Origin of the sequence: Neobacillus sp. GCM10023253, from assembly GCF_042653105.1 — a bacterium.
Taxonomy (GTDB): domain Bacteria; phylum Bacillota; class Bacilli; order Bacillales; family Cytobacillaceae; genus Neobacillus; species Neobacillus citreus.
This window is the reverse complement of sequence record NZ_JBHSHV010000012.1, coordinates 1-54,365: the sequence shown is the minus strand read 5'-3', so window position 1 is coordinate 54,365 and position 54,365 is coordinate 1. Positions and strand designations below refer to the sequence as shown.

Here is a 54,365-nt window from a genome sequence, read left to right as displayed (position 1 = left end):
CCGGCCAAGAATTAATCCGCTATGATTTGGGCGAAGATTTCTCTATCGAAACAGCGATTGTTGTTGGAGAATTGTATCGTCATAGCGGCGAGTGGAAATTCAGTGCCATCGGCAGCGGCTACCAAGGCGGGTTAGCAGCACTGGCAACTGATTTTGGCCTGCAGGTTGGTTAATTCATTAGAGAAAACAGAGACCCGGCGCTCGCTGGGTCTTTTTAACAAAAAATAGCGAACATCCAGGGGGAATTTTTTTAATGGCAGTATTGCAAGGAATTATAGACACGTATGCCCAATTCTTTAATTGGGAAATGTGGGGAGAAGTTTTAACAGACCCGGTAGCATGGGGACTTATTGGTACATTAGTGATTCTTGAAGGTCTGCTTTCAGCAGATAATGCCCTTGTTTTAGCTGTAATGGTAAAGCATCTTCCGCCTGAAAAACGCAAAAAAGCTCTTTTCTACGGTTTGCTTGGAGCTTACGCATTTCGATTCATTGCGATTGGAATTGGCGTTTACCTCATCAAATTCTGGTGGGTAAAAGTGTTTGGTGCGGGGTATCTTGCCTGGCTCTCGATAAAATACTTCATGGATAAGAGAAGAGCCTCTGAAGCAGAGGAAGAAGAGGCAAAAGGCATGAACCAAAGCGGACTCCTCATTCGTCTTTTCGGAACCTTCTGGGGAACCGTTGTTGCAGTTGAGTTAATGGACATTGCCTTCTCTGTTGACAGTGTTCTTGCCGCTTTCGGCGTCAGCGGTGAAGTATGGGTTCTTTTATTGGGAGGAATTCTCGGGGTGTTAATGATGCGAGGTGTTGCCGGTGTATTCCTATCATTAATTGACCGAATTCCTGAGCTTGAAACCACAGCGTATATTTTAATTCTATTAATTTCTATTAAAATGCTTCTATCAGTCTTTCATATCGATGTAGGACATGTCACCTTCTTTATCATCTTGCTAGTAACGTTTGCCGCTACATTTGTGGTTCATTTTATGAACAAAAAGAAGGAAAATAGCACAGAAAATCATTAATAAAAAATTTCGCATGAAAGAAAGGGAGCTGACGTGAGTTGTCTCCCTTATTTTTTACGATAAAGAGGAGTAAAAAAATGCGTTTTTTTACATATTTTTACGAAGATGAATTGATGCGGTATTTCTACAAAAGGCCTGAGGAATTTAATAAATATTCGGGTCGTGAGCTATTGTCCTATGGTCTGGGAGCAACCTTGTACATGCCTGCGGACCGCCCGGATTTTCATCAGGAAATCCTGTCAAAAAAGCTTTCCGGTCTAACATCTGTGGTTATTGATCTCGAAGATGCTGTAGGTGATAGCCGGGTTTTTGGTGCGGAGAGTTTGCTGATTGATGAACTGCAAAAATTATTCCGGGCACTGAACGAAGGGTTTATAAGCATCGAGGATCTTCCATTGATGTTTGTGCGAGTTCGAAATCTAAAACAGCTGCAAACGGTTAAAGAGCGGCTGGAAGATGCTGTACAACTATTAACTGGTGTTGTTCTTCCGAAATTTTCTTCGGAGAATGGGGCAGAGCTGTTACATGAGGTCCTGAAAATCCATACTAACGAACATCCTTTTTATGCGATGCCGATTCTCGAAACGGGCAGGGTTTTACATAAGGAAACAAGAATGGAAGAGTTGGTAAGGATTAAACAAATAGTTGATCGATACAAGGAAATTGTTTTAAATATCCGTATCGGCGCAACTGACTTCTGTGGGCTGTACGGGATTCGCCGCAGTCCGGATACAACGGTTTACGATATTGCGATTTTAAGAGATTGCATATCAGATATCATTAATATTTTCGGGCGCATTGACAGTCCGTATGTTGTTTCCGGTCCAGTCTGGGAGTATTTTTCCGCTAAAAACAGAATGCTAAAGCCGCAGCTAAGGCAAACTCCATTCCGTGAGCGGTTTGGGGATGAGGGGCTTCATTGGCGAAGGCGGTTAATCGAAGAAAATCTCGATGGACTGATGAGAGAAACCCTAATGGACATTGCCAACGGAATATCCGGAAAAACGGTGATTCATCCGTCACACATAAAAATTGTTCAATCCCTAAATGTTGTCCCTTATGAGGAATATGTTGATGCATCAAATATAATCAAAGCGGCCACAGGGGAAATAGGTGTCATGAAAAGCGATTTTGCCAATAAAATGAATGAAATAAAGCCCCATCTCTACTGGGCAGAAAAAATAATGTTAAAATCACGGCTTTACGGGGTGTTACATGAAGAATTCACAAACATTGACCTTATCAAAAAAGAGGTATACATTTCCCATTCTTAATGCGATTGAGGTTACTATAAACATTACTGAAAATCCCTATGAGCTGCCGCCCGAAGAGCTCTTTACAATGGCAGCACGAATAAATAAGAAGCGGTCGTTTTTGTTTGTCAGCAAGGTACTAGGCAAGCATATTCCCGTTAAACCAAAAAGAAGTTTATTAACTGCAGCCCTGTTAGGCAGCCAGTTCATGGAGGTTGTGAAGGGATTAGACTGTGTGGAAAAGGAGCAAATGCTAAGAGCTTTTCTTCAGAATGAGGATTATATTCCCGCCCCATTTATCTCTGAAGCTATCAATCCTGTCATAATCGGTTTTGCCGAAACAGCGACTGCCCTTGGGCACGCTTTCTTTGATTGTTTTAAGGAAGCGGATTTCTTTCATACCACCAGGGAGAATATCGATGGTCTGAATCCAGACATCACTTTTGAAGAAGAGCATTCCCATGCCACCTCGCATCGATGCTATGTTCCTCGTGAAATGATGGAAAATTACCGGGAAATTATCTTGGTCGATGATGAAATAACAACAGGGAAAACGGCACTTAATATAATTCGCTCCATACATGCCCGCTTTCCAAGGAAACTGTATACCGTGGTTTCTATCCTGGATTGGCGCTCGCCCGAAAACCGTCGGGATTTTGCCCGCCTAGAAAAGGAACTTGGTATTACTATTCATGTGATAAGTCTGTTAACTGGAGAGGTGTCGGTAACGCAATTCAAGGAGATTACACAAGGGACCAACGATGGGATGGATTCGAAGTATGAAGAGATGTCTGTTGAAAAATTAACTCTATCTGCTCATTTTTGCAAAACTCCTTATCTTACAAGTAATGCATTCTATTTGAAGGAAACGGGCCGTTTTGGCTTAGCGGCGGAAGAAAATCGCTTGCTTCAGCAAAAAGCAGAAGAAGCAGCGGGGATTTTAAAGGAATTAAGAACCGGAGAGAAAACCCTTTGCCTTGGAACAGGGGAATTTATGTATGTGCCGATGCGAATTTCCGCTTTAATGGGAAGCGGTATTTCCTATCAGTCAACAACAAGAAGCCCCGTACATATTGAAAATCAGGATGGTTACGGAGCAAAATTCGGAGTCGCTTTTCCTAACCCGGAGGATCATGATATTCCTTATTTTGTGTATAATATCCCACCTGGCCATTACGATGAATTATTTGTTTTTTTTGAAAGAGAAATAGACTCTGAGAGTCTTCTTCCATTTCTAAAGGAATTGCAAAAGACGCAAATTCCTTCGCTAAAGCTTGTCTTTTTCTCTGATGCAGGAGGTGATGGTCATGTATCAAGCAAAAAATAAACCTGCCATGATAGGTACTTACAGTCCGGATGATTGTTTATTTCTGTTAAAGGATTTAAGCAAGATTAAGCTTGAGGACTCTACAGAAAACAGGGAGTTGAAAATTCAAACAGGGGGCCATTACAGTGAATCTCTGCCGATTGAGTACCAGCCGCCTAAAGACTATGTAGAGCTGTTTTGGAATACATTACACGAATATAAACATAAGGTAGCCTTATGCATCGGTGTTGCTGCTGAGCAGATTTTTTCATTAAAAGGAAAAAATACAGTGCTGGTTTCTTTGGCAAGGGCGGGAACACCTGTCGGCATATTAATAAAAAGATATATCCAAAAACGCTATAATGTGTCACTGCCGCATTACAGTATTTCTATCATTCGCGACCGGGGCATTGATGAAAATGCGATTGCCTATATTTTGGGTGAACATCCCGAAGGAAGGATTCAATTTGTCGACGGCTGGACAGGAAAGGGAGCTATTTCGTTGGAGTTGACAAAGGCATGCCGTCAATTTGAAGAAAAATATGGAATCCAGCTTGATGATACGCTTGCCGTCCTTGCTGATCCCGGCTATTGTACGAGCGTTTTTGGGACGAGGGAAGATTTTCTTATCCCCAGCGCTTGTTTAAATTCGACTGTATCGGGGCTGGTAAGTCGGACGGTGCTAAATAATACCTATATCGGAAAAAATGATTTTCATGGTGCCAAATTTTACAAAGAGTTGACAGATGCTGACGTGTCCAACACCTTTATTGACATTATTGACGGCGAGTTTGCCGGAATTTCGGAGCAAGCAAGCGGCATCGCAGTGCAACGGTTAAATGAGAATATTACGGCTGAATTTCTCGGGATGCAGGCTGTTCAAAAAATCCAAGCCGAATTTGGGATTGAAAATACCCATCATATTAAACCCGGCGTAGGAGAAACCACCAGGGTGCTGTTAAGAAGGGTTCCTTGGAAAATATTAATGCGCGACAAAACAAGCCCATTTGTTAAGCATATCCTGATGCTCGCTGAAGAAAAGGGAGTCGAGGTTATCGAGTATCCGGATATTCATTATCTTTGCTGCGGCATCATTAAATCTGTTAAGGGGAACCAGCCATGATATTTGCATCTGACCTAGACCGGACGATTATCTACTCCACAAGGGCGGTTGAAGAACTAGGCGGTCCAAATATAATAGAATTAAAGCCGGTTGAACGAAGGGACGGGATGTGGATGGCCTACATGACGGAACCTTCGTATCAGGCACTTACTGAACTTTCGCGTTCAAGCCTTTTTGTCCCCGTGACAACTAGAACAACAGAACAATTTAAGCGTTTTGTTATTTTTGATGAAAGCATTCACCTTCCCTATGCAATTACGACAAATGGTGCTGTGATCATGTATCAGGGTAAACCACTTCCAGAATGGGACGACCATATTTCCAAGGCGATAGATGAAGAGTCTACCGTGCCAGAGGAATTACGTTCTGCTATAAGAAGAGAAGGGATTGAGCTAAACGGGCGGTTAAAGCAGGTGGGAAACCTATTTTTCTACTATATTCTAGATTGTTTCCCAACCATCGATGAAATAGCAATGTTAAGGGCATTGGCCGCCCAGCTCGGATGGAGAATTTCCCTTCAGGGGAGAAAGCTTTATTGTTTACCAAGTGCGATTAGAAAAGGTGCGGCCCTGGAATTTATTTGCCACCGAGAACAGAAGAAAGCGATTGCAGGGGCGGGCGACTCCATCCTTGATATGGATTTCCTTGAAATCTGCCAGCACCGCCTTGTTCCAGGGCATGGTGAACTGGCGAAAATGTCCGATACCGAAGGCCTTACCTTTACCAATCAAACAGGGGTTCAAGCCGGTGAGGAAATTTTGCAGATATTTTTAAAACTACTTAAAGGTTAGTTTTTATCCCCCTCCGAAAACCTGCTGATTATGAAATAAATACTGGAAAATATTCCGTAGGATCCAGCCAAGAACAAAATGGATATGACAAAGGATTGGAACACCGGTCCTAGGAGGAGCGTAAAAATTAAACTGAATACAAATAAATCAAGATATATAAAAAGGTCTGAGGCCATGACCTCCATTACAGTTTCCAGTTCCTCCTGCAGCATGTTTATATGCGGCCGTTTAAATAATGATCTCATGAAGTCACCTACTTTAGTGTGAGTATTCAAATAATATGTAGGGACAAGGATAAAGGTGAAAACGCAAGAATTGTGTCCAATTACGAAACATTTATTGACATCATTCGTATAAACAAATGAACCATTTTGCTAACTGTGTTATGATGATATTGATGAGGGAATCTTACATAATTTGCTAACGAAGAATAAAAGCTTTTGCTTCAAAGGAAGGGACTACGATGCATCCACCTTTAAATCATTTAAATCCCCGGCCTTTAGCCCTTTCATATGAAAATTGGCTCGGCATGCTCCAAAAGATGCTGCCCGAGCGACCCAATTTTTCAATCGAGAATGGGACCATTCAAATCGGCCAAGTTGTTGGGATTTTCCTTGGAATACCATTTGACACAGATGAATATTATAATCAGCTTTTCGAATACGTCCATACGCCAGATTTAAATTTACACTTATTAAGTGACGATTCTCTCGATAAATCTATTAACAATGCCCACTTCCAATCCATCCAAAAGGTGATTAACATTAATCAGGAACAAAAGCTGTCGATTAACCGTTTCACCGCTTTTTTGGAAGGGGAACAGCTGTTATTAAAATCAAAAGACCCGGTCATTCATCGGAAATTGCGGGAAGCAATGATTACTACCCTTGAATTATTTGACTTCCTTGAAAGGGAAGGAATCAAAAATCCGGACCTGAGGCGTGTTCTCGTTGATATTGTAAAATGGACCATCAATCATCTTCGGCCGGCACTCAAAGCAGCAGACCCGCAAAGGGAAATGCCGAGGTTTTTATGGTATGGAGATTTCAAAAAGAGTCATCAGTATTTTCTATTTTATTTAATCCAGCTTGGCTGTGACATTATCTTTTTCCATCCGGAAGGCAAGAATGCTTTAGAAGGGTTACTTAAGGAGTCCGTTTTTACTCATCAATTTGAGCAAAACCTTCCGGCTGAGCCCTTTCCTACTGAGAAGCGGACCCGTAAAGCAACCGTTGCTTACCGGGCCTCCAAAGAAATTGAAAACATTCTTAATCAGGAAGGGTCAGGTCTTTACAAGCCTTGGCAGCTAAGGGACTATACCCCTTCTTCAATCACGCTTCGAACTACTTATGATGAGCTATTTATTCTCAGTAAAGAAGCGGCAATGATTCGCCCTGATTTTGAAGTAAGGGATGGAAAAGTTCAGATTCCGTCACTCTTTGCCAAAATACAAGGTGTTAGCAAAAACAGAAAAGAATATTGGGACCGCCTTCATTCGTTAAGTCAATTGGAAAATACGCTGCTTATCCGCAGGCTCCCAATGACCATCCCTAGCACTAGTGATTTTCGGTTTCATTATCGAAACGCGCTCGGCAATGATGGTTTGGTCGTTCCGGAAAAAATGATGCAGGCTCACTACTGGCCTTATTCCTTTTTGCCGGCAGGTCTGCAAAAAGGAATCGCGGCAGCGGTTAAAAAATTGTGCGAAAAGCCGGATCTAAAGCCTTTGGCAATGGAAGGCATCGAGGAACTGAAAGTATTTCTCTTCACTCAGGCGATGTTTATGCCCAAGAACATCATTCAGCTAATCGAGAAATTTGATTACTCGCAGGAGGTCCCAAAATTAATCATTTTTAATAATGAAACAACAGGGATGCTGTCGCGGTCCGATGCGGTTTTACTGCTGCTCTTGAATCAATTTGGAATTGATATCATCCTTTACAATCCAACTGGACATAATGACATTGAAAATTACCTTGATTCAATTAATTTCGATATCCACTGGCTTGATGATATGGTTTTTGACTTGGAATATAAAGAACCGTCTTTATTTAAAAAAGGTCTTTTTCATGGCATTTTAAAAAATTTAAGGGGAGATTAAAGCATGAATTTAACACCAAATCCATCCAGTGATGTTACCTCTCAGCCTGCCGAGGACATGCTGACGGAAAAAAAAGTCTCAGACATTAAGCTTGCCCTTCGCAAGGAACTGGAAATCCAAAACCTTGCTAGTTCGATTGACGAACGCGACCAAATTCAGGTACTGGAATTCGGAAAAGAACCTGCCGTGCAAATTTCCCGATTTTCGGACCAAATCTTAAGCAACATGCGGACAACTAAAGTGGAGGATTCCGGCGAACTGTTAAAACAGCTTGGACGCATTATGGATAAATTCGATCCGAAGGATTTTCAAAAGTCCTCAGGAGGCTTGTTCTCTAAACTTTTTAAAAAGGGCGAAAAAATGGTCGAAAAGCTGTTTGGTAAATATCAGACGATGGGCTCGGAAATTGACAAGGTGTATGTGGAAATATCCAAGTACCGTTCTGAAATGGTTGATTCCACCAACATGCTTGAATCCATGTACGAGCAAAACTACCAATATTATTTAACGCTTGAGAAATATGTGGTTGCCGGCGAATTGAAGGTTGAGGATTTAAAAAATAATCAGTTGCCGCAGCTTGAAGCCCGTGCTGCTTCTGGTGATCAGCTTGCTTCCATGCAGCTGGATTCATTAAAGAATGCCATCGAATTATTGGAGCAGCGGATTTACGATTTGGAAATGGCGAAGATGGTTGCCCTGCAAACGGCGCCGCAAATCCGTATGCTGCAGCGTGGAAATACGAAATTAATTGGAAAAATCAATTCTGCTTTTGTAACCACGATCCCGATTTTTAAAAATGGCTTAATCCAGGCAGTGGCCGCCAAAAGGCAAAAGCTAGTTGCTGATTCGATGAGCGAGCTTGACCGGCGTACCAATGAGATGCTGCTCAGAAACGCCCAGAATATTTCGCAGCAAAGTGCCGATATTGCAAGACTTGCAGGCGGCCCAAGCATTAAAATCGAAACGATTGAAGAATCTTGGAATATCATTCTCAAAGGCCTTCAGGAAACAAAGGCCATTGAAGAGGAAAATAGACGTCTGCGCCAGGAAGGCACAAGACGATTGGAGCAGCTGCAGGATAATTTTAAGAAAATAAAACAGCAATACTAAAATTTTATGAGGTGATAGACATGGCAATTAATTTACAAAAAGGACAAAGAGTTGACTTAACAAAAGGCAACCCTGGTTTGACTAAAATTATGGTAGGATTGGGCTGGGATCCAGTTCAAAGCAGCGGCGGAGGAGGCGGCTTCTTCGGTTCTTTGTTTGGGGGCGGGGGTGCACCGAATGTTGATTGTGACGCTTCCGTTATCATGCTAGGTGCAAATGACCGCCTGCAAAATAACAAAGATGTTATTTATTTTGGAAATTTAACGAGCGCAGACGGGTCCGTCCAACACTCCGGCGACAATTTGACTGGTGATGGAGACGGCGACGACGAACAAGTCATGATTGATTTAAGCAGAGTGCCGTCTAATATTGAAAAGCTTGTTTTCGTGGTAAATATTTATGATTGTGTGAAGCGGAAGCAACACTTTGGGATGATCCGCAATGCCTTTATTAGAGTCGTGAATCCGGGCAATCATCAAGAATTAATTCATTATAATTTGACTGATGACTACAGTGGCAGAACTTGCTTAGTAACAGGTGAGATCTACCGCCACGGCAATGAGTGGAAGTTTGCTGCTATCGGCAGCGGCACCAACGCTGCTTCCTTGAGTGAAGTTGTTCGTTCCTATAGCTAATTTTGTGAGGTGATACTTGTGGGAATTAACTTAGCAAAAGGTCAAAGAATTGATCTGACAAAAACCAATCCTGGCTTAACCAAAGTGATTGTCGGCCTTGGCTGGGATACGAACCGCTATCATGGCGGCCACGATTTTGACTTGGATGCATCAGCATTCTTAACGGATGCAAACAGCCGGGTCACAAATGATATGGATTTTGTCTTTTATAATAATTTAACTGATCCTTCAGGGGCGGTTGAGCACACAGGCGACAACCGAACCGGTGAAGGCGATGGCGATGATGAGCAAATAAAGATTGATTTCAGCAAGGTACCTGCCCACGTCCATCGCATTGCGATAACTGTAACGATTCATGATGCTGAAGTGCGAAATCAAAATTTTGGTCAAGTAAGTAACGCCTTCGCCCGTGTAGTCGATGAAGATACAGGCCGTGAAATCCTAAGGTTCGATCTAGGTGAAGACTTTTCCGTTGAAACTGCAGTCGTTATCTGCGAGCTGTATCGCCATAATGGTGATTGGAAATTCAATGCCGTAGGCAGCGGCTTTGCAGGCGGACTCGCTTCACTTTGCCGTAATTTCGGGCTGCAGGTATAGTATGAAAGGAAGCCGCCAGGGAATGTCCTGGCGGCTATTTTTTCTTCCTAAAATGTACAAATATTTAAACCTATTTCCATGTTATAATCCTATTAAAATACTTGCTAGATGAGGGATGAACATGCGTAAATGGGTTATATTTTTTTTGATTGTCACCTTGTCCCTAGTTTCTGTAACGACCTCAAAAGCCTCGATTAATGGCATGCGGATCAGTGATTTTCCAAAAAATTCGCAGCTCTATGAATCTATTAAAATATCTCCTAATAATGTTAACCAAATTATTATTTTACCGTCGCAGCCTTTTGATGAAAAAGAGGCTGCAAAAATAATAAATAGGTTTAGTTCCTTACCGAAATCTTTATTAAATAAAATATATCAAAATGGTATTAACCTAAAACTTTTTACCGGAAAGCTTACCGATAATCCAACAGCAAAGCAGCTGAAAGGAAAAATCCCACGGGGCTATCCGGCGAATACAACTTGGGATGATGTCCCTGGCATCGGCGGCGGGAAGGTCGTCTTGGTCAAGATCGGTGCAAGTGATAAAGGCAAGGGACACGGTTCCATCAACCTGGAACTGCATGAAATGGCGCACTCCATCGACCATATTATTTTAAATAATGTAAGCCAAACAAAGGAATTTAAAACACTGATGGAAAACGAGCACGAGAAATTGTTCCCGGGCAAAAGCTATTTTCAATACCCGGAAGAATATTTTGCTGAAGCCTTTTCGATGTATTTCTTAAATTCCGAATCTAAAGCACAATTAAAATGGAAAGCTCCGGAAACATATAATTTCTTCAGAAGCCTTTTTTAATCGCCTGCTTATTGGTAAAATGAAAAAATATGAACAGTAATTAGGGGAGTGTAAAATTTTGAAACAATATCTAGACCTATGCAAGCATGTGCTTGAGCATGGAACAGTTAAGGGCGACCGCACAGGCACCGGAACGATCAGCACATTCGGCTATCAAATGAGGTTTAATTTAGAGGAAGGCTTTCCTCTTATGACAACTAAAAAACTTCATCTAAAATCCATTATTTATGAACTTTTATGGTTTTTAAATGGTGATACAAACGTTAAATACCTTCAGGATAACGGAGTTAGAATCTGGAATGAATGGGCCGATGAAAACGGCGAGCTGGGTCCAGTTTACGGTCATCAATGGCGTTCCTGGACAGGCGCCGACGGCCAAACGGTTGACCAAATCAGTGAGTTAATCGAGCAAATTAAAACGAATCCCAATTCCAGAAGATTGCTTGTCAATGCGTGGAACGTGGCAGAAATTGATAAAATGGCTTTGCCTCCATGCCATTGTATGTTCCAATTTTATGTGGCGGATGGAAAATTGTCCTGCCAGCTTTATCAGCGCTCAGCCGATGTGTTCCTTGGAGTGCCTTTTAATATTGCTTCCTATGCCATGTTGACAATGATGATTGCCGAGGTTTGCGGCTTAAAGCCCGGTGAGTTTGTCCATACTTTTGGGGATGTTCATATCTACCAAAACCATCTAGAGCAAGTAAAGCTGCAGTTGGAAAGAGATCCGAGACCATTGCCGCAATTAAAAATCAATCCTGACGTTAAGGACATTTTTTCCTTCAAATTTGAGGACTTTACGTTAGAAAACTATGACCCGCATCCGCATATCAAAGGAGTCGTCAGCGTATGATTTCCTTTATCGTCGCAATGGACCAAAACCGGGTCATTGGCAAAAATAATCAGCTGCCATGGCACCTGCCTGAGGATTTAAAATTCTTTAAGCGAGTAACCATGGGGCATCCGATTGCAATGGGGCGTAAGACACATGAATCAATCGGCCGCGTCCTTCCAGGAAGGGAGAACATCATTATAACCAGGCAAAAAGAATATCGACCTGAGGAATGTACGGTCTTTACCTCCGTTGATGAATTCGTTCGCTACAGCAAAGAGCAAAACGACGAAATTTTTGTCATCGGCGGGGCAGAAATTTTTAAAGAGACGTTCCCTTTTGCCGATCGTCTTTACATAACCTTTATTAACGAGGAATTTTCAGGTGACACGTTTTTTCCGGAATTCAACGAAAATAACTGGATGCTTGTTTCCTCCGAAAAAGGTTTAAAGGACGAAAAAAATCCCTACGATTATGAATTTAGAATTTATGACCGAAGAGTGGTTTAAAAAACAAAAAGCATCAGCTGCGGCTGATGCTTTTAATATCCGTTTAATTCATACTCTGATAGTTTTGCTAACATTCCTCGGAATTCGTGTGGATGGCAGAATTCTTCCTCATGGAAATGTGCCTTAATCCAAGCAATTAATTCTTTTGGACTGTTAAAATATTCACCGCTTCGATCACTTTTCCGAATGGTATACCTTCCATTGTCATCGTCAATTGTTACCTCGACTGGCAAGGCCCCGTCAAAACTAAAAAGAGAAAATTCCATCCCACTCACATCCTTTTTGTAAACTAAATTTTTCAAAAAGTATATGTTTTAATGTACCAATTATATGCAAAATTCTAATAATTGTCAAAATATTTTAAAAATTATATCTAAAAAAAGAACGTTGACTTCAATTGATGTTATTGTTAAATTTTTATAGAGTCGATATATTAAATGCGAAATATCACAGTTATGTTATTTTTAGTGGATATTGTGAATTTAATATGAATTATTGCAAATAATTATCCCAAAATGATTATTCAATACTATAATCATCTTAAGAGGTTACTTTATTTCAAAGGGGCTGTAAATTATGTTTTCTAATATTGGCGTACCGGGATTAATCCTTATTTTAACACTTGCACTGATTATTTTTGGACCGAAAAAACTACCGGAAATTGGCCGTGCCTTTGGACAAACGTTAAAAGAATTCAAAAAGTCAACTCGTGAACTTACCGACGATGTGATGGAAGACATCAAGGAAGAAAAGGAAAAATTGAGCAAATAGGGTGTAAGATTTTGTGTCTTGCACCTTTTTCTTCTCAGTTTTAAAACTATTTTAACGAGAGAAAACTGGTTAATTAAGAATTACCATTGAAATTGGCAGGGGAAACTCATGGAAGATAAAGAACTACAGTTAGTCGATCATTTAGAAGAATTACGAAAACGGATCATTATCTCGGCGCTGGCTTTTGTGGTCTTCTTTATAGTTGGCTTTATTTATGTTGATGATATTTATAAATGGTTTGTCGGCAGTACAAAGCTTTTAGTGCTTGGTCCAAGTGATATAATGTGGATTTATTTCATGCTTGCTGGAGTGGTTGCGATTGCTGGAACAATTCCGGTGCTGGCGCTGCAAATATGGCTGTTTGTCAAACCTGCCTTGAAACCGATTGAAAGAAAAATTACGCTATCATATGTTCCGGCCTTGTTCATTTTATTTATTGCTGGTCTCGCGTTTGGCTATTTTGCCATTTTTCCGATGGTTCTTAACTTTTTGGTGAACATCGGCCAAGATATGTTTGTGACCAATTTTACGGCAGATCGCTATTTTAGTTTTATCTTGAATATGACTCTGCCGTTTGGAGTATTGTTTGAACTTCCGGTGGTTGTTATGTTTTTAACCTCGCTTGGTATTATTAATCCATTTGTGCTGACAAAGGTCCGTAAATATGCTTATTTTGTATTGATTATCATCGCGGTCGTAATTACACCTCCGGATTTTATGTCTGATTTCGTCGTGACATTGCCGCTATTGCTTCTTTATGAAGTCAGCATTAATCTATCTAAATTTGTGTATCGAAAAAAGCTAAAGAAAGACCAAGAAGAATTGGTAGAAGTTAATTAAAACAAACAAAACCCTAAGGGATTTATTCTCTTAGGGTTTTTTTATGTATGTATTTCCCACTTTTCTATAAAGATGATAAAGCAGCGCTATTGGGAAGCCTGCAGTTACCGATTGTAATACTGAAAAAATGCAAGCAGTATAGACCAGCTGACAGAGTAGCGTAAGGAATGAGTACAATATGGGGGATGCTCTCATATACTCTACTCCATCATTTATTTTATTTAAGACGATAAGCTATCCTGCATGGTAATGACGAGTGTAAATCCATCGGGAATTCCAATTCTTTATAAGGATTAGGAAGCTTTTCATTACTTAGACGGAACCGCCGATCATTCATCTGGTCCATGACCGGATGTTTCTCTCCATCATGCAATTACTGTTCCCATTAACAGTGATTGTGCATCACTAAACGGAATGCTGCTGGATGTCTTACGGAATACTGCTGGAGTGAAAATTATGCGTGACCCAACAAGGGGAGGTCTTGCCACTACCCTGGTGGAAATCGCTGAAGACTTCAATTTAACAATGAAAATCAATGAATTGGATGTACCCGTCAGGCCGGAGGTACATGGTGTTTGTGACCTGTTAGGCTTTGACCCGCTTTACTTGGCCAATGAAGGTAAAGCTATAATAGTAGTCGATAATAAAGAGAAAGAAAAAGTAATTGATATTTTAAAAAGATTCCCTGAAGGACAGAACGCAGTGGTGATCGGTTCGATAATCGGGAAACAAAAAGGTCAGCTCCTACTCGAAACACCATTGGGTTCAAAACGGGTAATGAATAGATTGTCCGGACCGATGTTTCCGAGAATATGTTAAGAAAATCCCTCATTCTGGGTCCCAGAATGAGGGGTTTTTAATTGAAAGGGACTTTTAACAATTGTTCAATATTAAGAACAAATCTATTGAGCTGAAACGAGGGATAATATGAAAAATAGTAAAATTTCGTTAATAGAGCCCAAAATTGTTCTTAATAAAGTTAAAATAGTCTGTTTTAAGGATTTCAAAAATCTAGTAAATGTATTATACTAGATTTAGTAGTTCTTTAATGAGAACGAAGTGTTATTTTTTATAGACCGTTTGCCCTAAATTTAATATGAAAGGGTGAGAAAAATTAGATATTTAAGGAAAAGAAGGTACAGGGACAGAAGTCAGTATTTAATTGTGGGACTTGGATTGTTAATAGCTTTTTATTTTCTCATTCTTGCAGGAGTTCAGGTGAATTCTTTCACGAATGCCTCCTTTAATGATGTTGAAAAAGTAAATGGCTCTTTAGCAGTTGAGGGTGACTGGGATAAAAGTTCTCTAACGATGGGAACCATTATTGACAAGACTTGTGGGGAAATATCGGTCACCGTAAGTACAAACCAAAACCCAATTCTTTATTCCACCTGGAGGTACTATGTTTACAAGGTTTCAGCCTCAAAAACACCGATAGGGGAACCGATTGATAGCGGAGTCATTCCACCTATGCAAGGAAATTCTTCTTTTACGATAGTCTCCACCAAGGTGGTCGAAAATGGAACCTATCAATTTAAGCTTAGAAGACCAATGGGCCATCCTGGAAATGTTGAACCAGATGGCTACTCCTACATCTGGAGTGATCCAATTACTGTCACGGATTGTACTCAATAAGGAAATATATTTATTCACAATTGGATTCAAAGGGGAGCTCCCATGAAGAAAATAATAAAAGATACCATTTATGTAATAGTAATGATTTCATTAGCATTCATGTTAGTTAGTGTGGCTGCCTCTAGAATTTCAGGTAGTGAACCTCAATTATTTGGCTATCAGTTTAAAACTGTTTTATCCGGATCTATGGAACCAACCTTTAACACAGGTTCAATAATATTAGTGAAAAAGATAAAAGGTTCAGAAATCTTTAAAACTGGCGATGTCATCTCCTTTAAGCAAGATAGGCAGCATGTTATCACTCACAGAATTACAAATGTTGTCCAGCAAAATGGGAAGGTATTCTATCAAACCAAGGGAGACAACAATAGCTTTAAGGATAGAGATTTGGTTCCTTCAAACACAACCATAGCAAAATACACAGGGATAACCATTCCGTTTATTGGTTTTCTATTAAAATTCTTCAGTTCAAAAGCTGGTATGGCTCTTCTATTCATCCTACCAGGTCTTTTGCTTCTCACCTATTCTATTATAACTATCAGGCAAGCAGTAAAGGAAAAGGCAAAGTTGGCAAGACGGTCAAGGAAAGATGTGGCGAATAAATTTGGCGATAGCTGGACCCCTTAATTGGGTTCAAATAAATTAACCCGACTGGGTAATTAATTTTGAGGGAGGAACCATGAAATGAATACGAAAAAGAAAATGAACATGGGTATCTTAGCCGGAGCATTAGGTATTGCACTAATTGGCGGGGGAACATGGGCTGCATTCAATGATGTTGAAACAGTAAATAGTTCAATTGCGGTTGGCACATTGGATTTGGCTGCTAATCCTTCAACGCTATTTAATGTCGAGAATTTAAAACCTGGTGACTGGTTCGAAAAAACATTGACGTTGTCCAATGCCGGCAGTTTGGATATAAATGACATTAACTTATACTTAACTCCATCTAATTGGCAGGATGTACAACATCAGAACCTTCCTGACAATGGTGTAAACACCTTAAATCAATTTCTACAACAATTTGATGTGACGATTACACGGGGAAATACCGAAATTTTTAAAGGAAGTGCAGATACTTTAAGTGCACAAAGTCTGGAGGTATCCGGTACAGCAAATAACGGCGCTGTTGCATTAGCACCTGAGGCAGAAATGAACTTAAAGATTAAGGTTGAGTTTAAAAATGATCCTTCAAACTATCCTAATAGCAGACTGCAAGTACAAAACAAGTATCAGGGTGAAAATGTGAATCTGACATTGGAATTTGAAGCAACACAGATGCCAGGTGAACAAGTTAATTTGGATAAATAGAAAAAATTATAAGTATAGAAAGGTAGACAGATATGAAACTGATACCTTATCTTTTTGCTATTCTATTGGCTATTTTGGTCGGGCTTGTAACACCAACACTTGCAGATGCCCAAAGCAATGAAATTGATATTGCTTCAAGCCCGCAAAAAATTTTTTTTAGTGTCAGTAACTATAAGCCCGGAGATCAATTGAGTAAAACACTAATTGTCAGGAATAATGGAAAACAAGATTTTAGGTATGTACTTTCTAACAGTTTTCTTAACGGTTCTGAGAAACTTTACAATGAACTGTTATTAAAGGTAAATGATAAAAACAAGGTGCTGTATAACGGGAAATTAAAGGACTTTAATAAATTGGAGTCAAGGTTGCTAGCAAAAAATAATGCTGACCAGCTTACCTTTTTGATAGAAATTCCATACGAACTTGGAAATGACTTTCAAGGATTGGGAAGTGAATTTCAAATTAAACTCTACGCAGAAGGTTCTTCAAACGGGACAATACCGATAAACAATGGTTCCACCCTTCCTAAAACCGCAACAAATATCTTTAATTTTATTGCGGCCGGCGGTGCCATAATTGTTTCAGGAATGATGATGCAACTTTATTTTTCCAAACGAAAAAGAAAAGTAGAGCAAAATTATGTGAACCTTGATTAAAAATAACAATCAAGGTTCTTTATTTTTTTAAAGTAGAGTAAAAAAATAGAATGGCACATGGACCATTCTATTTTAATTTAATAATTTCAGCTGCTTTTTCTTCAACTGAATAACCAAGTCGCCTTAGGTGCTTGCGGATGCCACTTCGCTCCCATGTATTTAGAAGTGGATTGGCAAGAGAACTTTTGGGATAAAATATCCCAATTTTAGTTATTTCTTCAAAACTCAAACCCTGCTGTATATAGTTTTCGATTATCTCATCCCGGCGATTAATCACCGCAAGGAATTTATCCATGGCTTCTGTAAATTCCGCTTTCGTAAAAATCCCTTTTTGATGGCCTGTAATGTAAGTATCGGCATCGAGAGACAGAAGCCGTTTGCCTGAATTGATGAAATCTTCAATATTACCATCAGTCCCGTTATACCATGGACCAAAGGTGGTCATATCATAATCGCCAGCAAACACGACCCCGTGCTCCGGAAAGTATGGGCAGGCTAGGCCGCTTGTATGTCCGGGAGTATGCAAAAACACTACTTTTACATCATCAAATACATATTCTGTCTCGTATTCATATGTTCCTGAAAAACCCCCAAGATTTTGAACCCATTCCTGTGGAAGAGTTTTTTTCCATGCTTCCGCACCTTTATAACCCCACTCTTGATAGACTCCATTGGCATGGGCAATTCCTTCCACTGACCTGGATGTTTCAAATTCTATCTTATTTATAAGTTTGGTCGCATCTCGGAACAGGTGATTATGTAGGGTATGGTCAGGATGGTAATGGGTATTAATGATGAGATCAATTCCTATTTCGTGGTCCAGTTCAAGAAGAGCTTTTGCCTCTGCTCCACTGTCAATTAGCACCTTTTCCTCGCAGTCGATATACAAGCTCCGTGAGAAAGGGACTTTGCTGCTATTTGGACCTTCCACTATGATAATAGGGCCAATTCGATTCAATGAGTTCACTCTCCTTTTCTATCTATTTAAAAATTCATAATTTTCACCGATGAATGAATACTCATTCATAATACCACAATATTTTGTTCTTCTCAAAATTTTTTTTATCATTCAGACTGCTTTGGAATTTGGGTAAAAAATAATTATTTGGAAAAAATAATCTAAACTGACAACAATAGGTGCTGGAATATGTTCAAATGGAAAAAAGAGAGTAAGTCACAGGAAGAACTTAAAGCCCATAGCTTATATATCGATGAATTAAAAGAGCAATTAAAAAACGAACTCCTCTATTCGGATATTACCTTTCGTCATCTGAAGAAAAACGGTAATAGAATCGTCTTTTGTTTTTTAGAAAGCCTGATTGACAAGAGTAGCTTGGATGAATTTATTCTTGCCCCGATTCAAAATAATGAGAAGATTGAATGGTCTGTCCAAGGATTCACGCAGGTTCTGCCATTATCGGTCTTAACAGTAACCAATCAACTGAGTGAAATTATCAGCGGGCTGATTGAAGGTAATGTTTATATATATGTGGAAGGGGACCCGTATGGTCTATTAACAAATCTCAGCAAGACGGTTGAACGTGGAGTGGAGAAGCCAGAAACGGAATCAAACGTTTATGGCCCGAAGATTTCGTTTACGGAATCCCTCGTCAGCAACATGAATATTTTAAGAAACAATTTAAAGGACCCGAACCTTTGTATGCAGGACCTTGTAGTGGGAAAAAGGGTGAAAACAAAAGCGAAACTCGTCTACATACAGGGAATTGCCGATGAGGAACTTGTCACCACCTTAAAACAAAGGATCAGTGAGCTTGAAATAGATTATGTCCCTGGTAACACTGTACTTGGACATTTGATTGAAAACAACAGCTGGAGCGTGTTTCCACAGTTGATGACGACTGAGCTCCCGGACCGGATATCCATTGCTCTATACAGGGGCAAAGTTGCTGTTCTAATGGACCGAAGTCCAGATTGTCTTTATGGTCCCACAACCTTTTTCTCCTATTTTGAGTCTACCGAAGATGTTTATATGCGGTGGAATATGGGGCTGTTCTTACGGGTCTTGCGATTGACGGCGCTTTTTTTATCCGTCCTTTTGACGCCTGCCTATGTTGCGGTTCTGACCTATCATTATGAAGTTATACCGTCACCCATGCTGGTTACATTGGGTGAGTCAAGGTCAAAGGTACCCTTTCCACCGGTCTTTGAAACATTGCTGTTAGAGTTTGTCATAGAGTTGCTTCGCGAGGCCGGTGCCAGACTGCCAACAAAAGTAGGCCAGACCATCGGTATCGTGGGTGGTATTGTCATTGGACAGGCAGCCGTTCAGGCCGGTTTTACCAGTAACATTCTAATTATTATGATTGCATTAAGTGCTCTCGGGTCTTTTACAACCCCAAGTTATTTAATGGGTACAGCAATCAGAATGATTCGTTTTCCAATTATCATTATTGCTGGTATTTGGGGCGGAATTGGGATTATGGTTGCATTTTGTTTTTTTATCATTCATCTGCTAAGGCTGGAAACACTGGGCAAACCATATCTTTCGCCAGTTTATCCTTTGCAATGGCGAGATCTGGGATATAGTTTTTTCCTTGTGCCTTATCAATATCTTGCCAAACGTCCTCAGACCAATAAACCATTAGACAAAGAGCGTTTTTCGGGAAAAAAAGCAAAGCTAAAAAAAGATATAGATGAATAGAGGGCGATGTAAATGGAGGTGAATGTTAAGCCAAGAGATGGATTGCAGGTTCATGCATTCCTGCTCATCTTTATTGTTCACTCCACCCAAATTGGTGTAGGACTTGTAGGCCTGCCAAGAATTGTTTATTTAGACGCAGGCCATGACGGCTGGATTTCTGTTTTCTTAGCAGGGGTGCTGGGAGGCGTGTCTTTGTGGTTCATGGTAAAAATGCTTGGTCAATATGACAGCGCCGATTTATATGGCATCCATGCCGATGTATTCGGAAAATGGCTAGGGAATTTTCTCAGTCTGCTTTATATGGGTTATTTAGCTGCAGCCTTTTTTGTGATTTATATGAATTACATAGAAATTGTGCAGGTGTGGATTTTTCCGAACCTTCCAACCTGGCAGCTTGGGTTAGTGCTGATTCTGCTTTCTGCCTATGCTGTTTATGGAGGAATAAGGGTTGTTATAGGAACCGCTTTTTTATCAGTGATGGGGACGCTTTGGATGGTTTTGGTCCTATTTGTTCCTTTAAAACATTCGGAAATAAATCATATATTTCCGATATTAGATGCCGATATCGAACAAATTCTTATAGGAGCTCACAATTCCTCCTTATCAATGATGGGGATGGAATTAGTCTTATTTGTCTACCCATATATAAAAGAAAAACAAAAAACTCAAATTTTCTCCCAAATAGGCAATGCATATACGGCCTTTATTTTTACACTTGTTACGTTTGTCTCGATAATTTATTATGCTGGTGGAAGTTTGGAACAAACCATTTGGCCTGTTATATCGTTGTTCAAAATAGTCCGCCTTCCCAATTTGGAAAGGTTCGAAATTATCGCTGTTTCTTTTTGGATGCTTATTATCCTGCCTAATTTGTGTATTTATTTGTGGGCAGCCTCGAAAGGTTTCTCACGTATATTTGCTGGAAAGCAAAAATGGGGGCTTTGGATTCTTGCCAGCTTAATCTTTGTATCTTCATTTTTTGTTAAAGCAAGATATCAAATGAATCTGATTTCAGATATAATCGGAAGATTCGGTTTTTATGCTGCAGTTTGTTACCCGATTCTTTTATATTTCATTGTTTCTGTCAAAAACAAGTTTTTTAGGGGGAAGAACAATCATGCTAAAGGGTCCTAAATGGAAAACCGCTATATTGATGATTGCCAGCACCCTTTGTTTATCTGGATGCGTGGAGGCGCGGCAATTAGAGAAATTAGGACTGATTACGGCTGTTGGCTATGATTTGGATGGGAAGAATAAAATCAAGGGGACAGTGGTTGTTCATAAATTTGATGCACTGGCGAAGAATGTGACAAAGGTTATTTCAGTAGAAGCCCATACGAGTAAAACTTTACGACAGAAACAAAATCTTCGTTCTGACCAAAGGCTTGTATCAGGGCAGCTGCGCTGTGTCGTGTACAGCAAGGAGCTTGCCGAGAAAGGAATTGTGCAGCTTGTTGATACGCTCAACCGTGACCCAACTATCGGGAATATGGTTTTTTTGACGATTGCGGAGGATGAAGCTTCTTCTATCATTAACGTGGGTAAGAACAATGAAAAGCAAAATTTCGGTACGTATTTGTATAATTTAATTAATCAAAATGTCCAAAGTGAGCAGATGCTCGAACCAACCCTGCAGGAGTTTAATCACAGTTACCAAGATAATGGTAAAGACCCGGTTTTACCTCTTCTTAAAGTAGAGAGTGGCGATGTGGCCGTTACGGGAACAGCCCTTTTCAAGGATGACATGCTTGTTACAATATTGCCAACTAATAAGCTCTTTTTTTTGAAAATTTTAGCGGATAAATATAAATCCGGTACCAAAGAATTGGGTTTTAATCGTGCAGACTTCAAGAGCATTATTAAGGAAGAGGAGGGGCGGAATTTTCGGACGGTATATAATAAATTATTCCTAAATATCGATAATATCCGAAGTCATACCAAAATAAAATTAGTGGATAAGAAAAACCTTCGATTTAGAATTGAGATTAAATTTGCTTCGAGGCTGTTGGAATCAACAGAGCCTCTCGAATTGACAAGCGCTAAAAATATTAAATTCATCGAGGGACAGATAGAAAAGAAAATGGAAAAGGAAATATACGATTTGCTCGTTTTTTTTCAAAAGCAAGGAGTAGACCCGGTCGGAATAGGAAATGAGTATATTACACATATACGCGGGAATGAAGTTACTTCAAAAGATTGGAGAAGTATTTATAAAAATGCTAAATTTGAAGTGCATGTGAAAACTACTATTGTAAAAACGGGAGTAATAGATTAAAATACGCTTTTTCTTTCCTCTTTTTTAAAACTTTGTTAAACTATTCACGGATGGAATAGAGGAAGGTAGTGTGTTTAAATGAAATTTCGACTGGTCATGATATTATTAGTCATTTCTAGTATGCTGCTTGCAGCTTGCGGACAAAAGGAGATTAAAGATGCACTAAACTGGGAGGCAGCCGATTTTTCCGCGGTGAACCAGGATAATAAAGCAGTTGGACTTAAGGACTTAAAGGGAAAGATTTGGATTGCTGATTTTATTTTTACAAGCTGTGCAGATGTTTGCCCACCGATGACTGCGAATATGACAAAACTGCAAAAAATGGTTAAGGATGAAGGGTTGAAGAATGTTGAATTTGTTTCCTTCAGCGTTGATCCCACTGTTGACACTCCTGAAGTACTGACTCGATATGCGAACCAATTTGGGGCAGACTTTTCAAATTGGACCTTTTTAACCGGATACTCTCAGCAGTTTATTGAAGGTTATGCAATGAAAACATTCAAGACGCTTGTGAAAAAACCTCAGAATGAAAATCAGGTCATCCATCAGACCTATGTCTATTTGGTAGGTCCAGATGGAAAAATTAAAAAATCATATAATTTATATAAAGATGTTCCGTTTGATGAAATGATTCAGGATATAAAAATACTGCAATAGACCGTTATACAGGTCTATTTTTTTCTGGGAATATGAGGGTATTATAGATTTGTTTTGAATGAGTTTGGTCATGTTATAATAAAATTAGTTTAGAAGGCAGGTGAATGGGTATGTATAAATTTTTCCCCCTTCTAATTCTCTCGGTATTGTTCCTGGGCTCTTGCAGCGAAACTGGGGAATGGGATTTACATCATGCAAAGCAAACGGCTGTACCGGTTTATGAACCTGTACCTGCTGATTTTATTCCGCGCACATTAACAGTTCTCTCCGCAGGCGATTCCTTAACACAAGGTGTTGGCGACAGTACAGGAAAGGGCGGCTATTTGCCTTATTTAGAAACATTGCTGGAAAATGAAAAAGGCATTAAGGATGTAGATTTCTATAACTACGGGGTGAAGGGAAACCGGACCACTCAATTGCTGAAAAGGCTGAATGCACCTGAAATAAAGCCTGTCTTAAAGAAGGCCGATTTGGTTATTCTGACTATTGGCGGCAACGATATCATGAAGGTGGTCAGGGATCATCTCTCAAATCTTGAATATTCCGTTTTTATGGATGAAAAGGAGAACTATCGTAAACATTTGATTCAGATAATAGAAACAATAGTCAAGGAAAATCCAAATGCCTCCATTGTGTTAGTGGGTCTTTATAATCCTTTTTCTAAGTGGTTTTCAGATATTGAGGAATTTGATCAGATTGTATCCGATTGGAACCAAGCAGGTCAATCAGTCATATCACAATATCCCAATGCTTACTTCGTTTCGATTGAAGATATATTTTTAAACAGCAGTGAAAACCTCCTATTTACTGATAATTTTCATCCAAATGATAAGGGCTACGAATTGATTGCCCAGCGGCTCAATGAAACAATGGAAGAACGTGTCTTGCCTGATTTGGACAGGAAGCCGTATATGGTTAGTACAGAGGAGAATTAGATTTTATGAAAAACAAATGGAAAGTTGGATTCCTAGTCCTGGCGGGAATCAACCTTTTATTCGCGATTGTCGTCCTATCGCTAGTGTTGGGTACGGGCTCGGATGCGGATAAAAAAAGCACTCAAATGAAGGAAATAAAAGGCGATCACGTTTCCTTTCATGTGAACTCTAACAAATACGATATGAATAAGCTGATTAATCATTATCTAAATGAAGAGTCATCCGATTCCCCAGTTGCTTATCGTGTTTTATTGGGAGACGAGGTTGAGTTGTATGGAAGTATTCCGGTTTTTAGTGAACAGGTCAAAATGAAATTGACATTTGAGCCTGAAGCGCAGAAGAATGGGGATTTAGTTCTAAAGCAGAGATCCATGTCTGTTGGAAGTCTGCCTCTGCCTATTTCCTATGTTCTAAAGTTTATTGGAGATAATTATAAGCTTCCGGAAGGTGTCGAAATCAGACCGAATGACAAATTGATTTATGTCCATATGCAGCAATTAAGGCTGAAAAGTGATTTGAAAATTAAAGTGGACCAATTTGATTTAAAAAAGGATCAAATCGCCTTCACAATCTTGGTGCCAGTTGATTAGGCTTATAGGTGAGCCAAAGAAAATAGTGTGTTATTTTGCGGACCAGTTGAACTGGTCCGTTTTTTAATCAACAAATTTCCTTTTTGAAGCAACATTTTGTATACTCATAAATAGCAAAGAATCTAAGAAGAATGGGGTGGAGAGCTTGGACAGTAAAGAACAATTGGCGACATTTGCCGGTGGTTGTTTTTGGTGTATGGTGAAACCGTTTGATGAGCTTCCGGGCATTAAGAGTGTTATTTCGGGTTATACTGGCGGGACGGTAAAAAATCCAACCTATCAGCAGGTTTGCTCTGACACAACTGGACATTATGAAGCGGTTCAAATTACTTTCGACCCGGAAATTTTTCCATATGAAAAATTGCTTGAATTATTTTGGCAGCAAATAGACCCAACGGACCCCGGCGGCCAGTTTTATGACCGCGGTCAATCCTATCAAACCGCTATATTTTACCACAATGAAACACAAAAAAGACTTGCAGAAGAATCAAAGCGGGCACTCGAGGGAAGTGGCCGTTTTAACAGGCCGGTTGTGACACCGATTTTGCAGGCTTTGCCTTTCTATCCGGCCGAGGAGTACCATCAGCATTACTACAAGAAAAATCCAGCTCATTATCAAAGGTATCATATTGGTTCAGGAAGATCTGGGTTTATCCAAAAGCACTGGGGAGATAAAGAATGACGAATCAAAACAAGGAAGAATTAAAGAAGAGGCTTACGCCTATGGAATTTGAAGTTACGCAAAATAACGGCACTGAACCGCCATTTAGAAATGAATATTGGAATGAAACAAGAGAGGGCATCTACGTAGATATTGTCTCAGGAAAACCACTCTTTAGTTCGCGCGATAAATTCGATGCCGGCTGCGGCTGGCCGAGCTTTACAAAGCCGATTGAAGAAGAGGAAATCATAGAAAAAGCGGATCACAGCCATTTTATGATTCGAACCGAGGTTCGGAGCAATTCTGCCGATTCCCACCTAGGCCACGTTTTTAACGATGGACCTGACCCAACTGGCCTGAGATACTGCATCAACTCCGCCGCATTGCGATTTATCCCGAAAGAAAAACTCGAAGAAGAAGGCTACGGCCAATTTAACAAACTTTTCGATTAAAAAAAGCCGCAAGTGAGCGGCTTTTTTAGCTAATAGGAAATTATAAATTTTTACAAATTTATAATTTCCTAACGCATAAATTCAACTACGCCTCTGTCTTCGTCCTATCGGACTCGCCAATCAGCGAGTTTTCATTTACATTGGACTTTTTTCCTTCTGCTTTGCACTGGACGTCATCCCGCCGGATAGAATAAATTTCATGGCATCCTCCGGTTTCACATCAATAATTTCAATCTGCTCCTTTGGAATGAGAAAGGTAAAGCCCGCCACCTGAAAGGTCTGTGGAATATATACCGCTACATGGTCCTTTAATGGACTGTAAAAATCCTCTACCTGATCGGATGTAATGAACCCCATACTTTTCATCTCGGTTCCGGGAATGACAACCAAAGCCACCTTTGAAAAAGATTTCTTATCCCCCAAAAAGGATTGTATAGTGTCCTTTATGACTGAATAAATCGTTTTTACTACAGGGATTTTTTCCAGCAGCCGATCAATTAGCCGGATGATTTTTCCTGAAATGTACTTTGTCGATAGCCAGCCCAACAGGGTAATCAGGATAATAGTCGTCAACAAGCCGATGCCTGGTATATAATCTTCCTTTAAGTACGGTCGTAACCGGTCACCAAGCAACCCATCCAAAAATAAAAACGTTTTGTATATTACATAAATGACCAGTATAATCGGAACAATCGTCAAAATCCCGTTAATAAAACTTTTTAAAATTGCTTTCATTCATCTCACCTGCCAAACTAATATCGTATTTCATAATATAGGCGAATGCACATACAGGTCAAGCACCTACTACATAAAGTAATCTTGAAAAGATACAATTTTTGGAGGAGTGAATGCGAATGTATCATGGATATGGTTATGACGGATGCTGCGGCTACCCTGGAGGTTACGGGTATGGCTATGGCGGTGGATTCGGATTTGGATATGGCGGCTTTGCGCTAATTGTCGTGTTGTTTATTCTCTTGATTATTATTGGCGCAAGCTGGGCCTACTAAAAAGTGCGGCTGACTCCTAAACCGGGGTCAGCCGTTTTCATTTTTTTATCCGATAATAACCTTTTCCTTAGGATAATGGAATGTTTCTTTCCTTCCCTTGCCTCTTAACATCAACAGACAGGTAACAATTCCAATCCTTCCGATAAACATTAATATCATGATCAGTATTTTACCGAATGTTGTCAAATTCGAAGTTAATCCTAGCGATAAACCATTTGTCCCGAAGGCAGAAGTGACCTCAACGATAATCGGTATCAAGGTGCTTTTCTCAGTAATGGATAAGATGATAATCGAAAGTAAACACAAGAAAGCTGCTGTTGTCATCACAATAAATGACTTAATGACATCGTCGTGATTTAATTCCCTTTTAAATATTTTAACAGACCCTTTTCCTTGTGCATAAAAGATAATCGTTAAAACAACAATGGCAAAGGTAGTTGTCCTTACTCCTCCGCTGGCACTGCTCGGTGAACCGCCGATAAACATTAACAGGGACATAAATAGCTGATTACTCTGAGTTAATTCACTGATATCTAATGTTGCAAGCCCTGCACTTTTGGTTGTAACGGAGTGGAAAAAGGAATAAAAAAGGGTTTGGTGCCAATTTTTATCCGAAAAAAAATGATCAATGTCCAAAAGAAAAATAAAGATTCCCCCGAGCAAAGTAAGGATGATAAAGGTCATGGTTGTCAATTTCGTAAATAGGGTAAAGTGAAATCTTTTTTTACTCCTTAAGGATAAAAAGAAATCAAGCACCTCTACGATTACAGGAAATCCAATTGCTCCAAGTACAATTAAAAGCGCGACCATGAATTGAACAAAGTAATCCTGATCATAAGGAATAAGGGAAGCTCCCGTAATATCAAAGCCAGCATTGGTCGTTGCGCTAATTGAAATAAAAAAACCATGTTTAAAAGCAGATAATATCCCATCATAGTATTTGAGTAAATGAATTCCCAAAATAATTCCGCCGATAAATTCGATGGAAATGATAAAGATAAAAATCCGCTTTGCCAGATGGACTAAGCCGGAAAGGTTTGATTGATTGTTGTCAATCATAATCAATTGCCTTTCCTTTAACCCAACTTTTTTCCCCAGCATCACCCAAAGAAATGTACTTAGAGACATGATTCCAAGTCCTCCTAGTTGGAGAATGACGCAAAGGAGAAAAATCCCGAAATTATTGAACGTATCTTTTAAGGAAATAACGCTTAACCCGGTTACGCTAACGGCGCTAACGGCTGTAAACATGGCATCGATAAAGCTAATTTTTACATTTGGAAGGTGCGCGAAAGGTAATTTTAATAAAAGTGTTGAAATAATAAGTGCAGATAAATAAAAAATAAAAATTAATTGAAATGTCGAAAGTTCCCTCGTCTTCGACTGTAGCTTCTTCATAGAGTCCATTTAAATTCATTCCTTATATAATCTCCCTGTTATTCTATAATAAGCTTTGCAAATTGTAAAAGGCCGGAAAGAAACAAAATAGTGAATCATACAATTTCAATAAGGAAATGAATCTATTAGCTTCTTAATTTTGCATTATGCAGAGGGAAGTGGTTTATAGGGTGGAACAGTCGTATTTAATTAAGCCCATGCTTGATGGGTCATATCCCGTCATCGATTATGGAAAAGGAGTCTATTTATATGACAAGAACGGAAAGAAGTACTTAGATGCCGCGTCTGGGGCTGTCACAGCCAATATCGGTCATGGAGAAAAAGAGATTATTAAGGCGATGGAAGAGCAGGCCCAAAAGGTCTCGTTCGTGTACCGTTCGCAGTTTACCAGTGAAGCAGCTGAAAAACTGGCTGAAAAGATTGCTAAGCTATTGCCGGGAGATTTGAATTGGAGCTTTTTCGTCAACAGCGGTTCCGAAGCCACAGAAACTGCCATGAAAATGGCAATCCAATATTGGCAGGAAAAAGGAATTACCACGAAAAATAAGATTTTGTCCAGATGGGTTAGTTACCATGGGATAACTTTGGGAGCGCTTTCGATGTCCGGCCATCCTGGAAGAAGGGCAAGATTTGTTCCACTTTTAGAGGAGTTTCCAGTCATCCATCCCCCTTATTGCTACCGCTGTCCATACCATCTTGAAGCACCTGCCTGCCAATATCTCTGCGCCCGTGAGCTAGAGACTGCCATCAACAGAATCGGGGCAGATAAAATTGCCGCCTTTATCGCAGAGCCTGTCATAGGTGCTGCAGGCGGAGCCATTTCCCCGCCAAAGGATTATTTAAAAGCGATAAAGAAGATTTGTGATGACCATGACATTCTGTTTATTGCAGACGAAGTAATGACAGGAGCTGGCCGGACTGGTGCGATGCTGGCATCTGAGCATTGGGGCGTCATTCCAGATATTGTCGCCTTAGGAAAGGGGCTTGGAGCAGGGTATGCACCGATTGCCGCTGCTGTTGCCAGCGATAAAATCATCGAGCCGATTCTCGCAGGCTCCAAAGTGGTCATGAGTGGTCATACATTAAGTGCCAATCCGCAAAGCTGTGCTGCCGCTTTAGCGGTCCTAGAATATTTGGAAAAAAATCAGATTATGAGAACAGTAGTAAGCAAGGGTGAGTTTTTACGAAAGGAACTTGAGAAACTAAAGAGCCAATTTTGGTTTATAGGGGATATCCGAGGGATGGGCCTTCTACTCGGAATTGAATTTGTCGAGGACCAAACGTCAAGAAGACCGTTTCCTAGAAATGCGCAAGTTACGCAAAGAATGGTGGAGCTTGCCAAGGAAAAAGGGCTGATCGTATATCCTGCAGGTGCAGGAATAGATGGGGTAAATGGTGACTCGATTATAATTTCACCTCCATTAACTATTACTGAAGTAGAAATGAATGAATTAATTTACTTATTAAAGGAAGCATTTTCAGTCTTTTCAAAGGAAATTAATTTATCGGAATGACTGGGTGGTGTGAAAAGATGGAAAACCCATTTAGGAAAATCACAACCTTGGAGAAGGTCATGGAGTTTTTTCATGACGGAATGACATTAATGTTTGGCGGCTTTGGCGGTGTAGGGACTCCGCCAGGTTTAATCGATGGGATTCTCGAAAAAGGGATTCGCAATTTGACACTAATCGGAAATGACACTGGTTTTCCCCATATTGGAATCGGAAAATTGGTCAGCCAGGAAAGGGCGAAAAAAGTGATTGCCTCGCATATAGGGTCAAATCCATTTGCCGGTCAGTTCATGCATGAGGGGAAGCTCGAGGTGGAGTTTTCCCCACAAGGCATTCTCGCTGAGAGAATTCGTGCGGGCGGTGTGGGACTCCCTGGAATTTTATCCGATATCGGCAAGGATATTGAGCTGGTAGCGGGAAATAAACAGAGGGTCTTGCTGAACGGTGAAGAATATTTAGTTGAGGAAGCATTAACAGCGGAGGTTTCCATCGTATTTGCGAAAAAGGCTGATGAATATGGAAATTTAATTTATGACAAGAGTGCCCGCAATACCAATCCACTTGTGGCCATGGCGGGTGCGATTACGATTGCCGAAGTAGAAGAAATTGTTCCCCTCGGCGCTCTTAATGCGGAAGAAATTATTACACCCGGAGTATTCGTGGATTATATCATTCCAACTAAAGGGGTGAACTGGAAATGGGCATGGGAGTAGATATACGTAATAAACTAGCGAAACGTGCAGCAGAAGAAATTCAAAATGGGATGGTAGTGAATCTTGGTATCGGCATCCCTTCCCTCGTCCCTAATCACCTCAAGAAAGGGGTAAACGTTATTTTTCATGCGGAAAATGGCATTACTGGAATGGGCCAAAGTCCGATAAAAGGTGAGGAGGACGAAAACCTTTGCAATGCAGGGGGCTTTCCTGTCACGTTAAACATCGGCGGTTCCTATTGTGATAGTACGGTTTCGTTTGGCATGATCCGCAGCGGCAAAATAGATATCACGATTTTAGGCTCCCTTCAGGTAAGCCAGAAGGGAGATTTAGCGAACTGGATTGTACCTGGCAAGAAGGTCCCGGGGATGGGCGGGGCAATGGAGCTTGCCCAAAAGGCAAAGAAAGTTATTGTCCTGATGAACCACTGTGATAAACAAGGCCGCTCAAAAATCGTCAAGGAGTGTACTATGCCCCTTACTTCCAGGGAATGTGTGGATTTGATTATTACGGAATTAGCCGTTTTTCAAGTGACAGACGAAGGACTGCTTTTAACAGAGATATTTGCCCAAGGTAATCTTGAAGATGTAGTCAATAAAACACAGTGTGAATTTGCTATTAGTGAAAATTTGAAAGAAATCCCCTATTAAATGCAGCATAGTTAATAAAGGGAGTGGTGCAGATGAAAAATCATGAAGCTCAAATCAACACCTGGTTGAAGGAGAACCGGGCAAGAGGGGCAAGGCTCTTGCAAATCCTTGTCAGGGAAAACTCCACAAGAGGGAACGAAAGCAGTGCTCAGGCGATTCTCATTGAAAAATGCCGCCAGCTTGGATTAACACTTGATATTTGGGAAATTGGCAGTGAAGAATTAAAAAATCATCCAGCCTACTGCTGTGATCGACATGACTTCGAGGGGAACCCCAATCTAGTTGCTGTGTTAAAGGGCACAGGCGGAGGGAAATCTCTCATTCTCAATGGTCATATTGATGTGGTTCCGGTTGGCAATGAGTCAAGCTGGGAACGGGATCCCTTTAGCGGGCATATCGAATGCGGAAAGCTGTACGGCAGGGGGGCCACCGATATGAAAGGGGGAACCGCCGCCCTTTTAATGGCGCTTGAGTCCATTATTGCCTCTGGAATAAAGCTTAAAGGCGACGTCATTTTTCAGAGTGTTATAGAAGAGGAAAGCGGCGGCGCGGGAACGCTTGCGGCTGTACTAAGAGGATACTGTGCCGACGGAGCGATAATCCCCGAACCGACGAATATGAAAATTTTCCCGAAGCAGCAGGGCTCTATGTGGTTTAGAATTACCGTAAAAGGCAAGGCAGCTCACGGAGGAACTCGCTACGAAGGCGTTAGTGCAATTGAAAAATCGCTAAAAGTCATTCAAAGATTGCAGCGATTAGAGAAAGACCGGAATGACAAAATTTCAGACCCGCTTTATCAGAAAATCCCAATCCCAATTCCTATTAATATTGGAAAAATCACAAGCGGTGAATGGCCGTCATCGGTGCCTGACACTGCTGTGATTGAAGGCAGGATGGGGGTTGCCCCGAATGAAACAATGCAATCTGCTCAGGCTGAAATGGAAGCTTGTCTTAACGAGCTTAATGAGCAGGATTCTTGGTTTAAGGATCATCCTTTAACCATCGAATGGTTTGGCGGCAGATGGCTGCCAGGAAATATGGAAAGCAGCCATCCATTAATGAAGGAGCTTTCTGCAAGTTTTAGAGAGGTTAATGGGGAGGAACCAGTGGTGGAGGCAAGCCCATGGGGAACCGATGGCGGAATTCTATCAGCCGTGGGGAATACACCAGTTGTTGTGTTCGGCCCGGGGACTACGGAAATTGCCCATGATGCCAATGAATATATTATTCTCGATGAAATGTTTGCCGCAAGCGAGATAATCGCTCTAACCATTTTAAAATGGTGCGGAGTACAGGAATAGTGTTGTAAAATCAGAATACTGCAGGCGAAATGTCTGGCTTGGAAAAGCCAGACATTTTCCTGGAAAATAAGTAATTTTTTGAGAAAAAGGGGTGATGATGATGAATCATTTACCAACGACAATTTTTGAAAATCATTCCACCTTCTATATGGAAGTCTGTATTGACCCATTTAATAAAAGAATCCGAGTCGACGACTATCGCGGGAATATAAATCAGATTCTGGTAAGGGCTGAGGCGCTTGTCAAACAGCATCAAGTAGAAAAGTTAATCATCAAAGCGCGAATGGAAGATACGATTTCCCTTTTTGAATTTGGTCTTCAGCCTGAAGCGATCGTAGACCATTATTTCCGGGGTTCGGATGCATATTTTTATACCAAATATTATATTTCTGATCGAAAAAAAAACGACCAATGGATGACGGAAGACGCAATCATTCACAGTATTTATCAATTGGATTATGTCCAGCAAAACTTAACCCCGCCAAAAGATTACGAGATTAAAAAAGCTGATGAAAGCCTGGCTGCCAAGCTATCTGCTCTTTACAGGCAGGTGTTTCAAATCTATCCAACTCCATTAAATGACCCGGAATATATAAAAAAGACAATGCGGGATGGGACAATCTATTATGTTTTTTTACATCAGGGGGACATCGTCAGTGCAGCTTCTGCGGAAATAAACGATTTTTATAAAAATGCGGAATTAACAGATTGTGCGACACTTCCGGAGCACCGGAAATATGGACTGATGAAGCTTCTCCTGAATGAGCTTGAGAGAGAATTAATTAAAAAGGGGATTTTTTGCAGCTATTCAATCGCCAGGTCATTGTCATTTGGGATGAATGCAGCCCTATATCAGCTCGGCTATTTTTACCGCGGAAGGCTCATGAATAATGTCTATATTTATGACAAACTGGAGGATATGAATATGTGGGTAAAGAATTTGGCAGGCTGCTAGCTTTTTGGCAGATGGTGCCCGTTTTTCGGCACCAGGTATACTGGCGGAGGGGGCAGGTGAAATAATGGGCCAATTAACTGCTTTAACACAGGAAGTCCTAAGTGCCATTTTAAAAAGCATTGATGAAGGAATCCATGTGGTTAATATCGAAGGGAAAACCATTTTTTATAATGAAGTAGCGGCAAGGCATGATGGAATGGAGGTGACAGAGGTTCTTGGAAAGCACCTGCTAGAGGCTTTCCCTTCCCTAACAGAAGATTCAAGCACCTTGTTAAAGGTCATCAAAACAGCTAAGCCAATCTATAACCAGACTCAAGAATACGTTAATCTACATGGCGCCAGAATTGACACCATGAATACTACCTTGCCAATTCTGCTGAATGATGAAATTATCGGTGCAGTTGAAATTGCAAAAGATTATTCGCGGATGAAACTGCTTGCAGAAAGGCTGCTAGACCTGCAAAAAGGACTGAACAAAAGCAAACGGAAAAAGATCCCTCCACAGGTCCGCTATACATTAAATGATTTAAAAACGGTAAACCCAAGCTTTAATAGAATGAAGGAGGAAGCCAGGAAACTAGCAAAATCGGATTCTCCCATCCTTGTATACGGCGAATCTGGTACCGGTAAAGAATTATTTATACAAGGAATTCATCATGAATCAAGACGGTCAAACGGACCCTTTATTGCCCAAAATTGCGCTGCTATCCCTGAAACCCTGCTTGAAAGCATGCTGTTTGGAACGGCCAAAGGAAGCTATACGGGAGCCGTTGACAGAAAAGGGTTATTTGAGCTTGCAGATGGGGGCACCCTGTTTCTTGATGAACTTCACGCTATGCCTATTGAATTACAGGCGAAGCTTCTTAGGGTTTTAGAGGAGGGAATGGTCAGAAGGGTGGGCAGTTCTGAAAATAGTTCCGTGGATGTCCGTGTCATTGCTGCGGTAAACGTTCATCCAAATAAAGCTCTCCAAGAAGAAAAACTGCGCTCTGACCTTTATTTTCGCTTAAATGTATTTACCTTTTCTTTGTTGCCGCTCCGGGAAAGAAAGGAAGATATCGTCTATTTATGCAAATTCTTCATACAAGAATTTAATCATAAACTAAAAAAAAATGTCCTAGGAATGGAAGAAAAACTGGAATTCTTCTTCATGGATTATCAATGGCCTGGAAATGTCCGTGAATTAAAACATACATTGGAATATATGATGAATATCTGCAGTGGCAGTTTATTAACCACTGAAGACCTGCCAATCATGATAAAGCAGCATCCACCCCATATAAGAAGGAATGTCAGGGAATGTGTAAATATGTCACTGCGTCAACATGTTGATGACCTTGAAAGAAAACTGATCATTGAGGCGTTGGAGCAATCCGGCGGCAATGTAAAACAGGCTGCAGAGCTTTTGGAAATCCCAAGACAGACTTTACAATATAAATTAAAAAAATTGATGTAATGTTAATGGGTGCCGATTTTTCGGCACCTTTTCATTTCTAAAAATGAAATAAGTATTCACTTCCTCCTTCCGACCGGCAGAACACAAACGGGCACCTTAGTTTTTCGCTTTGGCACGATACTTGCATAATATTAAAGTAAGCAAGGAGTAGGAGGAATAATGAATGAAACAATTTTTATATAAGCCTGACCGGCATTGGAAAGACATAGAGCTTTGGAAAGATGTAACGGAAGAACAGTGGAACGATTGGCTCTGGCAGTTAACCAATACAATTCGTACCCTTGACGATTTAAAAAAGGTAATTAACCTTACCCCCGATGAAGAAGAGGGGGTAAGAATCTCAACTAAAACCATCCCCTTAAACATTACACCTTATTACGCATCCCTAATGAATCCTGATGACCCGCGCTGTCCAATTAGAATGCAATCTGTCCCAATCGGAAAGGAAATTTATAAGACAAAATACGATCTAGAAGATCCCTTATATGAAGACGAGGATTCGCCGGTTTCCGGATTAACACATCGTTATCCAGATAGAGTTTTATTTCTTGTCACGAATCAGTGCTCGATGTATTGCCGCTATTGTACAAGACGGCGGTTCTCCGGGCAGATTGGCATGGGTGTCCCGAAAAAGCAGCTTGATGCGGCCATTTCCTATATACGGCAGACCCCGCAGGTAAGGGATGTTCTCATTTCCGGCGGAGATGGGCTGTTGATCAATGATAATATTTTGGAATATATCCTGAAGAATTTGCGCGAAATCGACCATGTCGAAATTATTCGCATCGGGACAAGAGCACCTGTTGTTTTTCCACAAAGAATTACAGAAAACCTTTGCAACATTTTAAAAAAATACCACCCTATTTGGCTAAATACACATTTCAATACTTCAATTGAAATAACGGAAGATTCGAAACGTGCGTGTGAAATGTTAGCAAATGCCGGTGTTCCTGTTGGCAACCAGTCCGTTATCCTTGCCGGAATCAACGACAGTGTTCCGATTATGAAAAAATTAATGCATGACCTCGTGAAAATTCGGGTACGGCCATATTATATTTACCAATGTGATTTGTCAGAAGGTATCGGCCATTTCCGTGCCCCAGTTTCCAAGGGGCTTGAAATCATCGAGGGACTTCGCGGCCATACTTCTGGGTATGCGGTGCCTACCTTTGTGGTAGATGCTCCCGGCGGCGGCGGAAAAATTGCTCTGCAGCCGAATTATCTGATTTCCCAAAGCCCGGAGAAAGTTGTCCTCCGTAATTTTGAAGGAGTGATTACCTCTTATCCGGAGCCGGAGAATTATCAGCCTGGCAAAGCAGATGCCTATTTTAAAGAAGTTTATCCAGATATGGATGAGAAAAAATCGCTCAATGGCATCGCCGGAATTATGAATGACCAGCATTTTAATCTTGTTCCGGAAGGTTTGTCGAGATTAAATCGCCGTAAGGGATACACCGAAGATCCTGCCCACTCCACACTAAAGGATAAGCGTAGTAAGCGGGATGAATTAAAGGAGAAAAAGTATCAAGCGTTAATCCAAAAGGAAAATGAAACGGAGCAAAATACCGAAGTAAAGGCAGACTCGCCAACAGAGTAGGGAAAGGAGTTGATGGTCTTGGTTTGTGAGTGGTGCAGCAGTGAAAACGTAAAAAGTGTTTCCAGTACAGTTTATTGGGAATTGCCTGATGGCTCGAGGGCAATCGAAATCACGGAGACACCTGCTTTCGACTGTCCTGATTGTTCCATGGTATATCAAAGCGAGGCGACCATTAAAGAAATAGAAGATCAATTATTTTTAATTGACAGCAAGAAGGTGGGGAAAATCATTACTTTTAAGGAGCTTATGAGCATCCCTCGCTTATTAAAAAGAAACTATTTTGATTTTTCATAAGTACTGGACACGTGAGAGTGGTTGGATTAATATTTATTGATAAAAAGAAGTCTTTTTAGAAAGGCGTTTTATCAATGAATAAATCATTTTACCATTTTTTAATGAAATACCGGCATCCGGCCCCAAAAGATGCAATCAGCCGGTTTGCCAATCACGCCTATTTGGATCATGACTTTCCTAAATATTCACTGGATTATTATGAACTAACGGCCTATCTTGAACTTAACGGCCATTATTTAGATTCTATGTCAACCTTTGATGAGGCCTGGCAGATATATACTTTGTCAGAGTATAAAGACCGATAAATCGCCTTCATGATGAGGCGATTTTTTCATTTTAAAAATGTCTAGCGCTTTTAAAAAGATGTTCGCATATACTATTGTAATCAAAATTCACGGCTAATCCTTAAAGGGGAGGAGAGGAAATGACAAAAAGGAAAAAACCAAAGTATAAAATAGGTGATACGGTTGTGATTACAATTTACGGGACTGTAGGCAGAGTGACGGATGTGAAATGGCTGGACGGAGATTATGTGTATGAAGTCAATAAAAGCCATGGTTTATTTAATGAATCAGCATTGGAATTGCTCTCAGAATATGATGGCAAGGTCTTAGAACAGGAACAAATTGATATAGAATACAAGTTTTTTATCGGCGATTTGGTTCAAGTTAGCGGCTATGGTGCGGATCTTTTTAAAGTGATTGGCTTCCGGACAGAAATTTGGCGCTATAAAGAAGACGCCTGGGAAGATGTCATTTACGAATTGTCAAGGGTAAGTGACGGGGAATGGCTGGAAGTCGGAGAAGAAGAACTGACACTTGTCGCTGATGCTGAAAGTGCAGATACATTTATCCAAAAGCTTGGTCTTTTATACTTAGTGAACAAACAAGATAAAACAACAAAAAGTCCAAATATACAGAACATGGTTAGAAAAGCAGAATTTGAAGAAATTTCTCGCAAAAAGGAGAAAAAAGAATTAATTGATAATCTGTTAGACATATTTAATGACTACCGAATTCTTTATGAATTATTTCATGATCAAGAATACTATCAAGTTATGCGGGTTATCCTGAAGAAGTTGGAAAGTCTTGTTAATAACGATGGCAAAAGCCATGTCTAGTTGTTAGGTTAATATTTCGAACAATAAATAAAGAATAAATGGAATACCAGCCCATTTTATAAAAGAAAACAAGCAATCTAGGATTTTTTCGAAATATTGGAGGGTGATGCCATCCTCACGATTTACATCTTCCATCCAAGCCTCAAGCTTCCAAAGTAAATTCGTCATACAATCACCTCGTGGATATCATCTTGTTATTCATCCTATGCTTGTCCAGCAAATTCAGAACTGAAAAGTTTCAATCTGCAATAAAATTCCACCTCGAACCAATTAGACATCCCAAAGTAACTAGCATGAAAAAGCTTTAACGGTCATACATTCTGTAAAAAGGGGGCGATGACTTGAGAGAAATTGAAGTATTTATTGATACAGAAGAAATTGCTGAATTTTTCTTTCACGAACTTGTCAAGAGAGGATACGTTCCTAGCGAAGAGGAATTAGAGGAAATCGCAGATATTACGTTTGAATATCTAATTGAAAAAAGCATTATTGATGAAGAAGTACAGGATGATTAAGTTATAACCGCTTTCCTAAAAAAATGACAATTATATAGATGAAAACGAAAGACGAGCAGTCCATGCTCGCTTTTTGTTTTATACGGGTAAAACGTCCTAAAAATTTTAAAAATCGCGAAACCTTTTTTTGTCCCTCTCGTATATATGAATACGAAAGATTGGGGGGATATGGATGTTCAAAAAAATCCTTAAATCAATTTTTAAGAACCAGCTTCATCATCAAAAGTATGGGTCTTCAAGTGATCATTGGAAAAAAAAGAACCATTATAAGCACAGCCAGATGGGGCATTATCACTATAAAAAGAAGCATAAAAGCGGCAGCTTCCTGTCTAGTTTCTTTAGCAGTTAACTGTGAAAAAAAGGTCCGCTGAAATGTATAAAAGATTAATATTAGGTTTATCAAGTTTCATTGAAAAACAGTTTTCCAAAGAAGAAATAATTTCTGGCCGCTATAAGGTGATGGAGCATCTTGGGATGGGGAGTTACGGACATAGCTATTTAGTACTTGATCTTTCCTCCCAAGATTACAAAGTTTTAAAAGCATTAAGGCTTCATAAAAGAATCACCAGGACTGGCCTGAGAGGGTTTGAATTTGAAAAGGAATTGCTGCGCTCCATTAACCATCCTGGTTTCCCACATTACTTTGAGGGGGGTACATATAGACATATACCGTATTTTACAATGGAATATATCGAGGGTAAGAATTACGAGCAGCTTATTTTCTCTGAGGGATGGAAGTTAACCGAAAGAGAAGCTTTTTCCATTGGCTATGAGCTGCTTGAGATGATCGGCTATCTTCATGAGCGGAATATTGTTCATAGGGATATCCGGATTCCAAATGTGATTTTTGACGGGTCAGCGATTAAGTTAATTGATCTGGGGTTGGCCAGATCTTTGGATAACGTCGGAGGTAAAAAATCCAAGGAATCGAACCCCCGGAAAGAGCTGAATTTCCAGGCTGATTTTTATGGTCTGGGTCACTTTCTGCTGTTTTTGATATATTCAAACTTCTCATTTCCCGAAAATAAGAAGGAAAAGAGCTGGGAAGAGGAGTTAGATATAACAGAACATGCTAAACACATTTTACGAAAATTGCTCATGCTTGAGACTCCTTATGACAATTGCGTACAAGTAAAAAAAGATATACAAAATCTTATGAATGATTTAGGAGGAATAAACAATGTCACTCTTTAACAAAATGTTTGCCAGTGTTGGAATTGGCGCGGCGACCGTAGACACGAAGCTTGAAAAGGACACTTACATGCCGGGAGAAACAGTGAAAGGTGTTGTAGAAATAAAAGGGGGTAAAGTGGATCAACAAATTGATGAAATTTACCTTGCTTTAAATACTACCTACCTAAAAGAATCGGATGACCGTAAGTATACGGTCACTGCCACCATCGACCGTTTCCGGATTACTACACCATTTACAATTAATGTGAATGAGAAGAGGGAAATCCCGTTTACGTTCCAGTTGCCATATGATACTCCCTTATCTATTGGAAGGTCTAAAGTGTGGGTTTCCACTGGATTAGATATTAAAGGAGCAGTGGATCCGGGGGACAAAGACTATCTCAAGGTTGTCCCCAACCCGTTAATGTCTGCGGTTTTTGATGCTGTCGACAGCCTTGGATTTAGAATTCGTGAGGCCGATTGTGAAGAAGCGCCGAGAAGATTGCGCGGACGCCTGCCATTTGTTCAAGAATTTGAGTTTGTTCCGGTGTCCGGATCATTCCGTGGACGCTTAGATGAGCTTGAAGTTGTGTTCTTCCCTGCTGGAAATGGCGGCCTTGACCTAATGTTCCAGGTCGACCGCAAGGCAAGAGGACTTTCTGGTTTATTCTCAGAAGCACTCGGAACGGATGAAACAAACGTAAGAATGACCGTTACCAATTCTGATATCCCTTCTCTAAGACAGCAAATCCAAAATGTGATTGGCAGATATTCTTAATAATTTATAAGTGTTAAACAATGGTGCTGTTCATATGGTGCCATTGTTTTTTTATAAAAAAACTACTTTTCGACAAAAATAGTGTTGTTTCTTTGAAGGAATCGACAATACCCGTCTTTAATTATTAAAATAGACAAATTATTCAAATAATTGGAGGGGTATTATGATCAAAATGCTGACAAGAAGGACCTGTATTCAATATGATGTGACGCTCTTTCAAACTCCAAAACATCGCGAAAGGAAAGGGCATAAACAGGTTTACCGGACAACCATTCAAGCGGGCAGCAGAGAACAATGTCTTCAGGAAACCTTTAGCCAATTTAATGTTACAGATAGAATCCCTCCCAATTATAAAGGAAGATTTCTATCCACATGGGATATTGTTTTAATTGATGAGGGGCGCGGCGGTCAATATTATTTTCAACTCCAGCCTGGAGGATGGTTCCCTATTAATAGAATAATATTATTTAACAGATAAGGAAGGCTGACATGTTTTTGTCAGCCTCTATATATTATTGCTTTCTGCCTCCGGTAGCACTATCCTCTTTTGCATGTGCCTCATGTTCAGCAATGATGGCTTCCGGCGGCACGTGATTATTTTTTTTCTGCCCGCGAATTCGGTTTCGATGTTTTTTTCCCATTTTTTCAAACCTCCAGTAGGTAATTTTCAAAATATAATTTTGGGCCTACAAATATAATTCCCCACAAAAAATAAAAAATCATGTTTTTTCTCATTTTGGTTTTTATTAAAAAAAGGTGTATGTTATAGTGACTATGGTGCAACATGTTATTGCACTTACATAATAAGGAGGGTTCCATTGATGAGTGTACATATCGGCGCAAAAGAGCAAGAAATTGCTGAAACAGTACTTCTTCCGGGAGATCCGCTTCGTGCCAAATATATTGCTGAGACGTTTTTGGAGGGGGCAGTGTGTTATAACGAAGTTCGGAATATGTTTGGATTTACTGGTACATATAACGGGAAAAAAATATCTGTTCAAGGAACAGGAATGGGAGTTCCGTCCATTTCTATATATGTGAATGAATTAATCCAAAGTTATAATGTAAAAAACTTAATTCGGGTCGGTACATGCGGTGCCATCCAAAAGGATGTAAAGGTCCGTGATGTTATCTTGGCCATGACGAGCTCGACCGATTCTAACATGAATCGGCTGACTTTTGGGCATGTTGACTATGCGCCTGCGGCAAATTTTGATTTGTTGAAAAATGCCTATGATGCAGGGGTGCAGAAGGGGCTTAACTTAAAAGTAGGCAGCGTTTTTACAGCGGATTCCTTTTATAACGATAATGCCGAGCTTGAAAAGTGGGCGAAATATCAAATCCTTGCTATTGAAATGGAAACAACAGCCCTTTATACTCTTGCTGCCAAGTTTGGCCGGCGAGCACTGTCTATTTTAACTGTCAGTGACCATATTTTAACAGGTGAAGAGACAACAGCCGAAGAAAGACAACTGACCTTTAATGATATGATTGAAGTTGCATTGGAAGCATCTATTAAGGAATAATTGACATAACCCCCTTCCGGAATGAAGGGGGTTACTATTTTTTAATTAATATTTAATAATTTTTTCATTAACTTTTCTTTGTTAAATTTATTAAAAAGATGTTATTCTAAACACTAAGGGTAAATTTTTTAGATTTTAAAAAGTGATTCAAATATTATAGCGAGTCTTGACTTTTCTAGTCACGAAAGCAAGTCCGCTTCTTATTTTGATGGTTAATGAAAGTGGTGATGGCTTTGGAAGAAGAGAAAATGGATCAGGAAAAAGTTGAGCAAGAGCAACTGACGGATAACAATAAGCCGGGATATATTCGTTTAAAAAGATTTCACTTTATTATGCTGCTTTTTTTGATTGTTTTTTTATCAGCAGGAATCACTACAGTTGCCCTTTCATTTGGTGATGAAAAAGTAGTGACAGTTAACAACGACCGAAAAGAATTTGCAAAACTGTATGAAGCATTTGACACCTTGAATAAGGATTATTACAAAAAAGTAAATGATCAAAAATTGATTAATGGAGCCATTAACGGAATGGTGGAATCCTTGGACGATCCTTATTCTGATTATATGAGCAAAGATGAGGCCAAGAATTTTAATAACAGCATTTCTTCATCGTTTGAAGGAATTGGCGCTGAGATTCAAGAAAAAGACGGTCATATTATGATTGTCTCGCCGATAAAAGGGTCCCCGGCGGAAAAAGCCGGTTTACAGCCTAATGACATTATTCTTTCAGTTGATGGAAAAACCCTTCAGGGCATGACATCTACTCAGGCTGTAACCATTATCAGGGGTAAGAAGGGATCGAAGGTCGAATTGTCCATTAAGAGAACAGGACAAGATACCCCGATTTCTGTACCGATTATCCGCGATCAAATCCCAATTGAAACGGTATATGGGGAAATGGTTGATGACAAAATCGCAAAAGTGCAAATTACAAGCTTTTCAACTAATACCGCAAAAGAATTGACAAGCACATTAAATGACTTGCAGAAGAAAGGGATGAAAGGTCTTGTATTAGACCTTAGACAGAACCCAGGCGGTCTTTTGGACCAGGCTGTAAGTATATCGAGTATGTTTGTTCCGAAAGGAAAAGTAATTGTTAAGGAAGAGGACCGTAATGGCAAGATAAAAGAAATTGCCTCACAAAATGCCGGCAGTCCAAATCTTCCATTAGTTGTTCTGATTGATAAAGGCAGTGCCAGTGCATCTGAGATCCTAGCTTCTGCGGTTAAAGAATCAGCTGGTGTTACATTGGTTGGCGAAAAATCGTTCGGAAAAGGAACTGTGCAGACTGCTTCCAATTTCACAGACGGCTCCAACCTGAAATTTACGATTGCCAAGTGGCTGACACCTAATGGTAATTGGATTCATAAAAAAGGGATTAAGCCTGATGTGGAAGTGGCATTACCGGATTATGCATCCTTGTCAATCATTAATCCTGATAAAGAGCTGTCATTATCTTCATCATCAGCTGAAGTCCAAACCGCTCAGAAAATGTTAAAAGCCATTGGTTTTGACCCGGGTCGTGAAGACGGATTCTTTGATGAAAAGACAAAAGAGGCTGTAACTGCATTCCAGACCGCCAATAATTTGCCGGCTGATGGAATCCTAAAAGGCGACTCTACCATGAAACTGATGGAACTATTAAGGGAAAAAATCAAATCTGACGATACCCAAGTTCAAAAAGCAGTCGAAGTCTTAAAAGAAAAAATGCAATAAACGAAGGGCCTGCCACCAATCTGCTTAAGTTAAGCAGCAGGGGCAGGCTTATTAAATTTAATGAATGAACATGACTTCTTCGGGTAACTCTTTAAATAGTGTATTTTTTGTATTTAAAGGGGGGGGATTTAATGAAGAAGATATCCATCATTTGGCTATTGATCGGCATCCTCCTCGTTGGGCAAAGGGTTCAGGCCGATAGCGATATCAGTTATAAAATCGAAATGCTTGATTGGAAACAGGTCGATGAAATATTGCCGCGGTATTCTAAATTTACCGTCATCGATCTGGAAACGGGGAAACGATTTAAGGTGCAGCGGCGTGCTGGCAGCAATCATGCTGATGTCCAACCATTAACCGTAAAAGATACGAAAATCATGAAAAAAATTTATGGCGGAAAATGGAGCTGGAAACGCAGGGCGATAATCGTCATGGATCAAAAAGACAATTGGATTGCTGCTTCCATGCATGGAATGCCCCACGGTGCCGGTGCTTTAAAAAATAATTTTCCGGGCCATTTTTGCATTCATTTTTATGGGAGCACAACGCATCGGACAAATTCCATGGATTTATCCCATAAGCTGATGATTCTCAAATCAGCCGGAAAATTGGATGATTATCTAGGTGAAGCCAATCCTTACGAGGTAATCAATGCTTACATAACTGGCTTTAAACAACAGGATGCAAGCATTATTTCAGAGGCTTCAGTGCAAAATATCCGTTTGAAGCCAATTCTAAAGAATATTGAAAATGTTAGAATTTCGCGCATGGAGTTATTGCCACCAGAGGATTTATTAGAAGAAATTAGCTTGGAGGTTCCCGTTGAACTTGATTGGGTGTTAAAAAATCGCGGCCGACAAATCTATAAAGGGGCTATTCATTTGGTGCGATTTTCTCCTGCAGATGCTTGGAAGATTGATTCGAAGCAATTTATTAAAGCAAATAACCTATAAAAAAAAACACCTTAATGAGAGGAGATTTCCTCATAAGGTGTTTTTTTGTGAAATACTAGATTGGCTGTTCGCCATGTTTGATGAATGTTCGTTCATCTTCAATTAATCCGCAGGCCCCGCATTGAACTCGATAATCAGGTCCGTTGTACGGAAGATGAAATGGTTCTAACTCATTACTGGCGTATTCTCGAATGACAGAGCCCGACTGGGGATCCATTTTTACGGAATGAGATACTTGTTGAATAATATTAAAACGGCTTCGATTGGTTTTACAATTTGGACATCTGTATGGTGTTGTCATAGGTTTCTCCTTTCATTGACTTGTTAAAATCTATTTTTTGCAATAATATTGGTAAGTATGTACAATTCAAGTGAAGAGACAGGAGGGGAAAATAAATGAAAAAATATCTTTGGTGTGTGCTGTCTATTCTTTTTTTAATTTTGGCAGCCTCTTGCGGTAAACAGGAAAATCATAACGCAACCAATGAGCCTCCGCAAATAATAGAGGTAGCTCTCACTATTAAACCGGAAAAAGCAGAACTAAATAAGCCGGTTATATTTGAGGCAAAGGTAACTCAAGGAAAAGAAGCAGTTGAGGACGCAGATGAAGTGACGTTTGAGATTTGGCGGTCAAAGGACGAAAAACATGAAAAAATCAATGTTAAACATGCGGAAAATGGAATTTACCGATTAGAAAAGTCCTTTCCAACAGAAGGAACCTACTATGTAATTTCCCATGTGACTGCAAGAGACATGCACAGCATGCCCAAAAAGGATTTCGTTGTCGGTACACCAAGTGAACCCGAAGACCCAAATGCAAGCCACTCAAATATGGATATGAAAGGTCACGACAATTCAACTAATGGACACTAAAAAAGACAGCACTAGGCTGTCTTTTTTAAACCTCTGCATCTTTTATACCTTTCTTTTCAAGCTTTTCTTTTATCTTAGCTCTTATTTCTTCAGAAAAATCCCCTTCATAAGACGTTCCTACTGTTAAATGTCCTGATAGTTCATTAATATCTAACTGACCAAAATTGATGGTGCTATCCTGCTTTCCCACTGTCAATTTTTCAATCAAAGATTTATTTAGATTATGCCAATTTAAATTAACATTTTTTACATTCGGTTTTGTTGACTCTGTTTCTTGTTTAAATTCCTGTATGGCCGCCTTAAGAACAGCAATTCTTTTCTCTAACTCGGAAATTTTTTTATGCCCTTGCTGCTTGGTGGATTTTCCTGAGAAAATTTGCATCATTGTACTTTATTCAGGAGCGGTAGAATTAAAGGTAATAGGAATGTCTTCAACTTCTTCTAGATTAATGGGCATAAAAATCATTAAAATCCCGTTTTTAATATCTGTCTTTATTTGTTGGCTGACCGTTGGATACGGAAGTATTAATTCCTTCTTAAACTTCCGATTAGCCCGTTCTTTAATATGATACTTGCGATTAGTCTGCAGTGATTTAAATTCCCCTTTGATGGTAAGCACCTGCTGCTGGATGGATATATTGAGATGATCCCGTTCCAAACCGGGGACCTCGGCTTCAAGGATCAGCATATTATCCTCCTCGAATAAATCACATTTTGGAAAAAAATCGCTGATGGTTTGTGGATTGAAAGGGGCTGCAGAAGTTTGCTTGGAATCGAAAATATTGTTCCAAAAATCCTCAGATTGGAAGCTATGCGCTGCATCCATCCATTTTTTTAATTTATCAATCTCCATCATATCACCCCTTGAAAATGGCCAGTTATTTCATCTTATTAATTTGATAAAAAAACATGCAGGAAATGTATTACAAAATTTCCGTTACATCAATCTGTGAAAACTGCATATCGATATTTTTCGGGATTTTCACTTCAAGGGTGCCATCTTTATAGTTTGCTGCTGCACCTTTCTTTTTGACAATGGCTGGGAGGGTGATGGTGTGTTTATCTCCGGGTTCGGGGATGTGTTCGAGAATAAGCTGATTTGACGTATGATACAGGCGAAGTTTTTTGATCCATTCTTCATCTTTAATGGGGATCCTTACAAATACGTAATCGTGTGTCTCAAAGGCTGAGGAGTTTAATGCCCCGGTTCCAGGCTGAGAAGTGGAGGATTGCGGCCCAAAGCCACTGAACATTTCCTGCGGGTTCATCATTCCTTTCATATTTCCGGGTAAAACCTTGCCAATGATATCCTGAACGTATTTGTCAATCTCATCTGGTTTCATTTTTTGAAGAGATTCCCTCACGTCTTTGTTAAAAGGGAACATATTCCATGGGAACATAACATTACATCCTTTCGATTGCTAAAAATTATATTTGATTCAAAATCGGGGCTGAAGGGTTAGCAATTTGGTCCTGATCGGTAATATCAATATCGGTATAAACATTGACATGACCGGAGGATGAAGGAGATAAATCACCAAAAGCCATATTCGTACCGATTAATTTTTGGTTGGAGGTATGGCTGTTTTGGACAATCGGGCCAAAATCAATGTTGGCATTATTATTCATGGCATTTGTTTTAATGTTAAATATATTAATTTGAAAAGGCATGATAATTTTTCAGTCCTTTATATGGGATTTGAAAAGACGTTAGATGGATTCGCGATATCTCCCATATCATTAATGTCCGGATCAATAAAGACATTCTCCATAGCAGCAGTCGGCGGTGCGAAATCTCCATAGGATGCATTTTGTCCCTGGGATTTAGTATTGGCCGTGTGAGCATTATGAAGTGCGTCACCGATGTTGACAGACCCATTGTTTGAGACACTGTTGATTTTAAAGCTGAAAATGTTGATAACAGTCTGCATGCTGTCACATCCTTTACACATTGTTACGGTATAGTATGCAGATGAATGCCCATAGGTTATTAAATCTTGGGATTACCATCCAAGGATATTGTCCAGTGCAAAGTAAATATTTGCATAAATAGAGGATTCTTTTTAACATATAGTATAAGGTGAAAATATATTTTGAGAGGTAATTGTTTGTGGGAAAACGAACAGCTTTGATTACAGGAGGGGTATCTGGAATAGGAAAGGCAACAGCCTTCCACCTTGCAGATAAAGGGTATCAGCTTGTAATCAACTATCGTAATAGTGAAGCGGAAGCAAATTCTTTAGCAAAGGAATTAGACAGGCGATTTGGAACAAAAAACCTTGCCATTCAAGGTGATGTCGCCAATGAAGGGGATTGTCACCGCATTGTAAAGGAAGCCGTCTCAGCATATGGGACCATCGACGTGTTTATACATAATGCAGGGCCTTATGTACATGAGCGAAAAAAGCTTGCGGAATACACCTTTGACGAATGGAATTATATCCTTCAAGGAAATTTAAGTTCTTTTTTTTATTTATCGAAAGAGATTATCCCTTTAATGCGAAAACAAAAATGGGGAAGAATTATTACATTAGGCTTTGACAGGGCAGAAACTGCTCCTGGCTGGATTTACCGTTCTGCCTTTGCATCTGCAAAAACTGGCCTAGCCTCCTTAACCCGGACCATTGCTTTAGAGGAAAGAGAATACGGCATTACAGCAAATATGGTCTGTCCAGGGGATATCACAAATGAATGGAAAGAAAAGAATATTATCGAAGCCACAGAAGCAAAAATCAGTGCAGCAGCATTCGAAAGACAGGGAACTGGCGAAGATATCGCTCGTGTGATTGGTTTTATCGTAGAGGAAAATTCTGATTTTATTACGGGTAGCATTATTCCTGTTACCGGGGGTTGTGATGTTTTAGGGAAGGTTTTTAAAAGTTAATATAGACACTGGAAAATGATTTATAATTTTTTGAACTATTTGATAGTCAAGTATGATAGCAGCTCCTTTTGTTAATAATAGTAAGTAATCATCGATGAAAGGAGCAAAGAATATGAGTTTTAACCTCAATCGAATTAATCCTAATCAAACCCAAGTGTTTTTTCATGATGGCCGCTTTGAAACGCTGACAAATGAGGAACTAGAAGAATTTTTGCTCCATATGGGTCTTAGTGATATAAATGAATCAATGGAACAAAACGTAACGGAATAATTTGTTATCTTACTAAAAAAGGCAATCGGGGTTGTATTAACCACGACTGCCTTTTCTTTTGCAATCAGCTTTATGCTTCGAGACGCTGAGATTCTCCTAAATTTGAGCCGTTTCGCAGCAAATTTAAGGTATAAAGGTCTTTAGGAATTTCATATAAATCAAAAATGTCACCATTTGCATTTAATTGTTCATACAACGATTTTCTAGATTCATTTGCTTTCATAACATAGGGGAGTTTTTCCGCCGCTTTTATGGAGCGAATATTAACTTTACGGATTCTCATAAAAACTGTTTCGATGCCTAATTCATAAAATAACTCTTGAAAAAATGCGTCTTTAGCTAAACTATTGTAGCCTTTACCATGATATGGTTTTCCGAGCCATGTTCCCAGAAATCCGGCGTTGCCCTCAACATCAAATAAGCTGATGGTCCCGATTGGTGATCCCCATTCATCAAGGATCGTCCGGGATATGATCTCCCCGCGCTCTTCGGCTTCAATGGTTTGTTTTGTCATAAATAAAAATTCCTCATAGGAAGCGGCTTTTTGGCGCACAAAAGGGAAGACATCTGGATGCGTAATTAGATTGTATAATTCGTGGCTGTCATGTACATCGCGTTTTTTTAACATGATTATCCCTCCATATTAGGGCATACCGATCCCATGTCAAAAGAAGCGGCCCACCCTCGAAATTTTTTTAAGTTGAAAAAAAATTTCGGGGTGGGAATCGAACCCACTAGAACCAGTCATGACTGGTGGCGCACCATTTGCCTTCCCTATTTTGTTTGTGTAAAGCAGATTATGATTGTAAACCCCCAATGGAATTACGCTAATAAAATCAGTTTCACCTAGAAAATCATACAAGAAAAGTTTTAAAAAATAAATAGTTATTTGTAGGATTTTTGGTGAAATTTTTTGCCATTTTTCAACAATATTCTACGAATCCTGATAGATGAACTCGCCGCCAATTATTGTCCATAATGGTTTCGCCAAATAATGAAAAGGGTGTTGGCTCCATAGGACCAAATCCGCCTCTTTTCCTGCTTCAATACTTCCTACTCTGTGGTCGATTTTCAGATTTTTGGCCGGCAGGATTGTGATGCCTTCAAGCGCCTTCTGTTCCGGCAAGCCTTCCCTGATGGCAAGACTTGCGCAAATATTTAAATATTGAATGGGTACATATGGATGGTCAGTCGTAATCGATACATCAATACCATGCTTGGTAAGATCCTGATAGGTTTTCCATGTTTTGTTTTTTAGTTCGATTTTCGATCTTCGCGTTAAAGTCGGGCCAACCGATACCTGTAAGCCAAGACCGGAAAGCTCATTCGCTATTAAATGCCCTTCCGTACAGTGTTCAATTCGCAAATCAAGATTAAACTCTTCAGCGAGCCGTAATGCAGTAATAATGTCATCTGCACGATGGGCATGGATTCTTACAGGTATTTCTCTTTTCAGTGCCATAACGAGGGGTTTAATCCGAAAATCATCAGGATTCTCCGTGTTAATGGCTTGATAGAAAGCTTCTCTAAGCATCCCCATAATTCCCATTCTTGTTATGGAATTACTGTTTCCATGACTGTGAATTCGCTTCGGGTTTTCCCCTAGGGCAATCTTTAGCCCGGCCGTCTCCTCGACAATCATTTTTTTGATATTTTTTCCGGTAGTTTTGATGATGGCGGTGGTACCGCCAATTACATTGGCACTTCCCGGCATAATATGGACTGTGGTGATGCCACTTTTTACCGCATCTGTAAAAGCAGGATCTAGTGGATGAACCCCATCAATGGCCCTGATGTGCGGCGTCATCGGCTCATGCGTTTCGTTGGCATCGTTGCCGGCCCAGCCTGTACCTTCGTCATACAAACCCAAATGGGTGTGAACGTCGATAAATCCAGGAAAGAGGCAGTGCCCTTCGCAATCGATTATTTGGATGTCTGTGTCACAGGTGATGTTTTCTTCTACTTTTATTATTTTTCCATTTTCAATTAATACATCACCGCAGCGGATCGGTGCAGATGTAACCGGGTAAATGGCCGCGTTTTTTAAAAGTAATTTTTTCATAAATAAAAACCTTTCTGAATGGGTTTATAGTATTTTATCCATTTTAACAAGGGAAAAGTGGTTATTAAAGGCTTTTTCATTATTTTTCCGGTGTTTTTTGGTACTAATGACACATTTAAATTTGTTTTGCGTAATAGTATATAGGAGTATTTATTAGGGGGGAGCGCGTTTGGTTAGTAATGAGGAAAGAACAATGGCTGCTGTCATGTATGTGCTAAACTTCTTTGTGCCTGTAATTGGACCGCTGATTATTTGGCTGTTAAAAAAGGATGAGTCAGCATTTATTGATTATCATGGGAAGGAATATTTTAATTTTACAATTTCTTATATTGTTTACTTTGTCATTAGCAGTATCCTTATTGTTCTACTTGTCGGGCTGTTCCTAATTTGGGTGGTCGGTATCGCGGCCGCAGTATTTAATATTATTGCCGCGGTGAAAGCTTATGAAGGAAAGGAATACCGTTTCCCGTGGATTTTCCGGTTAATAAAATAAGTGAGGGATGACAGGCTGTCTTTGACAGTCTTTTTTTATAGCTAAAAAAGTCTTTTCATTTTGCAAATGGGCAGAGATAATCTATAATTTCTATTGTTTAATTGGCAAAGAAGGGACGGATCTGCATGAATCATCGAGTCGGTTTGGTTTTGGAAGGCGGAGGGATGCGGGGTGTTTATACTGCGGGTGTCCTCGAATACTTTTTAGAGCAGGAAATGTTCTTCCCCTATGTTATTGGCGTATCTGCAGGGGCATGCAATGCAGCCTCCTATTTATCGAAACAAAAAGGCAGAAATAAAACCGTCACGATTGAATATGCTTCTGACCCGCGCTATATTTCGTGGAAAAACTATTTTAAGAATCGGCAAATTTTTGGGATGGATTTTATTTTTGATGAAATTCCCAACAAACATATTCCTTACGACTTTGACAGGTTTTATCAAAATCCTTCAGAATTTGTCATCGGGACGACTGATTGCATGACTGGGGAACCCGTTTATTATAGTAAAAAGGATTATGGGAAAGATCTTCTGACTGTTTTAAGGGCCTCAAGTTCATTGCCGTTTATTGCACCTGAAATCCGTTTTAAGGAAAAAATTCTGCTCGATGGTGGAATCAGCGACCCCATTCCGATCAAAAAGGCAAAACAGGATGGCTATGAAAAAAATATTGTCATCTTAACCCGTAATGCCGGTTATCAAAAAAAACCATCTAAATTTCATTTTCTGGCTGACAGAAGGTACCCTGAATATAGTGGTTTGTTAACAGCACTTCGGAATCGCTATCAACAATATAATGATACGCTCAATTACTTGGATGAAGAAGAGAAAAATGGGAGCAGCTTTCTCATCCGCCCTACAGTACCGCTTCAAGTAGGAAGAATTGAACGTAATCCACGTAAATTAGAAATACTTTATAATCAAGGTTATGAGGATGCAAAAGCATTAAAAGACTCTATCAAAAAATATATAAACGAGTAAAAGAAGAGGTCAACTTTGACTCTTCTTTTTCTATTTTTTGATTGATAGAAAAACTTCTATCATTTTTTAGCGGAAGCAAAAATAGATTAATATAGAAAGGAAATGATAAGGAGTTTTCTTAATGAGAATAGACCAACATTACCGGGCTTCCGCCAATCTTAGTTTAAACGGCAGCATTGCTGCTATACTGCCGGCCATGCTGATTGTTTCAGGGAATTTTTCCTTTTTTAAAACAAATGAAATTATGTTTTTAACCATTCCGTTTATCCTCTATAGTTTCTTTGCGTTTCAACTCTATCTTTTTAGAATGAAGCAATCGCAGTCGATTCAGCGAAATTTGATCTTGATTAAAGAAGAAAAACCTGCCCGGTCTTTTTTTGAGGCCCGCCACTTGTTACTTCTTCATGTTCAAACCCTTTCTCCCAGATTACAGCTTTTTTTTCCAAACGGACATTTAGCGGCCTCGATAGTGAAAAAGTCTGGCAGAGGTTTTTTCAACTATAACCGCAACAAAACCTTTACTCTCTGCAACTCAAATGATGAGATGATTGGTTTTTATAAGGTAAACGAAAGCAAAATTCTTAAAATTGAAGTGTTTGATAAGAATTGGAATTACTTGGGGTGCATGGAGAAAAGGAAAATTTCCTGGAACAAATACAAGAAAGAATTACTGGATGCCAATGGTAAATATATTGGCGCCGTTGAGGGCTCCGCGTTGTATATGGATGAGCAGGTTTTAAACAAAGGAGAAAGAATGGTGGGGAGGCTTAGAAGAGGCTGGATGCCGATGGAATGGAGCGGCCTGTTTCCGGATCCCAATACCCCGGTACTCACCTTCACAGATAGCTTATCAGAGGAGGACAAGCTGTTAAGGCTGTCATTTTTAATAAATGAATACTTTATTGAAAGATAAAATCAACTTGTTTCCCCTCTTTCTTATTGTTTGGTATGATATATAATAAATTTACCAAACAGCTAGACGGGGGTTTTTTTGTGGACATAACATTAATTAAAGGACATGGCTCTGGTAACGATTTTCTAATCATTGATGAAATAACGAATGGCTATTCTTTTTCCGAAAGTGAAAGGGCTGAACTTGCTAAGCTGCTTTGCAATCGGGAAGGCGAGCTTGGTGCCGATGGAATTTTGTATGTAATAAATAGTAAAAACGCGGATGGCAGAATGCGGGTTTTTAATGCAGACGGCTCTGAGGCTTCGATGTGCGGAAACGGGCTTCGCTTGGTTGCCCGCTATGTCTGCGAGCTAAAAGGGCTGGATGAAGCCGTAATCGAAACCATGAAGGCGAATCTCAAAGTAAGCCGGAAACCGGAAATTTATGACGGTGTCCCCACCTATCAGGTAGAAATTTCACCAGTATTATTTGAACTAAGTGCTTTGCCGCTGAATTTAGATCAGCCAACGCTTCTGAATGAAAAAATTGAAGAGCTTTCGGATGATTTAATGTTTACAGCCCTGGCGGTTCCAAATCCTCATTTAGTGGCGATTGTTACTGCTGGACAGCTTGAAGGTAACCTTCAAAAAGAATTAAGTGAAAAAGTCAACGGACCAAATGAATTATTCCCTGATGGGGTGAATGTGAGTTTTGTAAAGCCGCTTGAATCTGGCGCCATTTATGTGCGGACATTTGAGCGCGGAGTTGGCTTTACAAATGCCTGCGGAACGGCGATGTCTGCTTCTTCCTTAGTAACCTGCCTGCAGGGGTTAAATAAACTTGAAACCAGTATTCAAGTTTATAACAATGGCGGAAAGGTTCACTGCATTGTTCACCAGCAGGATGGCAAGTACCGGATTGATCTAATCGGCAATGCCACATATCTATATAATGCCGCTATAAGTGTTGACCTAAGCGGCGAAACCTTCACAGTTTCAGGCAAAGAGGAGCTCTCAGAGCAGCAAACCTACGAAAAGCTGCAAGGAGAGGTGCAGGAGTATTTAAGTACAACGCTAAAAGGATAAGGAATCCCCTTATCCTCAAATTGTCGAGAAAGGTTAATTTTCTCGGCAATTTTTTATTTTGTCAAAGTCTATATTGATTGTCTATGCAACTGGGCCAGTTGATTTCCGCTCCGGGCACTCGCTTTCCGCGGGGAGGTCCTGAAGCCTCCTCGGCGCTATGGCGCCTGCGGGGTCTCCAGTGACCTCTCTATCCCGCAGGAGTCGAGTGCCCTCCGCTCCAATCAGCTGGGAGGCAAATCAACCTGAAGTATTGCACACACATTTTCCAGCCTTGCTAAGTGTATTGGAATCTTTTCTTATTCTGACGGGCTGAAGTAAGAATAGCCTATTCTCTTACATTATTTAATCCACTTAACCGGCAGTAGTGAGTTCATGCGGCTTTTCTTTTGAATCTGCGAAGCTTCGCTCAAATTTTTTCCTTTCTAAATTTATGGCTCTGTTATTATTCATTATTGATTTTCGTGAAGGTATGAAAATTCATAGGCGGAGAATTTCCGGCTAATGTATAAAGAGGAAGCTTAAGAAGCAGAGATAAACCAGCTAATAGTTTGTCAACATTTTTCATTTAAATATCTTTTTATTGTGTGGTATTCTAAAAATAAGCATGCCAAATA

General features: G+C 39.9%; 68 protein-coding genes (1 of these 68 running past the window's edge). 54 read left to right on the top strand and 14 right to left on the bottom strand.

Translation table 11 applies throughout. The features are described from left to right. The 13 genes from ACFPA1_RS14250 to ACFPA1_RS14190 form a co-directional block, all read left to right on the top strand. A protein-coding gene (locus tag ACFPA1_RS14250; protein ID WP_213145098.1) for a TerD family protein crosses the window boundary here: on the top strand, positions 1-173 show its 3' end. 409 nt of this gene lie to the left of the window's left edge; 173 of the gene's 582 nt are visible here — the last part of the coding sequence; its start codon lies off the left edge, out of view; its stop codon occupies positions 171-173. Between the two features lie 80 nt (positions 174-253). Then, complete coding sequence (locus ACFPA1_RS14245; RefSeq protein WP_213145099.1) at positions 254-1,027, top strand: TerC family protein; 774 nt, start codon at positions 254-256, stop codon at positions 1,025-1,027. 77 nt (positions 1,028-1,104) lie between these two features. Then, positions 1,105-2,301: an HpcH/HpaI aldolase/citrate lyase family protein gene (locus tag ACFPA1_RS14240; RefSeq protein ID WP_378583848.1), complete on the top strand. Its 1,197-nt coding sequence runs from the start codon at positions 1,105-1,107 to the stop codon at positions 2,299-2,301. After that, positions 2,243-3,607: a phosphoribosyltransferase family protein gene (locus ACFPA1_RS14235; RefSeq protein ID WP_378583846.1), complete on the top strand. Its 1,365-nt coding sequence runs from the start codon at positions 2,243-2,245 to the stop codon at positions 3,605-3,607. The genes ACFPA1_RS14240 and ACFPA1_RS14235 overlap by 59 nt, the downstream gene beginning before the upstream one ends. Beyond that, the gene (locus ACFPA1_RS14230) at positions 3,588-4,709 is read left to right on the top strand and encodes a cysteine protease StiP family protein (protein ID WP_378583845.1); all 1,122 of its coding nucleotides are present in this window, start codon (positions 3,588-3,590) and stop codon (positions 4,707-4,709) included. Before ACFPA1_RS14235 ends, ACFPA1_RS14230 begins: the two co-directional genes overlap by 20 nt. Next, positions 4,706-5,500: a hypothetical protein gene (locus ACFPA1_RS14225; RefSeq protein WP_378583843.1), complete on the top strand. Its 795-nt coding sequence runs from the start codon at positions 4,706-4,708 to the stop codon at positions 5,498-5,500. Before ACFPA1_RS14230 ends, ACFPA1_RS14225 begins: the two co-directional genes overlap by 4 nt. Before the next feature lie 463 nt (positions 5,501-5,963). Beyond that, positions 5,964-7,601 (top strand): YceG family protein, encoded by a 1,638-nt coding sequence (locus ACFPA1_RS14220; protein WP_378583841.1) that lies wholly within the window; start codon positions 5,964-5,966, stop codon positions 7,599-7,601. Positions 7,602-7,604: 3 nt separating this feature from the next. After that, the gene (locus ACFPA1_RS14215) at positions 7,605-8,711 is read left to right on the top strand and encodes a toxic anion resistance protein (RefSeq protein ID WP_378583840.1); all 1,107 of its coding nucleotides are present in this window, start codon (positions 7,605-7,607) and stop codon (positions 8,709-8,711) included. Positions 8,712-8,731: 20 nt separating this feature from the next. Beyond that, positions 8,732-9,346, top strand: a complete 615-nt coding sequence (locus ACFPA1_RS14210; RefSeq protein ID WP_213145106.1) for a TerD family protein — start codon at positions 8,732-8,734, stop codon at positions 9,344-9,346. A gap of 18 nt (positions 9,347-9,364) precedes the next feature. Further along, positions 9,365-9,943 carry a TerD family protein gene (locus ACFPA1_RS14205; RefSeq protein ID WP_378583838.1) on the top strand — a complete coding sequence of 193 codons (579 nt, stop codon included), beginning with the start codon at positions 9,365-9,367 and terminating at the stop codon, positions 9,941-9,943. 121 nt (positions 9,944-10,064) lie between these two features. Next, entirely contained in the window at positions 10,065-10,760 is a 696-nt protein-coding gene (locus ACFPA1_RS14200) for an anthrax toxin lethal factor-related metalloendopeptidase (RefSeq protein WP_378583835.1), read from the top strand. A gap of 58 nt (positions 10,761-10,818) precedes the next feature. After that, on the top strand, positions 10,819-11,613 hold the full coding sequence (locus ACFPA1_RS14195; RefSeq protein WP_213145109.1) for a thymidylate synthase: 795 nt from the start codon (positions 10,819-10,821) through the stop codon (positions 11,611-11,613). Next, positions 11,610-12,101 carry a dihydrofolate reductase gene (locus ACFPA1_RS14190; RefSeq protein WP_213145110.1) on the top strand — a complete coding sequence of 164 codons (492 nt, stop codon included), beginning with the start codon at positions 11,610-11,612 and terminating at the stop codon, positions 12,099-12,101. Before ACFPA1_RS14195 ends, ACFPA1_RS14190 begins: the two co-directional genes overlap by 4 nt. 32 nt (positions 12,102-12,133) lie before the next feature. Here the strand turns inward: ACFPA1_RS14190 and ACFPA1_RS14185 are convergent, their stop codons facing one another. Then, positions 12,134-12,367, bottom strand: coding sequence for a hypothetical protein (locus ACFPA1_RS14185; protein WP_213145111.1), 234 nt, complete (start codon positions 12,365-12,367; stop codon positions 12,134-12,136). A 310-nt stretch (positions 12,368-12,677) separates the two neighbouring features. On the opposite strand from ACFPA1_RS14185, the gene ACFPA1_RS14180 reads away from it, so the two are divergent. The 7 genes from ACFPA1_RS14180 (at position 12,678) to ACFPA1_RS14150 (ending at position 17,314) form a co-directional block, all read left to right on the top strand. Beyond that, positions 12,678-12,872, top strand: coding sequence for a twin-arginine translocase TatA/TatE family subunit (locus ACFPA1_RS14180; RefSeq protein ID WP_213145112.1), 195 nt, complete (start codon positions 12,678-12,680; stop codon positions 12,870-12,872). Positions 12,873-12,980: 108 nt separating this feature from the next. Next, complete coding sequence (gene tatC, locus ACFPA1_RS14175) at positions 12,981-13,712, top strand: twin-arginine translocase subunit TatC (protein WP_378583831.1); 732 nt, start codon at positions 12,981-12,983, stop codon at positions 13,710-13,712. A 414-nt stretch (positions 13,713-14,126) separates the two neighbouring features. Further along, positions 14,127-14,531 (top strand): AIR synthase-related protein, encoded by a 405-nt coding sequence (locus ACFPA1_RS14170; protein ID WP_378583828.1) that lies wholly within the window; start codon positions 14,127-14,129, stop codon positions 14,529-14,531. A gap of 285 nt (positions 14,532-14,816) precedes the next feature. Next, positions 14,817-15,347 carry an amyloid fiber anchoring/assembly protein TapA gene (tapA, locus tag ACFPA1_RS14165; protein ID WP_378583826.1) on the top strand — a complete coding sequence of 177 codons (531 nt, stop codon included), beginning with the start codon at positions 14,817-14,819 and terminating at the stop codon, positions 15,345-15,347. Between the two features lie 42 nt (positions 15,348-15,389). Beyond that, complete coding sequence (gene sipW, locus ACFPA1_RS14160) at positions 15,390-15,974, top strand: signal peptidase I SipW (RefSeq protein WP_378583823.1); 585 nt, start codon at positions 15,390-15,392, stop codon at positions 15,972-15,974. A 57-nt stretch (positions 15,975-16,031) separates the two neighbouring features. Further along, the gene (locus ACFPA1_RS14155) at positions 16,032-16,658 is read left to right on the top strand and encodes a TasA family protein (protein WP_378583821.1); all 627 of its coding nucleotides are present in this window, start codon (positions 16,032-16,034) and stop codon (positions 16,656-16,658) included. A 32-nt stretch (positions 16,659-16,690) separates the two neighbouring features. Then, positions 16,691-17,314 carry an LPXTG cell wall anchor domain-containing protein gene (locus ACFPA1_RS14150; RefSeq protein WP_378583818.1) on the top strand — a complete coding sequence of 208 codons (624 nt, stop codon included), beginning with the start codon at positions 16,691-16,693 and terminating at the stop codon, positions 17,312-17,314. A 67-nt stretch (positions 17,315-17,381) separates the two neighbouring features. On the opposite strand, the gene ACFPA1_RS14145 is transcribed toward ACFPA1_RS14150, so the two are convergent. Continuing rightward, on the bottom strand, positions 17,382-18,281 hold the full coding sequence (locus tag ACFPA1_RS14145; RefSeq protein ID WP_378583816.1) for an MBL fold metallo-hydrolase: 900 nt from the start codon (positions 18,279-18,281) through the stop codon (positions 17,382-17,384). A 180-nt stretch (positions 18,282-18,461) separates the two neighbouring features. Here ACFPA1_RS14145 and ACFPA1_RS14140 point away from each other — a divergent pair, with 180 nt between their 5' ends. From ACFPA1_RS14140 to msrB, 8 genes are all read left to right on the top strand, one after another. Next, positions 18,462-19,976, top strand: a complete 1,515-nt coding sequence (locus ACFPA1_RS14140; protein ID WP_378583814.1) for a spore germination protein — start codon at positions 18,462-18,464, stop codon at positions 19,974-19,976. 12 nt (positions 19,977-19,988) lie between these two features. Then, positions 19,989-21,110 carry a GerAB/ArcD/ProY family transporter gene (locus ACFPA1_RS14135; RefSeq protein ID WP_378583811.1) on the top strand — a complete coding sequence of 374 codons (1,122 nt, stop codon included), beginning with the start codon at positions 19,989-19,991 and terminating at the stop codon, positions 21,108-21,110. After that, positions 21,094-22,251, top strand: a complete 1,158-nt coding sequence (locus ACFPA1_RS14130; protein WP_378583808.1) for a Ger(x)C family spore germination protein — start codon at positions 21,094-21,096, stop codon at positions 22,249-22,251. The genes ACFPA1_RS14135 and ACFPA1_RS14130 overlap by 17 nt, the downstream gene beginning before the upstream one ends. A 78-nt stretch (positions 22,252-22,329) precedes the next feature. Beyond that, a complete protein-coding gene (locus ACFPA1_RS14125) occupies positions 22,330-22,908 on the top strand; it encodes an SCO family protein (protein WP_378583805.1) in 579 nt (192 codons plus the stop codon). A gap of 104 nt (positions 22,909-23,012) precedes the next feature. Then, positions 23,013-23,843: an SGNH/GDSL hydrolase family protein gene (locus ACFPA1_RS14120; RefSeq protein ID WP_241114007.1), complete on the top strand. Its 831-nt coding sequence runs from the start codon at positions 23,013-23,015 to the stop codon at positions 23,841-23,843. Positions 23,844-23,848: 5 nt separating this feature from the next. Then, complete coding sequence (locus ACFPA1_RS14115; RefSeq protein WP_213145123.1) at positions 23,849-24,433, top strand: YpmS family protein; 585 nt, start codon at positions 23,849-23,851, stop codon at positions 24,431-24,433. A 196-nt stretch (positions 24,434-24,629) separates the two neighbouring features. Continuing rightward, positions 24,630-25,115 (top strand): peptide-methionine (S)-S-oxide reductase MsrA, encoded by a 486-nt coding sequence (msrA, locus tag ACFPA1_RS14110; protein WP_378584392.1) that lies wholly within the window; start codon positions 24,630-24,632, stop codon positions 25,113-25,115. Next, positions 25,112-25,546, top strand: coding sequence for a peptide-methionine (R)-S-oxide reductase MsrB (gene msrB, locus ACFPA1_RS14105; RefSeq protein ID WP_378583801.1), 435 nt, complete (start codon positions 25,112-25,114; stop codon positions 25,544-25,546). Before msrA ends, msrB begins: the two co-directional genes overlap by 4 nt. Positions 25,547-25,681: 135 nt before the next feature. Here msrB and ACFPA1_RS14100 read toward each other — a convergent pair whose 3' ends face one another. Beyond that, positions 25,682-26,281, bottom strand: a complete 600-nt coding sequence (locus tag ACFPA1_RS14100) for a DUF502 domain-containing protein (RefSeq protein ID WP_213145126.1) — start codon at positions 26,279-26,281, stop codon at positions 25,682-25,684. 119 nt (positions 26,282-26,400) lie between these two features. On the opposite strand from ACFPA1_RS14100, the gene ACFPA1_RS14095 reads away from it, so the two are divergent. Then, on the top strand, positions 26,401-26,556 hold the full coding sequence (locus tag ACFPA1_RS14095; RefSeq protein WP_213145127.1) for a YjcZ family sporulation protein: 156 nt from the start codon (positions 26,401-26,403) through the stop codon (positions 26,554-26,556). A 45-nt stretch (positions 26,557-26,601) separates the two neighbouring features. Here the strand turns inward: ACFPA1_RS14095 and ACFPA1_RS14090 are convergent, their stop codons facing one another. Continuing rightward, positions 26,602-27,954, bottom strand: a complete 1,353-nt coding sequence (locus tag ACFPA1_RS14090; RefSeq protein WP_213145322.1) for a TrkH family potassium uptake protein — start codon at positions 27,952-27,954, stop codon at positions 26,602-26,604. A 170-nt stretch (positions 27,955-28,124) separates the two neighbouring features. Here ACFPA1_RS14090 and ACFPA1_RS14085 point away from each other — a divergent pair, with 170 nt between their 5' ends. The 10 genes from ACFPA1_RS14085 to ACFPA1_RS14040 all read left to right on the top strand — a co-directional run bounded on the left by ACFPA1_RS14085 (position 28,125) and on the right by ACFPA1_RS14040 (position 37,551). Then, positions 28,125-29,468: an aspartate aminotransferase family protein gene (locus ACFPA1_RS14085; protein WP_213145128.1), complete on the top strand. Its 1,344-nt coding sequence runs from the start codon at positions 28,125-28,127 to the stop codon at positions 29,466-29,468. A gap of 17 nt (positions 29,469-29,485) precedes the next feature. Continuing rightward, positions 29,486-30,178, top strand: coding sequence for a CoA transferase subunit A (locus ACFPA1_RS14080; protein ID WP_213145129.1), 693 nt, complete (start codon positions 29,486-29,488; stop codon positions 30,176-30,178). Then, positions 30,163-30,828, top strand: coding sequence for a 3-oxoacid CoA-transferase subunit B (locus ACFPA1_RS14075; protein ID WP_213145130.1), 666 nt, complete (start codon positions 30,163-30,165; stop codon positions 30,826-30,828). Before ACFPA1_RS14080 ends, ACFPA1_RS14075 begins: the two co-directional genes overlap by 16 nt. A gap of 32 nt (positions 30,829-30,860) precedes the next feature. Beyond that, positions 30,861-32,129 carry a peptidase gene (locus ACFPA1_RS14070; protein ID WP_213145131.1) on the top strand — a complete coding sequence of 423 codons (1,269 nt, stop codon included), beginning with the start codon at positions 30,861-30,863 and terminating at the stop codon, positions 32,127-32,129. A 100-nt stretch (positions 32,130-32,229) separates the two neighbouring features. Beyond that, the gene (gene ablB, locus ACFPA1_RS14065; RefSeq protein WP_213145323.1) at positions 32,230-33,084 is read left to right on the top strand and encodes a putative beta-lysine N-acetyltransferase; all 855 of its coding nucleotides are present in this window, start codon (positions 32,230-32,232) and stop codon (positions 33,082-33,084) included. 64 nt (positions 33,085-33,148) lie between these two features. Further along, complete coding sequence (locus ACFPA1_RS14060; protein ID WP_213145324.1) at positions 33,149-34,540, top strand: sigma-54 interaction domain-containing protein; 1,392 nt, start codon at positions 33,149-33,151, stop codon at positions 34,538-34,540. 163 nt (positions 34,541-34,703) lie between these two features. Beyond that, positions 34,704-36,137, top strand: coding sequence for a lysine 2,3-aminomutase (ablA, locus tag ACFPA1_RS14055; RefSeq protein WP_378583797.1), 1,434 nt, complete (start codon positions 34,704-34,706; stop codon positions 36,135-36,137). A gap of 12 nt (positions 36,138-36,149) precedes the next feature. Next, positions 36,150-36,431: a YokU family protein gene (locus ACFPA1_RS14050; RefSeq protein ID WP_213145325.1), complete on the top strand. Its 282-nt coding sequence runs from the start codon at positions 36,150-36,152 to the stop codon at positions 36,429-36,431. Positions 36,432-36,505: 74 nt separating this feature from the next. Beyond that, on the top strand, positions 36,506-36,736 hold the full coding sequence (locus ACFPA1_RS14045; RefSeq protein WP_213145133.1) for a YozE family protein: 231 nt from the start codon (positions 36,506-36,508) through the stop codon (positions 36,734-36,736). A gap of 119 nt (positions 36,737-36,855) precedes the next feature. Continuing rightward, positions 36,856-37,551 carry a hypothetical protein gene (locus ACFPA1_RS14040; RefSeq protein ID WP_213145134.1) on the top strand — a complete coding sequence of 232 codons (696 nt, stop codon included), beginning with the start codon at positions 36,856-36,858 and terminating at the stop codon, positions 37,549-37,551. Between the two features lie 3 nt (positions 37,552-37,554). Here the strand turns inward: ACFPA1_RS14040 and ACFPA1_RS14035 are convergent, their stop codons facing one another. After that, positions 37,555-37,719: a hypothetical protein gene (locus tag ACFPA1_RS14035; protein ID WP_213145135.1), complete on the bottom strand. Its 165-nt coding sequence runs from the start codon at positions 37,717-37,719 to the stop codon at positions 37,555-37,557. A gap of 173 nt (positions 37,720-37,892) precedes the next feature. Between ACFPA1_RS14035 and ACFPA1_RS14030 the strand changes: the two genes are divergently transcribed. From ACFPA1_RS14030 to ACFPA1_RS14010, 5 genes are all read left to right on the top strand, one after another. Further along, complete coding sequence (locus ACFPA1_RS14030) at positions 37,893-38,066, top strand: YozD family protein (RefSeq protein ID WP_213120491.1); 174 nt, start codon at positions 37,893-37,895, stop codon at positions 38,064-38,066. A gap of 172 nt (positions 38,067-38,238) precedes the next feature. Further along, complete coding sequence (locus ACFPA1_RS14025; RefSeq protein ID WP_241114008.1) at positions 38,239-38,415, top strand: hypothetical protein; 177 nt, start codon at positions 38,239-38,241, stop codon at positions 38,413-38,415. 23 nt (positions 38,416-38,438) lie between these two features. Further along, the gene (locus ACFPA1_RS14020) at positions 38,439-39,260 is read left to right on the top strand and encodes a serine/threonine protein kinase (RefSeq protein ID WP_213145137.1); all 822 of its coding nucleotides are present in this window, start codon (positions 38,439-38,441) and stop codon (positions 39,258-39,260) included. Beyond that, positions 39,247-40,017: a sporulation protein gene (locus tag ACFPA1_RS14015; protein WP_213145138.1), complete on the top strand. Its 771-nt coding sequence runs from the start codon at positions 39,247-39,249 to the stop codon at positions 40,015-40,017. The genes ACFPA1_RS14020 and ACFPA1_RS14015 overlap by 14 nt, the downstream gene beginning before the upstream one ends. Positions 40,018-40,180: 163 nt before the next feature. Further along, positions 40,181-40,495 carry a YodL domain-containing protein gene (locus tag ACFPA1_RS14010; RefSeq protein ID WP_213145139.1) on the top strand — a complete coding sequence of 105 codons (315 nt, stop codon included), beginning with the start codon at positions 40,181-40,183 and terminating at the stop codon, positions 40,493-40,495. 34 nt (positions 40,496-40,529) lie between these two features. Here ACFPA1_RS14010 and ACFPA1_RS14005 read toward each other — a convergent pair whose 3' ends face one another. Then, positions 40,530-40,658 (bottom strand): hypothetical protein, encoded by a 129-nt coding sequence (locus ACFPA1_RS14005; RefSeq protein WP_213145140.1) that lies wholly within the window; start codon positions 40,656-40,658, stop codon positions 40,530-40,532. A 180-nt stretch (positions 40,659-40,838) separates the two neighbouring features. Here ACFPA1_RS14005 and deoD point away from each other — a divergent pair, with 180 nt between their 5' ends. From deoD to ACFPA1_RS13990, 3 genes are all read left to right on the top strand, one after another. After that, positions 40,839-41,543 carry a purine-nucleoside phosphorylase gene (gene deoD / locus ACFPA1_RS14000; RefSeq protein ID WP_378583791.1) on the top strand — a complete coding sequence of 235 codons (705 nt, stop codon included), beginning with the start codon at positions 40,839-40,841 and terminating at the stop codon, positions 41,541-41,543. 248 nt (positions 41,544-41,791) lie between these two features. Next, positions 41,792-43,258, top strand: coding sequence for a S41 family peptidase (locus tag ACFPA1_RS13995; RefSeq protein WP_213145326.1), 1,467 nt, complete (start codon positions 41,792-41,794; stop codon positions 43,256-43,258). Positions 43,259-43,389: 131 nt separating this feature from the next. Further along, on the top strand, positions 43,390-44,211 hold the full coding sequence (locus ACFPA1_RS13990; RefSeq protein ID WP_378583788.1) for a hypothetical protein: 822 nt from the start codon (positions 43,390-43,392) through the stop codon (positions 44,209-44,211). 55 nt (positions 44,212-44,266) lie between these two features. Here ACFPA1_RS13990 and ACFPA1_RS13985 read toward each other — a convergent pair whose 3' ends face one another. Beyond that, a complete protein-coding gene (locus tag ACFPA1_RS13985; protein WP_241114009.1) occupies positions 44,267-44,512 on the bottom strand; it encodes a DNA alkylation repair protein in 246 nt (81 codons plus the stop codon). 95 nt (positions 44,513-44,607) lie between these two features. Here ACFPA1_RS13985 and ACFPA1_RS13980 point away from each other — a divergent pair, with 95 nt between their 5' ends. After that, positions 44,608-45,084 carry a FixH family protein gene (locus ACFPA1_RS13980; protein WP_213145143.1) on the top strand — a complete coding sequence of 159 codons (477 nt, stop codon included), beginning with the start codon at positions 44,608-44,610 and terminating at the stop codon, positions 45,082-45,084. A 25-nt stretch (positions 45,085-45,109) separates the two neighbouring features. On the opposite strand, the gene ACFPA1_RS13975 is transcribed toward ACFPA1_RS13980, so the two are convergent. From ACFPA1_RS13975 to ACFPA1_RS13955, 5 genes are all read right to left on the bottom strand, one after another. Beyond that, positions 45,110-45,469: a hypothetical protein gene (locus tag ACFPA1_RS13975; protein ID WP_213145144.1), complete on the bottom strand. Its 360-nt coding sequence runs from the start codon at positions 45,467-45,469 to the stop codon at positions 45,110-45,112. 6 nt (positions 45,470-45,475) lie between these two features. Beyond that, a complete protein-coding gene (locus ACFPA1_RS13970; protein ID WP_213145145.1) occupies positions 45,476-45,940 on the bottom strand; it encodes an Hsp20/alpha crystallin family protein in 465 nt (154 codons plus the stop codon). 67 nt (positions 45,941-46,007) lie between these two features. Beyond that, entirely contained in the window at positions 46,008-46,484 is a 477-nt protein-coding gene (locus ACFPA1_RS13965) for an Hsp20/alpha crystallin family protein (RefSeq protein WP_213120503.1), read from the bottom strand. Positions 46,485-46,512: 28 nt separating this feature from the next. Further along, the gene (locus ACFPA1_RS13960; RefSeq protein ID WP_213120504.1) at positions 46,513-46,755 is read right to left on the bottom strand and encodes a spore germination protein; all 243 of its coding nucleotides are present in this window, start codon (positions 46,753-46,755) and stop codon (positions 46,513-46,515) included. Between the two features lie 17 nt (positions 46,756-46,772). Then, entirely contained in the window at positions 46,773-47,015 is a 243-nt protein-coding gene (locus ACFPA1_RS13955; protein ID WP_213120505.1) for a spore germination protein, read from the bottom strand. A gap of 179 nt (positions 47,016-47,194) precedes the next feature. Between ACFPA1_RS13955 and ACFPA1_RS13950 the strand changes: the two genes are divergently transcribed. Then, on the top strand, positions 47,195-47,968 hold the full coding sequence (locus ACFPA1_RS13950; protein ID WP_378583782.1) for an SDR family oxidoreductase: 774 nt from the start codon (positions 47,195-47,197) through the stop codon (positions 47,966-47,968). A 112-nt stretch (positions 47,969-48,080) separates the two neighbouring features. After that, positions 48,081-48,239 (top strand): hypothetical protein, encoded by a 159-nt coding sequence (locus ACFPA1_RS13945; protein WP_213120507.1) that lies wholly within the window; start codon positions 48,081-48,083, stop codon positions 48,237-48,239. Between the two features lie 70 nt (positions 48,240-48,309). On the opposite strand, the gene ACFPA1_RS13940 is transcribed toward ACFPA1_RS13945, so the two are convergent. Next, on the bottom strand, positions 48,310-48,867 hold the full coding sequence (locus ACFPA1_RS13940) for a GNAT family N-acetyltransferase (protein WP_213145147.1): 558 nt from the start codon (positions 48,865-48,867) through the stop codon (positions 48,310-48,312). Positions 48,868-49,173: 306 nt separating this feature from the next. Then, positions 49,174-50,301, bottom strand: a complete 1,128-nt coding sequence (locus tag ACFPA1_RS13935; RefSeq protein ID WP_378583779.1) for an amidohydrolase — start codon at positions 50,299-50,301, stop codon at positions 49,174-49,176. A 169-nt stretch (positions 50,302-50,470) separates the two neighbouring features. Here ACFPA1_RS13935 and ACFPA1_RS13930 point away from each other — a divergent pair, with 169 nt between their 5' ends. From ACFPA1_RS13930 to dapF, 4 genes are all read left to right on the top strand, one after another. Further along, on the top strand, positions 50,471-50,794 hold the full coding sequence (locus ACFPA1_RS13930; protein ID WP_241114010.1) for a DUF4870 domain-containing protein: 324 nt from the start codon (positions 50,471-50,473) through the stop codon (positions 50,792-50,794). A 125-nt stretch (positions 50,795-50,919) separates the two neighbouring features. Beyond that, positions 50,920-51,774 (top strand): patatin-like phospholipase family protein, encoded by an 855-nt coding sequence (locus ACFPA1_RS13925; protein WP_213145149.1) that lies wholly within the window; start codon positions 50,920-50,922, stop codon positions 51,772-51,774. Positions 51,775-51,895: 121 nt separating this feature from the next. After that, positions 51,896-52,687: a hypothetical protein gene (locus ACFPA1_RS13920; protein WP_378583774.1), complete on the top strand. Its 792-nt coding sequence runs from the start codon at positions 51,896-51,898 to the stop codon at positions 52,685-52,687. Between the two features lie 80 nt (positions 52,688-52,767). After that, positions 52,768-53,751, top strand: coding sequence for a diaminopimelate epimerase (gene dapF / locus ACFPA1_RS13915; RefSeq protein WP_378583772.1), 984 nt, complete (start codon positions 52,768-52,770; stop codon positions 53,749-53,751). Positions 53,752-54,365: the final 614 nt, after the last annotated feature.

What these genes read in the sequence shown, in the direction of transcription:
- ACFPA1_RS14245 (WP_213145099.1), top strand. Translation starts at nt 254, where the DNA reads ATGGCAGTATTGCAAGGAATTATAGACACGTATGCCCAATTCTTTAAT.
- ACFPA1_RS14240 (WP_378583848.1), top strand. Translation starts at nt 1,105, where the DNA reads ATGCGTTTTTTTACATATTTTTACGAAGATGAATTGATGCGGTATTTC.
- ACFPA1_RS14235 (WP_378583846.1), top strand. Translation starts at nt 2,243, where the DNA reads ATGAAGAATTCACAAACATTGACCTTATCAAAAAAGAGGTATACATTT.
- ACFPA1_RS14230 (WP_378583845.1), top strand. Translation starts at nt 3,588, where the DNA reads ATGTATCAAGCAAAAAATAAACCTGCCATGATAGGTACTTACAGTCCG.
- ACFPA1_RS14225 (WP_378583843.1), top strand. Translation starts at nt 4,706, where the DNA reads ATGATATTTGCATCTGACCTAGACCGGACGATTATCTACTCCACAAGG.
- ACFPA1_RS14220 (WP_378583841.1), top strand. Translation starts at nt 5,964, where the DNA reads ATGCATCCACCTTTAAATCATTTAAATCCCCGGCCTTTAGCCCTTTCA.
- ACFPA1_RS14215 (WP_378583840.1), top strand. Translation starts at nt 7,605, where the DNA reads ATGAATTTAACACCAAATCCATCCAGTGATGTTACCTCTCAGCCTGCC.
- ACFPA1_RS14210 (WP_213145106.1), top strand. Translation starts at nt 8,732, where the DNA reads ATGGCAATTAATTTACAAAAAGGACAAAGAGTTGACTTAACAAAAGGC.
- ACFPA1_RS14200 (WP_378583835.1), top strand. Translation starts at nt 10,065, where the DNA reads ATGCGTAAATGGGTTATATTTTTTTTGATTGTCACCTTGTCCCTAGTT.
- ACFPA1_RS14190 (WP_213145110.1), top strand. Translation starts at nt 11,610, where the DNA reads ATGATTTCCTTTATCGTCGCAATGGACCAAAACCGGGTCATTGGCAAA.
- ACFPA1_RS14185 (WP_213145111.1), bottom strand. Translation starts at nt 12,367, where the DNA reads ATGGAATTTTCTCTTTTTAGTTTTGACGGGGCCTTGCCAGTCGAGGTA.
- ACFPA1_RS14180 (WP_213145112.1), top strand. Translation starts at nt 12,678, where the DNA reads ATGTTTTCTAATATTGGCGTACCGGGATTAATCCTTATTTTAACACTT.
- tatC (WP_378583831.1), top strand. Translation starts at nt 12,981, where the DNA reads ATGGAAGATAAAGAACTACAGTTAGTCGATCATTTAGAAGAATTACGA.
- ACFPA1_RS14170 (WP_378583828.1), top strand. Translation starts at nt 14,127, where the DNA reads ATGCTGCTGGATGTCTTACGGAATACTGCTGGAGTGAAAATTATGCGT.
- sipW (WP_378583823.1), top strand. Translation starts at nt 15,390, where the DNA reads ATGAAGAAAATAATAAAAGATACCATTTATGTAATAGTAATGATTTCA.
- ACFPA1_RS14155 (WP_378583821.1), top strand. Translation starts at nt 16,032, where the DNA reads ATGAATACGAAAAAGAAAATGAACATGGGTATCTTAGCCGGAGCATTA.
- ACFPA1_RS14150 (WP_378583818.1), top strand. Translation starts at nt 16,691, where the DNA reads ATGAAACTGATACCTTATCTTTTTGCTATTCTATTGGCTATTTTGGTC.
- ACFPA1_RS14140 (WP_378583814.1), top strand. Translation starts at nt 18,462, where the DNA reads ATGTTCAAATGGAAAAAAGAGAGTAAGTCACAGGAAGAACTTAAAGCC.
- ACFPA1_RS14135 (WP_378583811.1), top strand. Translation starts at nt 19,989, where the DNA reads ATGGAGGTGAATGTTAAGCCAAGAGATGGATTGCAGGTTCATGCATTC.
- ACFPA1_RS14130 (WP_378583808.1), top strand. Translation starts at nt 21,094, where the DNA reads ATGCTAAAGGGTCCTAAATGGAAAACCGCTATATTGATGATTGCCAGC.
- ACFPA1_RS14125 (WP_378583805.1), top strand. Translation starts at nt 22,330, where the DNA reads ATGAAATTTCGACTGGTCATGATATTATTAGTCATTTCTAGTATGCTG.
- ACFPA1_RS14120 (WP_241114007.1), top strand. Translation starts at nt 23,013, where the DNA reads ATGGGTATGTATAAATTTTTCCCCCTTCTAATTCTCTCGGTATTGTTC.
- ACFPA1_RS14115 (WP_213145123.1), top strand. Translation starts at nt 23,849, where the DNA reads ATGAAAAACAAATGGAAAGTTGGATTCCTAGTCCTGGCGGGAATCAAC.
- msrA (WP_378584392.1), top strand. Translation starts at nt 24,630, where the DNA reads ATGGTGAAACCGTTTGATGAGCTTCCGGGCATTAAGAGTGTTATTTCG.
- msrB (WP_378583801.1), top strand. Translation starts at nt 25,112, where the DNA reads ATGACGAATCAAAACAAGGAAGAATTAAAGAAGAGGCTTACGCCTATG.
- ACFPA1_RS14100 (WP_213145126.1), bottom strand. Translation starts at nt 26,281, where the DNA reads ATGAAAGCAATTTTAAAAAGTTTTATTAACGGGATTTTGACGATTGTT.
- ACFPA1_RS14095 (WP_213145127.1), top strand. Translation starts at nt 26,401, where the DNA reads ATGTATCATGGATATGGTTATGACGGATGCTGCGGCTACCCTGGAGGT.
- ACFPA1_RS14090 (WP_213145322.1), bottom strand. Translation starts at nt 27,954, where the DNA reads ATGAAGAAGCTACAGTCGAAGACGAGGGAACTTTCGACATTTCAATTA.
- ACFPA1_RS14080 (WP_213145129.1), top strand. Translation starts at nt 29,486, where the DNA reads ATGGAAAACCCATTTAGGAAAATCACAACCTTGGAGAAGGTCATGGAG.
- ACFPA1_RS14075 (WP_213145130.1), top strand. Translation starts at nt 30,163, where the DNA reads ATGGGCATGGGAGTAGATATACGTAATAAACTAGCGAAACGTGCAGCA.
- ACFPA1_RS14070 (WP_213145131.1), top strand. Translation starts at nt 30,861, where the DNA reads ATGAAAAATCATGAAGCTCAAATCAACACCTGGTTGAAGGAGAACCGG.
- ablB (WP_213145323.1), top strand. Translation starts at nt 32,230, where the DNA reads ATGAATCATTTACCAACGACAATTTTTGAAAATCATTCCACCTTCTAT.
- ACFPA1_RS14060 (WP_213145324.1), top strand. Translation starts at nt 33,149, where the DNA reads ATGGGCCAATTAACTGCTTTAACACAGGAAGTCCTAAGTGCCATTTTA.
- ablA (WP_378583797.1), top strand. Translation starts at nt 34,704, where the DNA reads ATGAAACAATTTTTATATAAGCCTGACCGGCATTGGAAAGACATAGAG.
- ACFPA1_RS14050 (WP_213145325.1), top strand. Translation starts at nt 36,150, where the DNA reads ATGGTCTTGGTTTGTGAGTGGTGCAGCAGTGAAAACGTAAAAAGTGTT.
- ACFPA1_RS14045 (WP_213145133.1), top strand. Translation starts at nt 36,506, where the DNA reads ATGAATAAATCATTTTACCATTTTTTAATGAAATACCGGCATCCGGCC.
- ACFPA1_RS14040 (WP_213145134.1), top strand. Translation starts at nt 36,856, where the DNA reads ATGACAAAAAGGAAAAAACCAAAGTATAAAATAGGTGATACGGTTGTG.
- ACFPA1_RS14035 (WP_213145135.1), bottom strand. Translation starts at nt 37,719, where the DNA reads ATGACGAATTTACTTTGGAAGCTTGAGGCTTGGATGGAAGATGTAAAT.
- ACFPA1_RS14025 (WP_241114008.1), top strand. Translation starts at nt 38,239, where the DNA reads ATGTTCAAAAAAATCCTTAAATCAATTTTTAAGAACCAGCTTCATCAT.
- ACFPA1_RS14020 (WP_213145137.1), top strand. Translation starts at nt 38,439, where the DNA reads ATGTATAAAAGATTAATATTAGGTTTATCAAGTTTCATTGAAAAACAG.
- ACFPA1_RS14015 (WP_213145138.1), top strand. Translation starts at nt 39,247, where the DNA reads ATGTCACTCTTTAACAAAATGTTTGCCAGTGTTGGAATTGGCGCGGCG.
- ACFPA1_RS14010 (WP_213145139.1), top strand. Translation starts at nt 40,181, where the DNA reads ATGATCAAAATGCTGACAAGAAGGACCTGTATTCAATATGATGTGACG.
- ACFPA1_RS14005 (WP_213145140.1), bottom strand. Translation starts at nt 40,658, where the DNA reads ATGGGAAAAAAACATCGAAACCGAATTCGCGGGCAGAAAAAAAATAAT.
- deoD (WP_378583791.1), top strand. Translation starts at nt 40,839, where the DNA reads ATGAGTGTACATATCGGCGCAAAAGAGCAAGAAATTGCTGAAACAGTA.
- ACFPA1_RS13995 (WP_213145326.1), top strand. Translation starts at nt 41,792, where the DNA reads ATGGATCAGGAAAAAGTTGAGCAAGAGCAACTGACGGATAACAATAAG.
- ACFPA1_RS13990 (WP_378583788.1), top strand. Translation starts at nt 43,390, where the DNA reads ATGAAGAAGATATCCATCATTTGGCTATTGATCGGCATCCTCCTCGTT.
- ACFPA1_RS13985 (WP_241114009.1), bottom strand. Translation starts at nt 44,512, where the DNA reads ATGACAACACCATACAGATGTCCAAATTGTAAAACCAATCGAAGCCGT.
- ACFPA1_RS13980 (WP_213145143.1), top strand. Translation starts at nt 44,608, where the DNA reads ATGAAAAAATATCTTTGGTGTGTGCTGTCTATTCTTTTTTTAATTTTG.
- ACFPA1_RS13975 (WP_213145144.1), bottom strand. Translation starts at nt 45,469, where the DNA reads ATGATGCAAATTTTCTCAGGAAAATCCACCAAGCAGCAAGGGCATAAA.
- ACFPA1_RS13970 (WP_213145145.1), bottom strand. Translation starts at nt 45,940, where the DNA reads ATGATGGAGATTGATAAATTAAAAAAATGGATGGATGCAGCGCATAGC.
- ACFPA1_RS13965 (WP_213120503.1), bottom strand. Translation starts at nt 46,484, where the DNA reads ATGTTCCCATGGAATATGTTCCCTTTTAACAAAGACGTGAGGGAATCT.
- ACFPA1_RS13960 (WP_213120504.1), bottom strand. Translation starts at nt 46,755, where the DNA reads ATGCCTTTTCAAATTAATATATTTAACATTAAAACAAATGCCATGAAT.
- ACFPA1_RS13955 (WP_213120505.1), bottom strand. Translation starts at nt 47,015, where the DNA reads ATGCAGACTGTTATCAACATTTTCAGCTTTAAAATCAACAGTGTCTCA.
- ACFPA1_RS13945 (WP_213120507.1), top strand. Translation starts at nt 48,081, where the DNA reads ATGAGTTTTAACCTCAATCGAATTAATCCTAATCAAACCCAAGTGTTT.
- ACFPA1_RS13940 (WP_213145147.1), bottom strand. Translation starts at nt 48,867, where the DNA reads ATGTTAAAAAAACGCGATGTACATGACAGCCACGAATTATACAATCTA.
- ACFPA1_RS13935 (WP_378583779.1), bottom strand. Translation starts at nt 50,301, where the DNA reads ATGAAAAAATTACTTTTAAAAAACGCGGCCATTTACCCGGTTACATCT.
- ACFPA1_RS13925 (WP_213145149.1), top strand. Translation starts at nt 50,920, where the DNA reads ATGAATCATCGAGTCGGTTTGGTTTTGGAAGGCGGAGGGATGCGGGGT.
- ACFPA1_RS13920 (WP_378583774.1), top strand. Translation starts at nt 51,896, where the DNA reads ATGAGAATAGACCAACATTACCGGGCTTCCGCCAATCTTAGTTTAAAC.